Source organism: Citrobacter sp. MGH106 (genome assembly GCF_001037495.1).
Classification (GTDB): domain Bacteria; phylum Pseudomonadota; class Gammaproteobacteria; order Enterobacterales; family Enterobacteriaceae; genus Citrobacter; species Citrobacter murliniae.
In genome coordinates this window covers 2,741,255-2,798,925 of record NZ_KQ089822.1, presented here as the reverse complement: position 1 = coordinate 2,798,925, position 57,671 = coordinate 2,741,255, and the positions used below count along the sequence as shown (strand labels likewise).

Here is a 57,671-nt window from a genome sequence, read left to right as displayed (position 1 = left end):
CGGTGTAGCCTTTGTACGGCATACGACCTAACCAATCGTAACCCATTTCAAAACCAACGTACGGGTTAACCTGATAACCACCGAACGCACCAGCACCCAGTTGGCTTTCATGGGTAGGACCAGCGTTGTTGATCTGGTTGTTGCCGATATCATGGTACTGAGACCAGCCCAGTTTAGCACCGGTGTACCAAGTGTTATCTTTCGGAGCGGCCTGCGCCACGGTAGCGAAACCAGCCAGTGCCACTGCAATTGCGATAGCTGTCTTTTTCATTTTATGCGCCTCGTTATCATCCAAAATTTGCCATGAATATCTCCAACGAGATAACACGGTTAAATCCTTCACCCGGGGACCAGTTCAATAGTTACTCTACCGATATCTGCGGCTTAAGCCGAGCACCCCTGGCGATGTAAAGTCTACAACGTAGTTGAAAACTTACAAGTGTGAACTCCGTCAGGCATATGAAAAAAAAAAGCTTGTATACACAATATTTAACATTTATGGATGATTAATTGTACTGCAAACATCGCGGAAACCGCTTCACACAGGCGTTCTCACAAAAAAAGTGTTAAAGCTCAAAGTCGAATTTGGACATGAAAAAAAATTCCAGGATAATTCCTAATTTTACTCAATGATACAAATTCGAGTGAATTTTTAGCCCAGAATGCTGTCTCCCGGCAAGAGACTGCGCACGAACAGGACGCATGATAAATCCCATCGCATTTCCCTCATCTGCAGCTTTTACCAGTTCAGTATGTTCATCTTCCGTTAATTCTTCGGTCAGCCAGCCGATTACCACACTGTAATTGCCTGTTCGCAAAGCGCGAACCATTGACTCCAACGTATGGCACGGTGAGAGTTGGCTAATTTGCATGACTTTTGTTAAAGGCAGCCCTGCAGACTGTACCCATTCACGGCTCAATTTTTGCTGAGGTGTAAGCCAAAGCTGCCAGCGCGATTGCTGCCCTAATTGCTGAAGCAGGGGGAGCAGCAGTAATTGCGTCATCATGGGCTGGTCCTCGCGATAGACCACTTCACTGATAAGCCCGGCGGTAACGTTCTCTGAAGAAACGCGCGCAATATTGCTTGATGTGGAAGAGAACGACGAAGAACGATTTGCGTAGCCTGAAGTGTACATAATCAATCCAGCCCTGTGAGTTACTGTATGGATATACAGTAACCCTGCTATCCATAAAGATCAACTTTATTTTCGGAAACTGGTTCGCAATTTTTCGCTGTCATAACAGCAAAAACAAAATTCATCTTGCTCCCTGAGAATAAGTTGCCTATTTTCGTCATTAACGGATCCGCTACTGCAAATCATTCTCTTATATTATGATTTAAAAGGATTTTTATGAAAAAGCTCTCTTATGACAAGATCTATAAATCACAAGAATGCCTGGCCTCTTTGGGGACGATTCGCTATCGCTCATTGTTTGGTAGCTACAGTCTAACGGTTGAGGATACGGTCTTTGCAATGGTCGCCAGCGGTGAGTTGTACCTTCGAGCTTGTGAGCAGAGCGTACAGTACTGTGTAAAACATTCGCCAGTCTGGCTGACGTTTATGAAGCGCGGACGACCGGTTATTCTCAATTACTACAAGGTGGACGATGCTTTGTGGCGAAACCAACAACAGTTGGTGTCTTTATCGAAGTTTTCGCTGGATGCAGCAGTGAAGGAAAAACAGAGCCGCTTTTTGCAACACCGCCTGAGAGAGCTGCCGAACATGACATTTCATCTCGAGACTCTGCTTAACGAAGCGGGTGTTAACGATGAAAGTACATTGCGTATGCTGGGAGCTCAAATGTGCTGGCTTAAATTACGGCAGATTAATCCTGCTCTGACAGTGAAAATACTCTATGCCCTCGAAGGGGCGATTGGCGGGGTCCATGAGGCGGCGCTCCCGGCGATTCGTCGCCAGGAGCTTGTTGAGTGGGTACGCTCACTTACTCCGGAACTGGAGTATTAGACGGCAAGGCGGCAATTTGCTGCTGGAGTCGCCTGATTTCCGGTAGCAATGCAATCAATAACCCAACTTGCTGAACGACCAGCGGTTCTTTACTGTCCGGGCGCGGTTCAAGATGCTGAATCCGTTGCTTCAGACCTTCAAGTGCCTGGTATACGCGTTGCTCATCAGCTGGCTGATGATGAAGCGCATCATCTACATAGCAGACGGCATCATCCAGTAACGCCAGAACGTCCGGGTTGGTCAGTTGTTCCCGGTGTGCACCCAGAGCCGAAATATAGCTGGTAAAAGTATGGTTGAGGCACAGCAAGCGGAATGCTGTTTCCCGCGTTTGCGCTGTGACGTCAGGTTCACTCGACATATTCGACACTACGGACGCAAGCTCAGCATCGCGATTATGTGCATCACGTCGGGCAATACGGTATGCGAGCCGATTATCACGACCCTGATGATATTGTTCGAGAATAGCGTCGAGGTAGCGACAGTTAGCGTCAGTTGCTCGTTCAATTACTCGTGGCAGATTACGAAAACGCCAGTCTGGCCAGATAAAACTGACGGCCGCCCAGGCGATTGCGCAGCCGATCAGCGTATCAATTACGCGTGGCAGGGCGACTTCGAAACCTTCGCCAAGCAGGTTAAAGCACAGCAGTACCAACAGAGTGATAAACATAGTTGCATGAGCATACTGTACGTTGCGAAATGCAAAAAAGAGCACGCCAGTAATCACTAATAGTATCAGTTGCCCTTCAAGTGAGGGAACGAACCACAAAATGGGCAAGCCGATGGCTATTCCCACTAGTGTGCCGATAATCCTTAGTGCCAGGCGATGGCGGGTGGCGTTGTAGTTAGGCTGACAGACAAACAGACTGGTCAGCAGGATCCAGTACCCATGGTTCATTCCAGTGATCTGAATAATGGCGTAACCGATGCAGAGCACCAGTGACATGCGGATAGCATGGCGAAAAAGGGCGGATTCAGGTGTGAAATTACGGCTCAGACGCAACCAGATGTCGCTGAAACCATGTGGGCTGTCATCAGCAAGCTGATTTTCTGATTCATTACGCGAGATTGCCTGAGCCTGTTCGGACTCAATGGTAGCCAGCTGTGCGTCGATGGCACGCAGGTTTGAGAGCAAAAATCCCAGTGTATTGAGCAGATCTGAAGGGGCACCGTTAGTGCGCATACGCTCGAGTGCGGCGTCTATATGCGTAAAGGCGCGTTCAAAGTGTGGATCGTGCTGGTATGGGGTGCGCAAGATAATACAGCGCGACAACTGTGTGCAGGCTTGTCCCTGCATTGACATTAATCTCTGGAAGCGAAACATCACGTCGCTGTGACGGAAATGGTCGCGCAGCGTTTGGTATTGAATATGCGAGGAGCTTGCGCGCTCGTGGATATCCTGTGCCACAAAATAATAATGCAGTGTACGACGTGTTCCCCGCTGCCCTCGGTCACCGCGCAAGCGGGTCAGTAATGACACTTTAGTTTGGTTTAGCGTGGCCATTAGTTGCCCATTGGCCAGCGCTAAGTCATAGAGCGGTGCCTGACTTTCATCTTCGATATCAGGATCGAAAAGACGCGATTTCAGCTCCAGATAGTGCGCTAATTGTTCGTAGCTACGAGCCAAATTATCCTGCAGGGGGCGAATCGGGAACAAGAGATGTCCGGTCAGCGTAAGCAGGTTGTACCAGATGGCGCCAGCGAGCAGAAGTATCGGTTGCTGATACCACTGATCGTAGAGTGAAGTCCCCAGCATGGTATAAATCGCGATGAGCAATGCCCCAAAGGCGATTGTCGCATAACGCTGGCCTAATCCACCCAGCAGAATAAATCCGCTGGTGGAGATGGTTAATCCAATGGCAAAAAGCCATGGCCAGGGGAAGAGCAGTTCGACGGAGGCAGAGGCAATAAAGAAGCAGATCAGCGTAATGATCAAATTGCGTAGTCGTCCCGCAAGACGATCGTCCAGATCGGTAAGCGCAGCAGCAACCATGCCCAGTGTGAGTGGGATAGTGAGTTTTACGTCGCCCAACCACCAGGGCAGAGCCGTTGTGCCGCAAAGCGCGATGAATATCCGCACGTAATACAGCCAGGTGCTGTTCCAGGTATAGCGTTTGAGCAGAGGACTTAACATAAAGACCATGCGTCCTGATTATTCAAAGCGGCGACGCGCATTGGCTTCGCGAGCTGCGCGGGCAGTTTCTACTGACACCACGCGACGTCCGACGGGCCAGAGTGCAATCGCGGCGATCTTAAAGTTCGCAATGCCTACAGGAATACCAATAATCGTAATGCATTGGGCAATACCGGAGACAATATGCATCAGGCACAACCACCAACCGAAGAAAATCAGCCAAAAAATATTGAGTAATGTCCCGCCGGTATTCATCAGTACACTTTGACCTGCTGGGTTGAGTTCATCAACATGAATCGCTTCGTTGCCAAAAGGGAACAATGAGAGGCGAGTTATCTCCCAGCACGAACGGGTCAAGGGCAGGGTGAAAATAAGCACGATACTGACCAGCGTAGCCAGTAACCAGGCTAAGGTAGTGGCGAACCCGCCCAGCACAAAATTTAAAATATTCAGAACAGTACGCATAAACTCTCGGTTAACTCTGGTTTTCAGTGAATTTGGCAATTGTAACGTTTTTTTGGGCTGGAGCACGTTTTCTCTGGCGGTTACACTGATAAGTAAACCTCTTCGTGTGGATCCGCGTAAGTCTTATGGAACTGAAAGCAACTTCTCTTGGAAAACGTCTGGCGCAACACCCTTACGATCGAGCCGTTATTCTCAATGCCGGGATAAAGGTTTCCGGCGATCGTCATGAGTATCTTATTCCATTCAATCAGTTACTGGCTATACATTGCAAACGAGGCCTTGTCTGGGGGGAGTTGGAGTTTGTGCTTCCGGAAGATAAGGTTGTACGCCTGCACGGTACAGAGTGGGCTGAAACTCAGCGTTTCCATCACCATTTGAATACACTCTGGCAGCAGTGGAGCCAGGAGATGAGCGAAGTGGCAGCCGGTGTTTTGCAGGAGCAACTGCAGGCGATAGCCGTTCGTACCGGGGAGAATAAATGGCTGACGCGTGATCAAACCTCTGGGTTACAACAGCAGATCCGCCGCGCCTTTGCCGCGTTGCCTCTACCGGTTAATCGATTAGAAGAATTTGATAATTGTCGTGAGGCATTACGACAATGTCAGGCCTGGTTGAAGGACATTGAAGTGTGTCGTTTACAACATAATCAGGCGTATACCGACGCAATGTTGGCGGAGCATGCTGAGTTCTTTGCACATATCGAATCCTCGCCGCTGAATGCGGCCCAGGCGCGAGCGGTAGTAAATGGTGAGAAATCACTGTTAGTGCTCGCGGGAGCCGGAAGCGGCAAGACCTCTGTTTTGGTGGCTCGCGCTGGGTGGCTGTTGATGCAGGGGGAAGCCGTTGCTGAACAGATTCTGCTGTTAGCCTTTGGTCGCAAAGCAGCCCAGGAGATGGATGATCGTATCCGCGAGCGACTGCATACAGAAGAGATCAGCGCACGGACGTTTCACTCGCTGGCGCTACATATCATTCAGCAGGGCAGTAAAAAAGTTCCAACGGTAAGTAAGCTTGAAAACGATACTGCCGCGCGGCATAAACTCTTTATCACCACCTGGCGTCAGCAGTGCAGCGAGAAAAAGGCGCAGGCCAAAGGCTGGCGGCAGTGGTTAGAAGAGGAGATGCAGTGGACTGTGCCTGAGGGCAATTTTTGGGACGACGAAAAGTTGCAGCGTCGTTTGGCCACAAGATTAGATCGTTGGGTTGGACTTATGCGCATGCATGGCGGAGCGCAGGCTGAAATGATTGCCAATGCCCCGGAGGAAATTCGCGATCTGTTCAGTAAACGCATTAAACTGATGGCGCCGCTGCTTAAGGCCTGGAAGGGAGCTCTGAAGGAAGAAAATGCTGTCGATTTTTCCGGGTTGATCCATCAGGCAATTGTCATTCTGGAAAAGGGGCGCTTTATCAGCCCCTGGAAACATATTCTGGTCGATGAATTTCAGGATATTTCCCCACAGCGTGCCGCTCTGGTGGCTGCATTACGTAAGCAAAACTCGCAGACCACTTTGTTTGCGGTGGGGGATGACTGGCAGGCGATTTATCGTTTTAGCGGCGCGCAGCTTTCGTTGACTACCGCATTCCATCATACCTTTGGCGAGGGTGATCGCTGTGACCTGGATACTACATACCGTTTTAATAGCCGCATTGGCGAGGTCGCAAACCGGTTTATCCAAAAAAACCCACATCAGCTTGCGAAACCGCTCAACAGCCTGACGTCAGGGGATAAAAAAGCGGTGACGCTGTTGGAGGAAAGTCAGCTGGATTTATTGCTGGATAAGCTTTCTGGATTTGCGAAAGCTGAAGAGCGAATTCTGGTGTTGGCGCGTTACCATCATCTAAAACCCGCCAGTCTGGAAAAAGCGGCTACTCGCTGGCCCAGGCTACAGCTTGAATTTATGACTATCCATGCCAGTAAAGGGCAGCAGGCAGATTACGTTATTGTCGTCGGACTGCATGAAGGAAATGATGGTTTTCCGGCGCCGGCTCGCGAGTCAATTATGGAAGAGGCGTTGCTTCCTGTTGTTGAAGACTTCCCTGATGCAGAAGAGAGAAGGTTACTGTACGTGGCGCTAACACGTGCGCGGCATCGGGTATGGTTACTGTTTAACAAAGACACGCCGTCGTGTTTTGTCGATGAACTTAAACAACTGGATGTACCGGTAAGCAGAAAACCCTGATAAGCAGGCGGCATGTACCGCCTGCCTGACGATTATTTGAGGCGCTCTGCCAGGTAACGGGCGTAATCCGGGATCAGGATTTCTGTCGCATCGCTGAAGTTTGGCGACTGGATGATAAAATCGGCGGTAGAAACGTTGGTCGCGACCGGAATGTTCCAGACCGTGGCCAGGCGCAATAGGGCTTTTACATCAGGATCGTGAGGGACGGCATTGAGCGGATCCCAGAAGAAGATCAGCACATCGATTTTCCCTTCAGAGATCAGCGCGCCCACCTGCTGGTCGCCGCCCATTGGGCCGCTCAGCATAGCATTTACATCCATACCAGTAGCGCGTTGAATTAAGTTTCCTGTCGTTCCTGTCGCGTAGAGAACGTGTTTTTCCAGCAACGGTTGGTGGCGTTCTACCCAGCTCATCAACATCTGTTTACAGTGATCATGTGCAACCAGCGCAATATGCTTGCGCGCTGGCAAAGTGCGAGTCGTCAATTCCATAGTACAGCTCCCAAGTTAACCTCGTTACAGAGTACTGGAAGCACTTGACGCTGCAAGAGAAAGACAAAAAAAATGCGTATATAAACATAAATGTCATGAAGGTGGCTGTTTTTGCGCCCATTGCAAAAAGTTACTCCGCGTTTGTGAGTCGGCTTGCTGAAACCAATATTTTAAACGCTGCTCGGTGAGTGTCTGCGACTGAGGCGGAACCCGGTCCAGTTCAGAAACTCCGGAGAGCAATGAGCTGTCATCTGCCATCATGGGGGCAAATTGCGGTAACGAGGCATGCCTGGCGGCTTTGTTATAGCGCTCAGTCTCAATTTCATAATCCACGATTTTTGCCTTTGAAGTGATCGCCATAATATCCAGTTTCACTGGAATGGGCATGGAGTCCCCGTCAAGCAATTCGACGCGCGGGGCGCTATCAAAATGTGTTGCGTCACGCTCGTTGCTCAGGCGCGGAAGATGAAAATTAACCTGACTGACCATTTGAGTATTAAAGCTGATGACCAGTGGTGGGGAAATATAGAGGCGTTCTTCATGGCTGGACAGGCGGATAGTTTTCTCTACGCGAAAAACAAGCTGATGGGGGCCATTCTCAAGCTCAATACTGTCGGCACCACGCAGTAATGAGCTTGAGACCTTTTTTCCGTCCAGTACCAGTAGATCAATATCATTAGACAAACGTAGTGAGGTGGCCAAAACGGTTACCGGCAAACACAGGGCAATCAAGACTGTCACAATGCCGGCTCTCATAGGTTTCTCCTGTCCAGAAAATGCCTGAGTAAGATGTATCAAAATTTTTCGGTAATCATGTTTACTAACATATAGACATATTTGTCAGTTTAGCTCTCATGCGCCAGTATGGGATGAATGGTTGCAACGTCAGGTTTGTCGTACACTTTGCAAAACAGCCTGGAGGAAGATAATGAAAGAGACCGATATTGCTGGCATTTTGACATCCACCCGTACGATTGCGCTGGTGGGCGCGAGTGATAAACCCGAGCGCCCTAGCTACCGGGTGATGAAATATTTGCTCGATCAGGGCTATCACGTTATCCCCGTTTCACCCAAGGTTGCCGGGAAAACGCTGCTGGGACAGCAGGGCTATGCGACCCTTGCAGATGTACCTGAGAAAGTGGATATGGTGGATGTCTTCCGTAATTCAGAAGCAGCCTGGGGCGTTGCGCAGGAGGCAATTGCCATTGGGGCGAAAACTTTATGGATGCAGCTAGGGGTGATCAATGAACAGGCGGCTGTGCTGGCACGTGATGCCGGTATGGCGGTGGTGATGGATCGTTGTCCGGCAATTGAGATCCCTCGACTCGGGCTGGCGAAGTAAGCCTGTGTTATTGCCGAATGGCGCGTTACTTATCCGGCCTGCGGTTCGTGGCCGGATAAGACGCGTAAGCCCGATAAACGAAGCGTCATCGGGCAAGTGCTAAAATCAGTTGCGCAGGCGTGGAGCCTGAAGCTGTTTGCGGATTGTCCGCGCCAGTTCATCCATTGAGGGTTGCTCCGGATGCTCTTCCTGTAGCTCACTGCTCAACTGTGCTTCCGCCAGATACGTATGTACTGGCAGGCCATTATCATCTTCCATCACCACGTGATACCAGGGAGCGGCGCGAAGTTCGTCGTTTACCGCCAACTCATCGGGTGACGGTTCATCAAGCGAATATTCCGGGTCGATATCCACGACCACTCCGAGGTAACCTAACAGGGAATGGCGGACCTGCTGGCCGATACCGAATTTGCTGGCAATCATAGTCACCTCCCGGGAAATAGATACCCTTTATGTAAGGGTAATATTCCACTTTTCAAGTTACATGATGCGACAGGCAAACCCTTTCAGATACAGCCCTTCCGGGTAGGTAGCGATCACCGGATGATCGGCGGCCTGACGGAACTGCTCTATAAATTGTATATCACGACCAGCATCTATTGCGGCATCAGCGATGATTTTCTGAAATAAATCGGTGGTCATCAGGCCGGAGCAGGAGAATGTCAGCAGCACACCGCCAGGATTCAGAAGCTGAATAGCCAGTATATTGATGTCCTTATAGCCACGACAGGCGCCCATCAGCTGGTTTTTGTTTTCGACAAACTTCGGCGGATCCATCACGATGACATCAAATTTCTCTCCGCGATCGCGATAGGCTCGCAGTAGTTTGAACACATCATCACGCACAAACTCGGCTTTAGTCAGATCCAGTTTATTCAGTTCAACGTTTTGTCTGGCGATGTCGAGCGCTTCCTGGGAGGTGTCAACGCTCACGACCTGGCTGCATCCCCCCATTAATGCCGACACGGCAAAACCGCCGGTATAAGAGAAACAGTTCAGAACGCGCTGATTTTCGACGTAGCGACGCGTCGCCAGACGGCTGTCACGTTGATCCAGGTAATAACCTGTTTTGTGACCGCGCTGAATATCAACCAGCAGCTTCATACCGTGTTCTTCGATTGGCAGCAGAGCAGGGGGCAGTTCGCCGGTAACAGGTCCCTGCGTAAGCTCCATACCTTCTTTCTTACGTACGGCAACGTCGCTACGGTCATAAATGGCGCATTCAGGGAAAACTATCTGCAGGGCGCTAATCAGTGCGGCACGTTGATATTCGGCCCCTGCGCTGAGCAGTTGCAGAACCAGGAAGTTAGCGAAGCGATCAATGGTGACACCGGGCAGCCCATCAGATTCACCGGCAATCAGACGGTAGCTGTCCAGCCCGTCTTTCTTCGCCAGCCAGTCGCGCCACTTCTGCGCTTGTTGCAGACGACGGACAAAGAAATCAGTATCAATGGATTCAGATTTGTCGAATGTCCAGACACGCGCACGGATCTGTGATGCAGGAGAATATGCACCGCGTGCTAACCATTTACCCTGATGGTCAACAATATCGATGGTCTCACCAAGGTTGGCTTTGCCTTCAATACGTGCGACGGCACCGGAGAATACCCATGGATGGCGGCGAAGTAATGATTTTTCGCGCCCTTTAGCTAACACCATGCGGGGATATTGCGGAAATTTAGATTCAGTCATGCGGAGCAACCTCTCACAAACAGCGATGCGGGCTGGATGAGAACCAACCTGATACCGTTAAAACAAAATGGCGCGTAGGGTAGCACAGATGAAGGGGGCAATCATCAGAGTATGGTTGCGAGCATTTCAGCACAAAATGGAATCACAGCAGCACAGTTTCCTTAAAGCATAACCATTACATTGATATTTCTTCATATGGTTAAGGAAACACAATGAAAACAGTCTCTTCTCTGCTAGCCATGACGATAACGGCGATAAGTTTTAATGTAACTGCGGCATCAGCGTTCCGTATTAGCAGTACGGATATTACAGATAACCTTCAATTAACACAGAAACAGATTTTTAATGGTTTTGGCTGTAATGGTGAGAATATCTCGCCACAACTGAGCTGGCAAAACCCGCCAGCCGGGACCAAAAGTTATGCCATTACGTTATTTGATCCAGATGCCCCAACAGGAAGTGGTTGGTGGCACTGGACGGTGGTGAATATTCCAGCACACGTTCAGACTCTTCCATCTGGCGTTGGAAAAGATAAGTTACCCGCAGGGGCTATTCAGGGGAGGAATGATTTCGGTTATTCTGGATTTGGCGGTGCCTACCCACCTGCAGGCGATAAACCTCATCGTTACCAGTTCACCGTGTGGGCGCTGAATACGGAAATGTTGCCCATCGATAGTAATGCGAGCGGTGCGCTGGTGGGTTTTATGCTTAACAGCCATGTCATCGCTAAAGCTGAATTAACGGCCACATACGGAAGATAAACTGAGGGACACACGGTGCAGGACGTATATTTCAAACATAATGTGCTTACCGCGGCAGAGGTAAACTCCAGCCAACTGCACCGCTTGCATCGTGTTAAGCTTTTTTCTGCGGCGATATGTCACATCACTCACGGTAGTAAAGTCATCATCCAGGATGATAACCGTCTGGTTGCCGGCACAGGCGAATTGCTTATTATCCCTGCAGATTCCTGTCTTGAGATTATCAATCAACCCGCACAGGGGGCTTTTCGTTCAGATTTGTTGCTACTCTCGCCTGAGATCATTACGCGATTTAAAAGTTCGTATGTGCAGGATTATCCCCCCGCGAAGCTAAGATCGTTATGTACACCAATGAGCCATAGCCTGGCGTTTATGTGGGCGAGTTTGCTGGATGCTGTGCGTCAGGGCCTGCCGGTAAAACTACAGGAACATCAGGCGATGGGATTACTTCTGGCTCTCTTACATGAAGGAGCTGCCGGACCACTTCTGATTGAGCGCAGTTTTAAGCTGGCGGAACAGGTGAGGCAACTCATTATGTTGTCGCCTGCTAAGCTATGGACAGCAGATGAAATTGCCGGTCGTTTAGCGATGGGCACCTCTACATTACGTCGAAGGCTACAGCAGGAATCACAGAGCTATAGACAAATTGTCGAGGAAGTACGTATGTCATACGCTCTTTCTCAGTTGCAGTCGGCGAAATTACCGATTGGTGAGATTGCAATACGCTGTGGCTATATGTCTGGTTCGAGATTTACGGCAAGATTCCGCCAGCATTACGGGTGTCTGCCGAAGCAGGTACGTTAATGGTATTCACATTTACAGTGTGAAAGTATGCCCATTTACAATAAGAGGGAGAACCTCCATGTCGAAAGTCTGCATCATTGCCTGGGTACACGGTCGGGTACAGGGAGTGGGATTTCGCTATACGACGCAGCATGAAGCGCAGCGACTCGGATTAACCGGGTATGCGAAGAATATGGATGATGGCAGCGTAGAGATTGTCGCCTGTGGTGAAAGCCAGCAGGTGGAACAACTGATGAAGTGGTTAAAAGCCGGTGGGCCACGCAGTGCCAGGGTAGACCGGGTTCTCAGTGAACCGCATCGCCCTGGCGACGAACTAAAGGGATTTAGTATTCGTTATTAAATACATTTTACCGGTTTTGGCAGGCCTGCGATTTTTGTCGCCTGTTTTGCCGGACCTTTGGGAAACAGGCGATAGAGATAACGACTGTTGCCTTTCTCTTCGCCAAACTTATTAGCCATCGCTTTTACCAGCATGCGGATTGCCGGAGAAGTATTAAACTCCAGATAGAAATCGCGCACAAAACGCACCACTTCCCAGTGTTCAGCCGAAAGGGTGATGCCTTCATTCTCAGCAATGACAACTGCCAGCGGTTCGCTCCATTCTGTAGTGTCTTTTAAATAGCCTTCGCTATCGGTACTGATTTCTTTACCTTCAAAGATCAACATATTTCTTCACTACGTTAGTCAGACTGGCGGCAGTTTACCAAAAAAGAAAGCCCCGCATAAGCGGGGCCGGGTAATACGTTTTGACGTTTTAGTCGCGGCTGGCGAAGCCCAGAATGCTCAGCAGGCTGACGAAGATGTTGTACAGCGATACATACAGGCTGACTGTCGCACGGATGTAGTTGGTTTCACCACCACGGATGATGTTGCTGGTTTCGAACAGGATTGCACCTGAGGAAATCAGAATAAACACCGCACTGATGGCCAGATGCAGAGCTGGCAGTTGCAGGAAAATATTCGCAACCATACCGATCAGCACCACCACAATACCAGCCATCAGCATACCGCCGAGGAAGGACATGTCTTTACGGGTGGTCAGCACATACGCAGAGCAACTGAAGAAGACCAGTGCAGTACCGCCCAGGGCCATAGCGATAACATCACCCATGCCTGCCGACAGGTAGGTGTTCAGAATTGGCCCCAAAATGTAGCCGAGGAAACCGGTGAAAGCGAAAGCTGACAGAATGCCAACCGGTTTATCTGCCGTTTTATACGTCAGGAACATCAGTCCGTACATACCTACCAGCGTCAGGATAAGACCTGGAGATGGCAGCATCAGTACCGTACTGGCGGTCGCCGTGATCGCTGAAAATGCCAGCGTCAGGCTCAACAGGAAATAGGTATTGCGCAGCACTTTATGCGTGCTGAGTAGCGATGTACGGTCGCGCGAAGAACTAATAATACGATCCATGAGTCACTCTCTTATGACAGATGTAATTAATGAAGGAGGATAATTAAATCGCTGGAAATGACACAGCGGTTTTACCCATCTTTACGCATTTTAACCCGCCAGGCTTAAGCATTTTATTTCAGCAAAAGCTCCTGAATTAGATGTTATCACTTATTGTCTGCAAATGTCAGATCGACATCTTATAGGTGGCTGAAAAATATTGCGTTATCACCTGAATCCTTTAAGAGTTACAGCGGTGTCATCATATAACAGAACAATAAGGTGAAGGGAATGGCTCAACATAGACCGAAGGTATTGACGTTTACGCTGTTGGCTGTCTGTTTGATGTCTATAAACGGTGTGGCATGGGCAGCAAATGTTCCTACAGGAACACCGCTGGCAGAACAACAGGAACTGGTCAGAAATAACGGCAGCGAGCCTGCATCGCTGGATCCACATAAAGTCGAAAGCAACGTTGAGTTTAATTTAATCAGTGATATGTTCGATGGGCTGGTTTCTGTCAATCTGCAAGGGGAGATTGAGCCGCGCCTGGCGTCATCGTGGGAGAATAAAGACAATACCGTCTGGACCTTTCATTTACGTCCAGGTATTACCTGGTCAGATGGTTCAGCCATTACCGCACAGGATGTTGTCTGGAGCTGGCAGCGTCTTGTTTCACCACAAACTGCTTCGCCGTATGCCTCTTATCTCGGCAATATGCACGTCGCGAATGCGCTCGACATTGCCCTTGGGAAAAAGGAGCCCGCTACACTGGGTGTGAAAGCACTCAATGACACCACCCTGGAGATTACCCTGACGCAGCCAACGGCTGCATTTCTGGCTATGTTGGCTCACCCGTCGCTGGTGCCACTGGATAAAGTGCTGATTAGCCGCTTTGGTGATAAGTGGACCAGGCCAGAGCATTTTGTCAGTAGCGGTGCATACAAGCTTTCTCAGTGGGTGGTCAATGAGCGGATTGTTGCCGTACGTAATACGCACTACTGGGATGATCAGCATACGGTAATTGATAAAGTCACTTATCTGCCCATCAGCTCAGAAGCAGCTGACGTTAACCGCTACAAGGCCGGGGAAATTGATATTGTCTTTAGCGTGCCGGTAAACCAGTTCGCGCAGTTGAAAAAGACGATGGGAGATGAGCTGCGCGTTTCACCTCTGCTTTCAACCTATTACTACCAGTTCAATACAACTCGCGCGCCGTTTAATGACCCGCGTGTGCGCCGGGCGCTGAATATGGCGTTGGATAAAGAGATCATTGCCCAAAAGGTCATGGCGCAGGGGCAGCGTGAAGCGTGGGTAATCAGCCAGCCTGAAATTGGCGGTGTCAAATTGCACGCACCGGAGTATGCCGCGTGGCCGCGCGATAAACGCATTGCTGAAGCGAAAAAACTGTTAACTGCAGCCGGTTTCGGTCCGGAGCATCCGCTCTCGTTAAATTTGCTCTACAACACTTTCGAAACGCATCAACGTATTGCGATTGCCGCATCGTCGATGTGGAAGAAAAACCTCGGCGTCGAGGTAAAGCTGCAGAATCAGGAATGGAAAACCATGCTGGACACCATGCACACCGGCAATTTTGATGTCGTGCGCTATGCGTGGATAGCCGATTATGACGATGCCTCGAGCTTCCTCAATATTTTCCGTACCGGTGATAGTGAGAATACCACTAAGTACAGTAATCCTGCCTATGATGAAGCGATGCTCAATGCGGCGAGAGCAGGCTCGCTGGACGAGCGAGGGAAATACTACCAGCAGGCTGAGGACATTTTGGGCGAAGATGTTCCGGCAATACCTGTTTATCACTATGTCCATACGCATCTGGTGAAGCCGTGGGTTGGGGGATTTGCTCCTGATAACCGTGGAAATTATTACACCAAAGATATGTTCATCAAAAAACATTAAACCAAAGAGAGCAAGATACGTGCTGAATAAACGGTCAATTTGTTGTTATTTCAGTCAATTAACATTATTTTGGCTGTTTTTCAGGCAAACGAACACTTTGGTGCTTTACAGGTCCGTTCGGGATGTTTATAGTGCGCCTCATTGGAAGCGTGGCCGAGCGGTTGAAGGCACCGGTCTTGAAAACCGGCGACCCGAAAGGGTTCTAGAGTTCGAATCTCTACGCTTCCGCCAATTTCTTAACAGAATCAATAACTTAAGAGTTAGTTTTGATTTTGTACTGCATAAAGTATTGCATTAAAAGCCCGTGTAAACGGGCTTTTTTTGTATCTAAAATCTGGTATTTCCCCGCAATAAATATTTTAAACACTCCGTTCTTGCTTGAGAAAGGCCCCTACCTGTTTCTTTTCCTATACAGATTAACCAAGCAACATCTTTAGACCTCAAACTTGTAATCGTGATGGTTAGCTGGACAACCAATTGTTCTGTCGGTTAAAACAGCTATAAAAGCTAACTGGTAACTGAAAATGAAAACTAGTGAAGTCATGAAGGCAGCAAAATCATGGTTCAAGCTAAGTAACTATGATGTTTTGCAGGAGATAACTGTCAACGACCTGAAGAGGGAAGTGATTGCCCGGCTAGAATTAGCTGAGCACGATTTTGCTATAGAGATTGATGAAAGCGACAGGATGTATCGTCAAATTCATCTGGATAACGAAGCAAGGATTTTATCTGGGCAGCCTTTGCTCGCAAGCCAGCTTGATAAACCAGCTCCAGTGTATGGTAAAGATTACCCATTAAGACAAGCTGTTGAGAACCCGCTTTCAGATGCTAAAAGGCATATCAGGCATATGACTGTTTCTGATGTGGCGAAATATGCACATAGGTTGAGTGGGATAAAGATACTTACTCGTGTAGGACCTAACGATAGTGGTGCTCTTTCGCCTAAATCAGCAAATGTAGCGGAGTGGCGGCTGACAGATATTGAACAGCTTAATTCTTATACGCCTCTTTATCTTGAGCTTAACCTCAGAGTGCTCACAGATGAAGAAGTGATAGAGCATATGAGGCGCATGCTTCCTGAATGGCGTAGGACTCATGATCTCACTGAACCTCAAGCAAGAGCTTCAAGGTTCGGGCTTGCAACAATCAAAAAACTGATTAACTTCCAGACTATCCCTATGTTGGACCTGCTGTTCTGGGCAAAGAGAAAAAACGTCAAAATTTCGTATGAGATGTTGGCTCGTCTTCTACATCCAGATTCATCAGAGTCGATCCGAGGTGGTTCCAATATCAAAGATACTGATAAACCATTTGCCGATAAAGTGCTTAACCATGAATTTGAAAGGGCCTATAACGTCTATTTAAGTAAAAACGATGATATGATCAACACAAAAGTTGCTGATGTTATGAGAATGAATGAAAAAGAGGAGTGAAGGCTGTAGTCCATTGCTCAATCTAGTGAGGGGCTGCTTGCTAAGCAAGCGCCTCATTTTTCAAAACCAGCGAAATCTACAAATTTTCAATTTCCCCGAAAATCACACCCTGCCAATTTCTAAAAAAATCTTGTTTTCCAATATCTGCATCATGTGATCTCAATTTTTCCTACTATAGCTCTTGTCGAAACAACAGAGGAAAAAACAAATGAGAAATGAAATCGCAGGAAAAAGATTAATCCGTGTTCCTGAAGTTCTGAGAAGAGTCGGATTCAGTCGAACCACAATGTATGAGCTTATTAAGGAAGGCCGATTCCCTGATAAGGTAATCATAGGGGCAAGATCTGTAGCCTTTGTGGAAAGTGAGATTGATGCATGGATTGAAAATACCATTTCCGATTCACGCAGAAATAATAAATAACATAAAAGAGGAAGCGAAAATGAAAGTACAAAACATAGAAATACATGTTAGCAATGATGATACAAAATACTTTGTTCTAAAAAGTGGCGAAGAATATGACTACTATTTGCGGTGTATGCATGAGTATATGGAGGAAAGATTCTATCATAACCTTGAAGACGATGGTTATATGGAAGGTGTTTTAAAATCAATAATAGAGAACGGCAAGAAAGATTTTAATGAGTTCTTGAAAAAACATAAATATAAAGCATCGATTAAAAACGTATATTTTGATGAAGTGCTTGTCAATCTGAGGCAGATACATCAGGTGATGAGTCACTATATTTTACATATATAATCGATAGCATCATCTATTCGGCCCCGCAAGGGGCTAATATAGAACGAAATGAATAAAGTAAGCATTTAATTATGAGGATATAAACATGGCTAAAGAAAATATTATTGAAAATAAATCAACAGAACTGTTTTATGATCTTGCTTGTAGATCGTTTTCCGCTAGTTGGAATATGTTTATGGAAGTCAATGGTGATGGAGATGCCAATGACTATCTGGATGATCCGGATTTTATGAGTCCATTTATTATTTATGTGATTGACCATATTCAGAATAACTTTGAGAGATTTACCACACAAGAAGGAAACTGCGGTGATATTCATGAGGTTAACTTTGAACAAGTCGCAGCTCTGCTGGTAGGGTATTCAGAAAACTTTAGAAAGTAAGAACTAATCTTGCCCCGGAAGGGGCCAACTATAAACAAAAGGAAAAACAGATGAAGAATGATATGACAGTAATCGTAAGTATGTTATGTGAAAAAACACCTGAAGTGATGAGTCTTATCCAAGAAAGCTTGGATATATTTATCGCATTAAGAGGTAGCTCTGTCGAAGAAATCATGAATGATAAGACCTTGTTAGATGATTTAAATCGTTATGTAAATGAGACACTGTATGATGAGATGGATCTGGAATATGGTTCTGTAATCATAAAAATAGTATCTAATATATAGTGTTAATACCTTCTCGATATTTATCTAATATTTAACTTAATAAAAGGAATCAGTATGAAAGAGATTATTTTAAATGAAAGCAATAAAATGACAATAAACATTATTTCAAATGTATTACAGGGATATTGCGAAACGATCTATGGCATCTCTGAAAAACAGTCTGAAACAGCCATGAATATTTTAACTGGGGAGGTGTTATCAGAGATACTTTATGATGTTTTGATTGCCTGTGAAGTTGAAGACTATGTTAAAAGCGGAAGAGGCAAAGATGTATCTGAGATCAATATGGATGAGTTAAAGGAAACGATTTTATACTGGCATAAAGAGCATATTATTGAACTTGTACTGAAAAACATAAAACCGGATGATGCTGATGAGCGTATTTATTGGAAGTTAAAAATGACGGTGAATCAGTATTGAAAAATGGCAGTATTCCCTCGTGCAGAGGGAAATAATCCTATAATGAACTGGAGAGAACCAATATGATTGATGAATTTCACGTAATGTATATGTATAAAAAAATCCAAGCTGAAGCTGCGACGACAGATATAAAAACACTGGAACAGCTTTTGAAGAAGTTCCGCCAAGTTGTCGCGGAGCGCCGGGAAGAATACTATCAGGAGATTGGTGAGAAAAAGGCTCAGAAAATGAGAGCCAAGAGATTACAACAGTTGTTTGAGAAAATGGGGCGTGACCGGGTTTCACCCAATGAGTTATAAAATAAAACCACCATATTGGTAATATACTGCCAGTATGGTGGTTTTATTTTAGATAGAAAATTTTCGGCGCTTTGTTGCTGATGCATTAAAATCAGAAGATATATCTGAAAGTTGCTCGAGACTTTGCTCAACAGAACGCTGGAACTCAAGAGCCGCTTCTGTGCGCTGTTTTATGACCAGAGCGACGAGTTCATCAGGGCTTTTCTCAAGTAATGACTTTCGGTAGATAATGGACTCCTGTACTTTTTCAAGCTTTCTTGATGCAAGGGCTGATGCGTGACTGACAGGGGTGAGTTCTTCAATAAATTTTTCGAGTAGTGATTTTTTCTTCCTGTCTAATCTCAGAAGTTCGGTATGCGCCGATTTAAATTTCTTTGCTTCACTCAACGGTGAACCATCGGTTCTTAGCCTGCGATATTCCTCTCTGTATTCAGACATCGTTGGATATTGTTTTAATGCTTTAATGCTTTAATGCTTTAATGCTTTAATGCTTTAATGCTTTAATGCTTTAATGCTTTAATGCTTTAATGGTGTTCAGATACTGAATTAAATCATCATTGTCTAACTTTACTTTTCTCATATATATCTCGTAAATAAAATAGTGGATATATTTATATTACGAGATATAGTGTAAGTGTCAAATATAACCGAGAAATAAGAATGATAATATTCAGATAAAAACTATATTCTTTCTTCTTGATCAACATTTTCAGGATAATCAACAAAAATTTCATCTTCTGAAACAGAGTCCCAGTCAATATCTTCGTCGGGAGTAGAAAGTAAAGGTTTATCATCTTCTTTATCGATTATTTTTTCTGCGTTATTTGTAAGTACCGTATCTTTATAAACGGTGACGAATACGTCTTCTATACCTTCACTGGTCGTTCTCAGCGACTTCTTAACATATTCTTTCCTTGTGGCATTTAATGTCCTGTACTGGCCTTTCAGAAAGAGATTTGCATTTATCATGGTATGCTTCCCTTCTTTGACCAGAATGCCTTTATTTATTAGCTTATTCCAGCATTTACACACGTTAGATTTGCTCATATTAAGCTCTTCTGCGAGTGCCGACTGAGATATACTGGCAATGAGGTTTCCATGCTGCATGAGTTTACATAAGCGGATCATTATTGTGTATTCTGCACCAGACATATGTTTTCCGAGCTTTTCCAGATTATCAAGAAAAGCATGAACATAGGCTATTCCCGGTTGAATATCAGAACTTCTCTCTTTTTTTACATTTACGATTATTTTATCTTTTCTGTTTCTGTTATAAAAACTGTAAATTTCCAGTTTCTGTTTGTCTGTAAAATGATTTCTGTTTATATATTCTTCCACTTCTTCACTGCTGGAGGTCATTATTGTATTGTAATCAATGCTCATCGGTTTTCCTTTTGTTGTTATTATGTTTATTCTATATAATGCAGGATATACTTTTGTCAAAAATAAATGTGAAAAAAGGAAAAATAATACACTTTTGCGAAATAGCATTCACTTCTTAATGGGAATTTTAACTATAAAAAAGTTTCCACAGAAGAAACTTTGGTTTCCGTACAGGAAACTTCGGTTTCCACAGAAGAAACTTAAATTTCCGTACAGGAAACTTTTTTCGTGAAATCTCTTTTAAATATAATAGGTTACGCCTCCTTAATACTATAATATGTTTAATAACCTTAACGGGGAGTGTGCCGGTTAAATGGCACCGTCTATTTTTCTGCTTTGTTTTTACTTGATGTTATGGACAGCAAGTGATTGTTTTATACAATCACGAAGCGCTGCTGATTTTTTAGTAAATATACAATTGTTTTTCCTCTACGTTATAGCGGCTACGCCGCAATTCTTTATGGATAAATCCATCATTAACAGGGGCAAGCCCTGTTCCAGCAATGTGATTGTCTTGAACAATCACTAAGTGCTGCTTCTATGAATATAGTTTTCCTATGCGGTTAAGAGCAAATACTATATTTTTTAGTGCTAATGCTGTTATGAAATATAGGATCAAAAATATTTAATCATGAATAAAAGAATAGATGTTGATCCTTTTGGCTTTTCCCTCAGACATTGCACATACCATTGTTAAAACGTTAAATATTTTTACAGCGTTAGGGCGTAGCCGTGCATCAGCACATGAGCTTTAGCCCATAAGATAAATATCTTTTCAAAAGAATAAGAAAAAAACAGGTAAAGCGTTAATTAACAAAAGTTAAATTTGATCTTCACCAATTTTATATGGTATTAAATAATAAGGAAAATAAAGGATGAACAACATTAAGGTCATTACGCTCTTTCATACAAATGAAAAAATACCATTTATAACTTGTATCGTTAAAAATGTTGAAGAGAATGAACAAGGAATAAAACTCACTTTGCAAAATGGTGATAATATCCATGTCAAAGATTATGACTATTTCTTCTTATCAGAATCAGCAAATGAGTGTGTTCAGGAATGAATGATTAATACATACAGAAGATTGATTTCTGAACTGAGCCAAGTTAGCGAAGAAACAATAGAGTCATTAGTCCCGAAGATATCGAATAATATGAAAACCAATTTCCCGGCAAGCGGTGTGAGTGCTTTGGAAGATGATTGAAAAATCTGAATGGTAGCAACCATTCCATATGAAACATCATATTAAAACATGCGTTGCATACAGGTTTTTGCAACACCATATCTGAAGATAGCTACGTTACCTGAGATCTAACAATCCCTGTCTGCGTAATGGTCGACAGGGTATTACCTGTTCCGACCTATACCTTTCTATCTCCATCCATGTGCAAACAGCTACTGACATGGCTCTTCGTGCACATCACACCACTTATTGATCGATATAAAAGATCAATAAATTATATTTAATAGATTTTAATTATCAAATGAGCGCCAATTGATCGGTGTTTTAATTGTTTGTATCGATCGATTATGTATTTATAATAGTTTTAATCTATCAAATGGTTTGAATTCGATCGATACAAACGATATGACGAACAGAAAAATAAATTGAATCCTATCAATTGATTAATGCTTTTTTCAGCCCAGAGAGACCAACCTATGGGTAGGGCTGTCTTTGACTTAAAGTTTCCACACATTGGGGATAGATATGAAATTACGGATAGTGATGCCACTGGTTCTGTCTGCTGCCGCACTAACAGGATGCCAGCAGCTCAACGATGGCGTGAATGCAGTTAATGGAGCAATCAATTCTTCGTTGTCATCAGTAAACAAAGCACTGGGGGGAACCGCCACCCCTCAAAGTCTTGGCCCGGTATCATCTGTATCTGGTCTTGGTGCTGTTTGCAAAGACTATGAAGAAAATGCGATGGCAGCAGAAAAGAAATGGACAGGCAAAAGGATCGCTATCACCAATGCCACTGTTCTTGAAGTTACGAAGGGCAGAAGTGCCAGCGATATGATGACGGGAATGCCCAAATCAGCCCCTAACTATTATCTGCTCTTTAAAACAGCCGATACAAGCTACTGTGGCGGTATGGTCTGGCTGGATTACTACTCTGGTATTGATGATGCCGTTCTTACTTACAAGAAAGGCCAGAAAGTCAGCGTTACCGGAACGGTAAACAATTTCGAGGTTCGTGGGTTCGCTACCATCAACAACGCCGATATGCCAGTTCGTCTTGTTGTTCTGAAAAACGGCACAATCAATCATTAATTCCGGGATAACACTATGCGTAAAAATTTACTCGTGGCGGGTCTTGCTGTTCTTGTATCGGGATGCGGTGAAAAAGGCGACTTTGAGAAAGCGATCAACACGAAAATATCGCAATCAAAGCTGTGCTACTCATTGCAGGACAATGACATTGTGTTCAATAAGGGCTTCCCCATCCGGGTCAATCACGGCTATCGTTCTGCCGGATACAGTGCCAGTGATGGAATCCTGAAAGGACTTGCTGAACAAGGGCTGCTTACTGTTTCGCAGCAACCTAATGGCTTTGGCAGTGTTGATGTTCTGGAAGTAACAGACAAAGGCCAAGAGGTTGAGTTTTGGGATCGTGAGCAAGGTGCTTGTGTAGGTCATCGTGCTGTTGCTGAGATAAAGGAATGGACCGAACCGGGAAACGGTAATCAGAAAGTTGTTCGCGTGTCTTATACATGGAAATTGGCGGATGTTCCTTCATGGGTGGACAAAAAAGCGTTCTCCAGCGTCAAGGGTATGAATGAACCTGAAGAGAGCATGATTAATCTTGTTAAAACCAGTAATGGCTGGAAAGCGATCTAAGGGGGCTATTATGGAAAACAATACAATCCAGTGTCCTTTTTGTCTGAAAGAGAGCCAGCGCGGTGTGCATGTCTGCACCGGCTGCATGGCGACTGTTTTATATGGAGCTTACCCCGGCTGGTATGCTGCTGTGGTTATCTTACTTACATTCGGCCTGTCTATCCTGATCGGAGTGTCCACAGGCATAGCGGGGGCAACTATCAGCCTACCAATAATTGCGGTTATTGGATTTGTCGCTGGTAAGGTAATTTTCTCTGATAATGTTGTGTTCAGGCGAAGAATGTAATTGTCTATTATAAAAAACCACGATTTTTATCTAAACTATAATCGTGGTTTTTTTATATCCTGATCGCTTACATAAGATGAAATACATATTTTTAATTTTTTTCACAAACAATTGTTGCATGGTCCCACCAAGGATTGTCATTTACATGAATATAGTTAATTGAAAATCCTGAGTTGGTTATTTCCTTTTTGATAAGTTCTAATGGCTTTAGCGTACGCCATGGTTGATTGTTTTGGTAAAGCTGATAATTCTCATCGTTATAGTTGTTAATATCCTCCTGCTGTTTGGGTAATCCGCACATTGTAGATATTATTAAAATACCATCTGGTTTGATCAGGCGTTTCATTTCTGCGAAGCAAGTTAATCTGTCTTCGCCAATGATGCAATGCAAGCAACTTCCGTCATAAATAATATCAAAGCTTTCGGAGGGGAAATGAGAAATATTGCAAACATTATCAACATAAAAACTACCTTTCAGGTTTAATGATGCAAATCGCTCATTAGCCCATGTAATTGCTGTTGGGGATATATCGATGCCGTAAACATCATAACCTTTTTGCGCCATCAGTTGTGAAGACATCGCTGCATTGCCACAACCAAGTTCAAGAAATTTTGCAGGTGGTGCCGGGAAAAGATTTTCTTTGTTGAGCATATCAAAAATATGATTCAGTTGCCCCCACGCTCTTGCGTATCCTTCACCTGTCCAAGCATCAAGATTTTGCTGGCGCAATATCCGATATTTTTTTTCATACGTATCATCATTGTTCATTTTTTATACACTCTCTATTTGTTTAGGTAATAGAAAATGATATTTTCTGGTTACATCAAAGTTGATCGATATTCTCAGAATTTCATTTTTCGATAGTATTTTTGAGATGTAGATCACGTAATTATATTTCTCTGTTCATAGGATAAAATGAAATTTTTACAACAAATCTTTCTATTTCCTCCAGAATCATTGTTTTTTGACTAATGTCAATGTGTTCTTATGCAAGAGATATACATTTAGTCAATGTATCATGTGAAGAGGGAGCAAGATGGATATTAATGAGCAACAAACTATAGATAACTACGAGATTGAGATCTGTGAGTTTGAGGAAGTAAAGGATATTGACCCAGTATCCAAAAGAAAGACTCTCGGATGTTGGGGGCCTAGCCCAGATGATGGATATAACCAATGTTGAAATAAAATAAATCTAATAAGAGCAATGCGACTGTTGCTCTTATTTTATATTGGATGATTATGAATTAAGATGAAAAGCGTATATGTACCTAGAAGAATAATGGATGAATATATTGTCATCAATCAATCTAATAATAAGTGCTATAATGTTAACGAGCTAGTGTTTGATGTTTTAATGTATTCAACTGATATAAAAAGCCACAAGTTGGAAAAGAAATACGGATTTGATGACATTCAAATTCAAAACGTATTAGATAAAATATATGGCAAGCTAAATGAATCATGATTTCTTGAAAGAAAAAGCATTACAAAGAGAATGTTTGATAACTGCAAGTATTGAGTTAACTCAGCATTGTAATTTTAAATGTCTACATTGTTATTGCCCATCGAATAAAGTTCATATGGATTATGATGATGTTATTGCATGTATCGATAAATTATACAATATGGGAGTTTTGTACCTAACATTTACAGGTGGAGAGGCTTTTTTATATAAAAGATTTAATGAAATATATTTGTATGCAAAAAATAAAGGATTTATCATCTCGGTTATGTCAAATTTATCTTACATAACGGATATAACTAAGAATCTTCTTATTAAATATCCACCCAAAGTTATTATGGTTACGTTATATGGAACTAGTACTGATGAATACGAAAAGTTCACAATAAATAAAACCGCGTTTAGAAAAGTTACTGATAATCTGTGTTTTTTACATTCTAATAATATTGATTTCATGCTAAAAGCAATTATTAGCAAAGAAACCATACCCGCAGCTTTGAAAGGCAAATTTGATGATGTTGCGAGAATTTATAAAAAAGAAATCATGTATGATGCAATAATTTTCCCGCAAAAAGATTTAATGAGAGGTAAACTATCTCAAAGAGCTAGTATTGATGATATTATTAGTTTCGAACATAGTGATCCAGAAACTATAACTTTTTGGAGGAAATCAATATCTAATATGACTTCTCAAGCATGTATTAAATGTGGCGGTGGAATTAATAGCCTTTCAATAGATGCTGAAGGATACGCATCTATATGTTCTTTATATGTGGAAGATAAAATTAGTTTTTTGAGTAATGATGAGAAAACTATAATAACATATCTGAGAGATTCACATAATAAAATGCAAAGTTATTATATCAATAGCAAATGCTCTGCATGCGAGAAAAAATCCATTTGCAGATGGTGTGCTGCATATGCCAATTTAGAACATGGGAGTTCATCTGAACCAATAGATTTTATGTGTGAGTTAGCACAACGTAGAATTTCTGGGTTCACGGAGGAGCAATGAAAAACTTAACATCGGCTACAATTGAAATTATAACATCATGTAATTTTAAATGTCCGCACTGTTATCTTGATAATAAAACATCAGCAGGACTAGGTGTGAACGAATGGAAAATCGTGATAAATAAATTAATGTTAAAAGGATGCAGGAAATTAATTATTACTGGAGGTGAGCCTCTTCTTTATAAAGACTTTATTTCATTATATACCTTCATTCATCAGCAGGGACTTGAGATTTCACTATTTACTAATGCAAGTTTAATGACTGAAAAACATTTTGAACTGTTCGGTAAATATCCACCAAGTTCTGTTTCTGTCTCTATATACGGGAAAAATAATAGAGAACTTATTGGCTTTGCTAAAAATAAAAGAGCTAACCTTGATAGGATAATGTCTAATATAGTCAGGTTAGAACAATTAGGTATTACAATATACAAAGGATTAACCCTATGTAAATCAATATCTGTATCTTCGTCGGATCTAGCTTTCTTTTCGGAAAACAAAATTGAGATAAACACATATCTTATTCCATCATTGAATTATCAAAATAATCTAAATGAGAGATTGGAACCGAATGAAATTGTTCGGATTGAAAATGAACTTGCAATGAAAAGGATAATTAAAAGTGATAATCTAGCAATGGATAATTTAGACTATTTTAAGAAATGTTCAGGAGGATATTCGAGTCTGTTTGTTGACCAGTTCGGTCGCGCATCTATTTGTGCTGTATACAGAAAAAAACAATGTAATATTATAGACGGAAACATTAATGATGTATGGGCAGAGTTAAATTCTATCAGTGAACAATTGCATAAGATATATTATGACAGTAAGTGTGGTCAATGTGTTTTAAACGCTACATGTAGGAATTGTCCTGCATATATGGTTTTAGAGCATGATGAATATAAAAATAAATATCTCTGTGATTTAGCTAGCGCACGCATGAGTTATAATTAAATGTTTTTAGAATGGATTTGTTTTAGATGGTTATCCTTTAGTTTACGTTGCTCAACTCGATAGAGTCAGACTTGTGTTGTTATCGAAATAAAATAGTATCTGCTTTGGATGAATTGGAAAGAGAATGAGCTTTCTTTGGAAGGCTTGTAATCATCATTGTTAAATCTTGCGAATATTTTGGCCTGTTAATGGTGCTCATCAAATTATATGAGATCTAAACATAAACATTTCATAGGGATTTTACTAGTCAAATTATTATCCCCCCACTGGGTATGGTTTATATTCAATGATTATAAAAATCCGGTGGCTTCATTTTAGGCACTGGCTTTTTTCTGTCTGCCGTCAGTGTTGGTATGAAATCAAAATCGTTATCTGTTTGTTCAGGCTTAAGCGGTCGACTTGGGAAACGTCTGATCTCCTCTTTGGTTGGATTATAAGTGTCACTGTTAAATCTTGCTCGTCTTTCATGCTCAGCGCGTGGCACATAGATACCCTGAACCTCATCGAAGACATAGTTTTCAGCTATACGCTTATCGTGTTCAGCATCTACTGAAACAGGAGCTGGCTTCTTCTTGGCCCATATGAATTTCTCTCTGACAAAATCTACTACCAGTAAGGTGAAGCGCTTGAACACACCGCTCTGACGAGGTTCAACTTTCTTCCTCTTAACTTTGACAGGAGCGCGTTTAACCGCTCTGGTAGTTGAAGAGGATGGGGCTTTCAATTTAGTGCGTATATGAGGCGCAGGAGCAACCAGAACAGGTTTTTGCGAGTCTGAAGATGACGCTCTCCCAGTATTATCAGGGATAACAATTTCTTCAGGTTCAGCCAGTGCATGCACCGTAAAGCTGGCAACATCAACAACGATGTCCAATGGAAGATCTTTAAAGGTAAAGTATGCTTCGTCAGCTTCTTTTTTCAGCTCATCACGTATGGCCTGCTCTGCAGCACGTTGTTCCTGAGCGGCTACAGTGCCCCAGCGGTCACGAGGGATATGAAGTATTGGATCGCGGTTTGTTTCAATAGCTTTAGCCAGCCAGATTGCTTTTTCTTCGTTTGTAGCGGCAGCGGTAGCCTGTTCAAGGGCTTCCTCATACTGAACCTTGATAGAACGATGATCAATGTGTTCATCGTGACCATACAGCTCAAGGAACTCATTACAGATTTTCTGCCAGCCTTTACGCCAGCTATCGAGAGTCACAGGTTTGTCCCACTCACGGACTTTTTTACCAAAGCCGGTAGAAAGAATTTCACGGGTTGTTCCCATTATATGGATATGCGGGTTATGACCAGTGATATCGTGGATAACAACATCGGCGATGATGCCTTGCTTGGTAAAGTGCTCAAGAACAAAAGCTGCAGTGAGTTCAATGTTCTGTTCTGGTGTTAGCTCAGCGGGGAGGGCAATCTTAAACTCTTTGGCAAGGCGGGCATCTTTTCTCTTCTCTGAGGCTTCGACAGCATTCCAGAGTGTTTCACTGTCAACAATCAGGGCAGGAGGGGTATGTTCAGGTGCAAAAATCTGCGCAAAGGCAAGGTCCTTTTTATGTGCTGTTTTGCGGCCACAAACTTCACCCGTTCTGTTATCGAAGAAAACTTTACGGTGACGATATGCAGCAGAGTCAACCGAAGACTGACCTTCGCCTCTGCTGATGTTCTCCATTTTAAAACTGTATATCGCCATCCAAATATTCCTCAATGCCAAATGCTGCTTTTCGTTTTACGTAAGGAAAACGCTGGGGTTGACGTTGACCTTGATTTTGTTTCCGAAGGAAACGGTTTTAGCCTGCGGCAGGCAACCGTCGGTAGACCCCACGGCATTAGAGCGAAGCGATAATGCGTAAGTGGGCATTGCTTTAATTTTTATCGCCATAAATGGCTCAGAAAATAATAACAATGTATAAAGCTTACCTACTTAATTAATACGAAATATATTAATGTCTGTAAAACAAAACGACGAATTAAGCGGCGCGAACTGGATGGACGGGCGAAGTATTCCACGATATTACATAAATGGGGTTTAGATGGCGTCCGAAGGACAAAAAGAGTGTAAATTTATCCCGCGGTAAGGCGGGAAAAGACTAAAGCACATGAAATAGATTAGTTTATTGGTAATTTTACCTGTTGCACAATTCACAGGTGAGGGTAAAGAATTAGATTGGAGAATTGGAAGGTGAAATGAAAACCACTAAAAAATAAAAATAAGTAACGCGGAGAGAATGGGGCGTTAGTGGAAGGGTGTTATGTATACGCTGTTTGTATATTTTTTACTCCAGCGCACTAACATTCTTACTTACCAGTCTGGATTTGTTGTTGTTTCAATTTTTTTAACTTAAACTTTATAGGGATTAATTCAAACTCATCCATGAGTTGTTTTAAACTGTACTCTTGTACTGTATCTACTTGAGTATTGGAAATAAAAGTAACACACTTTAGTATTGAATTGGATTCATTTTCTTGAAAGAATTTAACTTGTCGTGAAGAAATATAAATATTGCTTTCATTCATACTCCGACTTGATTTTACCTCAATGAAAAGTTCTTGTTTACCAGTCGGTGTTATACGAACTGATTTTATATCATATGGTGATTGCGGATCGGATAGTGATACCCATTCAACTTCACTTACTGGAATGCCATGTTTAATGGCATAAGCAACTTCCTGTTCATATATGAATTTCTCTCCTAAAAAGCCAACTTCTTTATCTGGCGGGATATTATTCCATCCAGATTTTGAATTAGCAGGTTTTTTTTGTTGAGAGTTAACTTTTGATGAAGAAAGGGAATATCTTCTTTGTATAGCATTCAGAACAGATATTTCGCGCTCTAAGATAATTGATTCTGAAACAGTTGAAGCTGATAATCGTTTTTTCGCACCTAAAAGAGCTGTATCTATAATATTGGCTGCATGCTCTGCAGTTATGTATCGTAATCCATAACCCCAAGATGAGTATTCAGGAGTATAAATGCCATCCTTGAAGTCATATTTTATGGTAGGGGTAATTAATGTGGAAAACTCACTTGGAGCTTCAGCATGATAATGGAACTGTTCAGCAGCTTCAATTTTCTCTATATCATGACGAGTAATTGAGTTTTTTCCATTAGATACGAGTCGTGCTGCGGCATGAACACCAATTATACTGGATGGCATTTCTTTATCATATTTATAAGTGAAAGAGAAAAATACAATGTCTTCATCTAAATATTTATCACTGGGTATACAAGTTGGTGGTAAATAAATTTTTGTCGGTGTATTACTACGAACTGAAAAGTTTAAACACTCGTGAAAACCAGCTCCACCAATCCCTTCTTCATGAAAAAGATCAAGGTACTCCATGTATTCTTCAGGTGTTGGCGCTTTCGAGTATTTTAAATATGGTGCTAATGATTTTCTATGATCATAATGAATCTTAATGGCAACGAATTTTGTCATTGATAGCCTCACACATTATATTAAAAATTTATCAGTATTAATAGATTCAATAAGGTAAGGTCATTGTAACTCCCAATATTACATTAACTCAAGCATAATTTGCCAAAGTAAATAGTTTAATATAAAAGAACATAAGAACATGAAATAAACGGGGTGAATATGAATGTCGGTGAGTTGTGTGAGTCAGAAATAATACTGATCTGTGTCAATGCTGCGTTATGGACTATTAACATTGGCTTTATAAGTATTTGGGTTGTCAGATAAAATATTAAAAATTACTTATTGATTTATCTGTAAATTGTGTTAGTACATAATCAGGAAATAAAAGAAGGGAGGTTTTATGTATAAAAATAATGATGAAGCCATTGATCTTGAAGCAAAACGATTACTTGATAATGGTATCTATACCGATCTGGAAAAAGCGTATAGTGAAGCAGAAAAGATAATCACAAAAGTGAGAGTTGAGTTTAAAAAGAAACAGGAAAAACAACAGTTCCGATCTCGGATTAAATCAATCAAGCGTGCACTATCAGATGATGAGTTCAGAAGTAATGTCCCTTATAATCATAGAAATCAGTGGGGTAAATAATGAGTGATGATAAAATACAAAATACATACCTAACAGGTAAAGCCTTTCTGGGGGATAGAAGCAGGGCCGAAATAAAGAAAACACTTGAGCAAAAAATCGCAGGAGCACAAAATAAATTAAATTTTCTTAAAGCAAAAGAGAAAAAAGACAGCAAAGAAGAAAATACACGACAAAAAATAATTCTGGGTGCAGAGGTTGCCAAGGTTTTAAACTGTGATATTAGTGAGGTAGATAAACAATTACTATTTGGTTTGTTGTTGGAGGTTCCATCCTTACATACACATGATATCGAACGGTATAAAATAAATGGAAAAATCTACATCGAAAGAGTCCTCAAAAAATTCAGACCATAAAATCAATTCACGTCCGAACAGCTCCACGGCTTAAAACTTGTTTTAGGCTGGGGAGCTGTTGACCAAGCCTCAGAGGGCGCGGTAGTCAATTTTTACTGCCATCCGTGGCAATAAATTACAACCAAACTCAGATGGCAAAGTCTTCAAGAGCTTTACCACCTTCTAGTGCGGCAGCAATCGCTTTTGGTGTACGACCTTGACCCGTCCACGTCTTTTCATCACCATTTTCGTCAATGTACTTGTATTTAGCAGGGCGAGGAACACGAACAGCAGCCGGACGGGAAGATTTAGGATTGCCCAGCAGTTCAGATGGATCAATACCATCTTCAAGCAGTTGTGCACGAAGCGCTTCAATTTTGGCCTGACGTTCAGCATTTTGTTGCAGTGCAAGTGATTCTTCTTGGCGTCTGTCTTCAACAATAGCAGTTAATTTTCCCAGCATCTCTTCCAGAGTAGCCAGATCTGTTTCTCGTGCCTGAGCGCGAAGGGTACGGATGTTATTAAGTGCTTTAATAGCTTCAGTCATTATCTTTTATCCTGAATGTTTAAGGTCATGAGCAGGATAACATACAAAAGATGATAATGGATAAAATTACTACTCTTAAAATTTTTTATTAAGTGTTTTTTATGGATTATATCTTAACCAACCTTGACCTCTCTTTTATTTTTGTTAATTGATATGTACGTGAAACAAAAAGGACGATGAAAATGAAAAAACAAAATAAGAAAGGCTTCTCATTACTGGAACTCATTTTAGTGTTGAGTGTAGGTAGTATGATGGCATTTATAAAATTTCAGGATATGAAAACTAATCAAGAAAATATGATAGCTGATACTGTTGGACATCAGATAAAGCAAATAGGAGAGGCTGTAAATCGCTATATCAGTATCCACTATGACAAACTATCAACACTTTCGTCAAGTAGCAGTCAGTCAAATGATCCGGGGCCAAGAAAATGTACATCTAACGGCTGCGAAATCACATATCAAACATTAGTAAATGAAGGGCTTCTACCTGTAGCCTATACAGGCATTAACATTCAAAAGTCATCTTACAAAATAGTATTAAAACGTGCAGGGACTGCTCCCAATTTTGTTATCAATGGTCTTATTACAACAACCTCACCTTGGCTGGATGGTGGGAAATATCGTTATGATTTGTTAGGAAAGGCTATGCAGGTAGCGGGTATTGATAGCGGAATGACGCAATCAGCAGCTTTAGTATCAGGTCTACAGGGCGCATGGACCGAGACATCATCAGCTTTTAATAATATTACTGCAGCGGGTCTACTGGCGTATCGTGTTGGATACGATTCTTCTATGTACTCAGTGTATTTGCGTCGTGATGGCACATTACCTATGACAGGTAATTTAAACATGGCTAATCAGGACATAAATAATGCCAGAAATATAACGGCAGCAGGAACCACAACTACGGAGGTATTACGAACTAGCGGGGCAGCGGTGATAGGCTCAGCATTAGACGTTGGCGGTGTGGCAACATTAAACTCTGATTTGATTGTAGCGGGTAATGGCCAAGTCAATGGATATTTAAATTCTAATAATAGCGTATCAGGAACAACCATAACGTCCAGAGGTGATACCTATACTAATAACTGGTTCAGAACTATGGGAGATGGAGGAATTTATTTCCAAAAATATGGTGGTGGATGGAATATGACAGACTCCAATACTATAACAGCATATAATGGTAAAAATATTCAGACTTCAGCAGGATTATATGGCGGATACGTTAAATCAACCGGGAATATAGATGCTACTGGAACAGTTAACGCTGGATATGTATGGGCATCAGGAAACCTTAACTCTAACTACGTACACTCTAACGGCAATATTGATGCAGTCGGACAAGTTTATGGTGCTGGTGGGGTTGTGTCAGGTGGTAGAACAACAGTTGGAGAATATCTTCAACTAAATGGAGTGGCCTATGCTGGAAATGGATGTTTTCCTAATGGTTTACAAGGTCGAGCAGTTGATGGTTCTATATTATCTTGTACTAATGGTGTGTGGAAAGAAGGGGGCGGAAGTGTAAATAGGATGTTTATTGTTGTTGAAGGAAAGTGTTATGTTCCAAATAAAGATACCGGAGGTTGTTCTTGTCCAAACGATCCTAATCGTCTAAAACAAATAGAAGTGTCAAGATATAAAGGAAATGAATGTAATAATGGTGGAAGTAACTGTAGAGAGCCAGATAGAAGATTATATACATGTAATTAGGTGACTACCGGCATTACGGATAGTTTATTTTGCCGTGATAGCGAATCACCTACGACTGGTAATTTAAACATAGATAATCAGGGTGCAAATAATTTCAGAAATATAATGGAAGAAGTTGCAACCATTTCATGGATATTACATTTGACTGTTAGGTTAATGGAGTGCTCAATTAAATAACGCTGTTTCAGGTGAAACGATATCATCTCAGTGGGAATCAAAAAATGGTTTTAATTAAGTGCTAGTGAATATTTTTAACTCAATGGCGTTGCTGTCAGTGACGTAGGTCGTTCACCGAATGGTTTATAGGGAAGAACCAGTGGGGGACAACTTTTATCCTGCGTTAATAGCGTGTGGCAAGGAACAGGAAGTGGATTCTTTAAAACGCCACTTCCTCAGACCGTACAGTGTACTTCCCGAAATAGCTCAGGTAATGGAAGACGAATCTATATGGCTAAAATAGATGAATCAGGTCAGCTATATACTCAAATATCTTCAAGCTTTGGTGTTGATACAGGTTGGGCAAAAGGTACTCTCAATGTATTTGTTGATTTTAAGGGGAGGGGGGGTTAAAACAAGTAGATTAGATAGCTTATATCGAATGCCTCTATACCACAGAACCTAATTACATCAATATATAAACAGGATGGACTAAATAATAATTTGTTGATTTGTGTTGAATACTAATTAGTATCAGTCGAGGGTAATAATTAACATGGATAATGTTATTTTTATTCTGAGGGTAAATGTTGTGGCTAATTAATTAATACATTATAATATTAGAACTTAACAAGTTAAGTATGGAGGGGAATAGTATGGTTTCTTGGAAGCAACTTATAGAGAGTTTGGATAAGCATCTTGATCATGAAGATATAGATGAAATGCGATTATTAATCTATGGTTCAACCGAACGAAGAATCAATTCTCTCAAAAGAGAATTTGACAATCTTAACACGGGATCTTTTGACAATGAAAAATACGATGTTGATATCGATGGTTATAAAGATCACTTGATAGATTTAATGGTAAACGCCAATAATATAAAGTCTCTTGCGGATGAGTTAAGTATTATGGCATTGTTTAAGAGTGTCGAGTTGAAAATATCAAGAGTAATCGATAATAAATTTAAAGATAATGGTAAAAGGACTTTTTATGGAAAACTAAAATTTATAAGTGGCGATGACGATGTTGATAAATTGGACGGTTATATAGCATATAATGAATTAAGGCTTATAAATAACGCTCTCAAACATGAGGGTATGGTGTCAAAAGAACTTGCGACTGCATATCCTTTATGGATTGAAGGTGAGAAATTAGAGCATCTTGATACTACATATGCTCGCCTTCTTCCTCATGTAAAGTATTTTGTTAGCGAAACGGTATCTAAGATATATTATTTATCAGCATAACAGTACCACCTCTTCTGATAAATTTCCATTTTCAACGTAAAAATCAAAATTATAAAACAAGCCACTTCTAGTAACGGAAATGGCTTTAAACTATTTTTAGTTAGCCACAGGATGTTTTTTTTCATCTATTTCTTTGATGAAACGCCAACAACCTGATAGAAATGGCTCTAAGTCATCCCAATATCTATTTACAAGAGTTTTGTCTGTATTAAAATCAACAGAATGAACGAGGGATTGTATATTGTTTATAGACAGCAGGGTTTCTTCATTAGTTCTGCCATATCTTTCAACTAAAAGTTTGACACTATCGGTAATATAATTATTTTTATTTAGAAATTGAGCGATAAAGGCTGTGTTTTTCGCAAGTGAATTATTCCAGCTAGCATTCATGCATTTCATTGTTTCCTTCGCAGTTGTCTCCAAAAAAACTCTCAGCATGACAATGCAGCTTATAGGCTCATCTAATGAACTCAAATTGCACAATTCTACAAAAATATGATATTCCTTATTGCGATACTTAGGAATATCGACTGTATTTCGTCCCCAATCAACAAAGATATCTCTGTTTCGTGGTAGATCAGTTATAGGTCGTGTTTTTGGCCTAACAGGTTTAATTGGCTTTATTGGTCTTACTGTAGCAGGTCCGGTGTTAGCACCAGCGTTAGTTGCTTTATCAGCTCCTGTCCCACCGGAAATGCCTTTATTATCACCTTTCACTGGGTTTTGAGGTGTATCTTTTTTCTTATTATAATATCGCTGTTTTATGATTGATCTATAATTATCAGCTATAGGCTGTAAACGATCTCTCACTGCAAGAAAAAGAGAACTATCAGTACGTAATCCAGTTTTAGCAGTATTCCAAGGCAGCAAAGCCGCGTCTTTTGATACAAATTTTACCCAACAAACATAACCGTTATATTCTGAGTGCCACTTAGTTTTCCAGCCATGCGACTTCTCTGTACTTGCAGATACTATGACCCTGTCATTGCAGGAAAAGTATATACCAAAATAATCTGTTAATTTTCTATTATTTGCAAGACTATAATTATCTTCACCGGGGAATGTATATTCATTATGAATCCCTGTTTCGATAATAACGTCTACCCCATCAAATTTTATTACTTCTTGTGTTGGTGGAAACTCACATTTTGTTCTTAAACTAGGAGCTACACTCTTAATCGTTTCTCTAATATTATTCTTGACATGATGAAGAACTATTTTAAATCCTTTCCTAACATATATAGCGTATCTCAAAGAAAATTCACTTACAGCATTAGTAAACCATCTGTTATTGTGAAGATCATTTTTTATTTCATTTTTTAAATTTGAAACATTAAATAATGACTTCCTTCTACTCTTTGTAGGAATAACATCAGCATATACCGGATCTTCCTTCCCACCTCCGATCCCACGATTATTGAACCTCGACTTGAAACCTTCAATACCATCATCAACATAAAAAGAGAAATCAGTACCCATTTTTAGCAATGAACGTTTTAAACCTATTCCATAAAGTCCAATACCATACTCATGCTGAGATGGTTTATTCGTATATAATGCTCTTTTAGTAAGAGTTTCTCTATCAATGCCAGCACAATTATCAAGAACTCGAATACTATCCTCATCTATTCTTATGCAAACATAGAATCCATCATAAGTTAGGGGTAAATTATCTTTTCCCCTATTACATTTATTTTCTATTAACCAGTCTCTTGCCGCATCGATAGAGTTATCTACCAAATCAAATATTGCTTCTAAGGTCGTCACATCTTTTGTCAGGGCCTCTTCCATAAAAGTGGCGCTAACACCGGTGTCTATTGACAAACGTTCTATTATATTACTTTCCATGTTTCTAACCTACCTTAATAGCATTCGTTTCAATATTATTTAATGCTTCATAAATTTCCCCCATGATATGTTTTGACATTAATGGGGATACACTATTCCCAATCATTCTAAAGCTGTGCCATTTAGTATGATGGAAAACAAACCAATCTGGAAACCCCTGAAGACGGGCTGCTTCTCGAACAGTAATTACTCTTCCTTCTTCCGGATGTAAAGGGCGTACAGCCTGATGACTTCCCTTATCACTTCCAGTTCCAGCCCTCAATGTTGGACATAATCCATCCCATAAAAGACATTTTGATTTACTAACGGGATCAACCATCCCCGGTACTATCGAAGAATATCTTGCTTTAACTTTTGGAGAGTGAAGCGTATTAAAAAAACCACTTATCTCACCTATCTTCAATTTATCTATAGCATTTTTCCACCCCATATTAGCAGGGGGAAGAGCTCTCATTTCTTTTGCATATTTTGATAAATTTTCAACATTTACATCTTTATATTTATGCCAACCGAAATCAGATATATCATTGTTCTTTGATTTCATCAGTGGCGCGGGAAGATCACTTATCGCATCCCTGACAGTATTTCTCTCATAATTACCAGATTTGAGTGTCTCACTATTTAATCCACATGCAAACTCTTCAGGAATAAATCCTATAACCACAACTCTACGTCTTCTCGTTGGAGCTCCAAAGTCAGAAGCATCAATGATCATAGGGTCTAAGACTTGATAGTCAGCGTCCAGTGTCTTTAGCGCTGACTTTAATTCATATACGTTTTTCTCATCCATTAAACCTTCAACATTTTCCATAATGAAAAATTTAGGTTTTATTATGTTAACTGTCCTAAAAAAATGCCTCAGTAGTGAACGCCGGGGATCATTAACATCAGAATGTCCCATCCGACTGTAGCCTTGACATGGAGGGCCACCTATTATTCCATCAATTTTCTGGGACGATATTATTGAGTTCCATTCAGACTCCCCTAATAAAGAAATATCACCATTTATAATATTAGTATTTGGAAAATTTTTGGCATAAGCTGACTGCAAAGTAGCATCTATATCAACAGCAGCAATAACATCAAAACCTGCTAACTTGGCTCCAAGTCCGAAACCACCACATCCGCAAAAAAGATCTATGACTACGGGTGCTTTGCTCATAACTTTCCTATAAAGATCCGTTTGATAGGGCATTTCAATACTTCCTCTTATACAACGCCCCTGATATTGAGTGATATTTTAGCAACTTTCTAAACTTAATGAAATGATGGACTGTACTCAACCCTGAATTAAAAAATCATTCAAAATCAAAGGGTAGTGTGTTTTTTTGTGTTGTGATATACAAATAATCAGCTCACAGCTGAACCATGAGACGTCTTTCATCCAAATGCTCCGCCTCATAAATGTATGCGGCTTGGACGGTATTTCGTTCCTGATGACCCATCTGAAGCTCAACAGCATCCCTTGACCATAATCTTGATCCGATCAGGCCATTGTTCCAAACCCTTACCCACGAACTTCTGTTTTGGTGCCGTAGCTCATTTTGCGAAGGGCTTTGTTGATGGTATATACAGACAGAACAGCTAAACATGGGCAAGACAATACCCCGACCACTCATCCATCAAAGCCACACGCTTAGGCCATAACGTCCCACGTTGATATGCTGCTTCGGCCTTATCTGCCAACTGGTGCGCCAAAGCATGTTCAATGACCTCACGTTGATGGTCTGTGGTTTCACCAGCCCAATCACGAAATGTTGAACGGAAGCCATGTTGTGTTAAGCCACTATGCCCCATTCGTTTCAATACAGCCAGCAATGACATATCTGATAGCTGTCCTCCACGCGGGGCAGGAAACACAAGGTTATTGTCCTTGAAGCGTGGTAAATCCTTTAACAGGGCAATGGCAGCATCAGGCAGTGGAACCCTATGTTCTTTGCTGGCTTTCATTCTGCTGGCAGGGATGGTCCAAGTTTTGTTCTTCAGATCTATTTCTGACCATTCAGCGCCGCGGACTTCACCAGAGCGCGAAACTGTCAGTATTGAAAACTCAAGTGCTCGCGCTGAAATGCCTACTCGTTTACGTAGTTCGGTCATGAACGAGCCGATCTCGTTGTAGGGTAATGCAGCATGATGTTTTTGGGTCTGAACTTTGCTTGGCATTGGCAGGAGGGGCTTAAGCATACCTTTCCATGCTGCTGGGTTATCACCTTCAAAATATTCTTTCGCTTTTGCGTAATCGATGATCGCTTCAATGCGACCGCGAAGACGGCTGGCAGTTTCGTTTTTTGTTAACCAGATTGGTTCAAGTATCGCTAATAGGTCAGTCTTTGTAATCTCAGCGATGGGTTTTTGACCAATAACAGGATAAGCATACGTTTCCAGTGTGGACCGCCATTGAGCAATGTGTTTCTGGTTCTTTAGCTCATTGGTCTTAATTGCGATAACGTCTTTAGCACAGCTAGCAAAGGATTTGTTCTTGTGCGCCAGACGTTCCTGATGCGCTTTATGGGCGTGCTTTTCGGCAAGGGGATCAATGCCATTACGGATTTGTTTACGCAGCTCACGAGCTTTGTCACGCGCTTCTGCTAATGAAACTTCGGGGTAGGGGCCAAGACCCATGTTTAAACGTCTCGGAACTGTTCTACCTAGCGCGTTAACTCTTACCCCCATAGCAACGCAAAGCACCCATGAACGCGACTGGCCTCTGTTTCGAAGATACAGGCCGTCAACGCCACCGACGGCAACAGAGCCTTCTTTTTTTAACTTAGCAACTGCGAGTCCGGTGAGTTCTTTGGCTTTTTTCGGCATAGTAAAATCCTGTCATACAAACCGCCATGCATAAGGTACTGCATAAAATGTCAGATTTTTTCGGATGTAGCAAGACGTCCTCGAACAATCTATTTTGACAACATATTGTTTATTAATGGTAAAAATGGACTATTTCTGACATTCTCGGACATTAATTTGGCGGACTACGCTTCCGCCAAATAAAAGAAGGGGTTACCGAAAGGTAACCCCTTCTTGCTTTGGGCGGTTGTATACTGTTGGTATCTTTTCAATATTATGAAGCCTACTACCGGGCTTTTGAGTGTGAATTTTCCTGTCCTTGCTCGTTCAAAACTGGCGTGGTTTTTATCTTTCGAACATAAGCCAGAAGCTGGTTTTCTGTTTTATCGCCTAAGAAACGTTATTTCTCCCGGCTACTGCTTTCGTAATTCGAAACTCTTTTGACTTTAGTATCGTGAAATGTACATCCACTGTGCACCAGTTGTATGGCGAAGCGCAGACGTGATGACCATTCTTGTAATCTGCTTCGTGTCGGTTTTGTTCTCCTCAATAATCGTACCTGTCAGCACGATTCTTACTTCTCCTTGTACACAAATCAAAATTCGCTAAAGGTTGCCTTACTTTTTATTAAATGATATTAATTATCATTATCATTGACGAATAATTATAATAATAAGAATACCTGGGAAGGGTGTGAGCTTAACGAACAACCACTTTAAAGTTAGGCATTTATTAGGGAATGGGTATGAGAATTAACAAGATCCTCTGGCCGCTAACCGCGATCCTTGTAGGGTTGAATAGTCAAGTATCAGCAGCCAAATCCACCGATGATAGCGGCGAGACCATGGTGATAGAAGCTACTGCTGAGCAGGTACTAAAACAACAACCTGGCGTATCGATTATTACCAGCGAAGATATTAAAAAGAACCCTCCGGTCAACGACCTTTCCGATATTATTCGCAAGATGCCAGGGGTAAATCTGACCGGTAATAGCGCATCGGGAACACGCGGTAATAACCGGCAAATTGACATTCGTGGCATGGGGCCGGAAAACACCTTAATTTTGATTGATGGTGTACCAGTGACGTCGCGCAACTCTGTGCGCTATAGCTGGCGTGGGGAACGCGATACCCGCGGTGACACCAACTGGGTACCGCCGGAACAAGTCGAACGCATTGAGGTGATTCGCGGCCCTGCGGCGGCGCGCTACGGTTCGGGTGCTGCGGGTGGGGTGGTGAACATCATTACCAAACGTCCCACCAACGACTGGCATGGTTCCCTGTCGTTATACACCAATCAGCCGGAAAGCAGCGATGAAGGTGCCACGCGTCGTGCCAACTTTAATCTCAGCGGGCCGCTGGTCGGCGATGTGCTGACTATGCGCTTGTATGGCAATCTGAATAAAACCGATGCCGACAGTTGGGATATTAACTCCGCAGCCGGAACTAAAAATGCGGCTGGGCACGAAGGGGTACGTAATAAAGATATTAACGGTGTGGTATCGTGGAAATTAAATCCGCAGCAAATCCTTGATTTTGAGGCTGGATATAGCCGGCAGGGAAATATTTATGCTGGCGATACGCAAAACAGCTCTTCTAATGCGGTTACCGAAAACCTCGCCAAATCCGGGGAAGAGACGAATCGCCTGTACCGTCAGAATTACGGCATTACGCATAACGGTATTTGGGACTGGGGACAAAGCCGCTTTGGTGTCTATTACGAAAAAACCAATAATACCCGTATGGATGAAGGGTTATCCGGTGGTGGTGAAGGGCGCATTTCGGCGGATCAGAGGTTCACTACCAACCGTCTCAACTCCTGGCGAACCAGCGGGGAACTCAATATTCCGCTGAATTTGCTGGTTGATCAGACGGTTACCGTTGGTGCGGAGTGGAGCCGCGATAGACTCGAAGATCCTTCTTCTACTGGCTTAACGGTGAGCGATAGTAATATCGGTGGTATTTCTGGCTCGGCTGCGGAACGCAGCAGTAAAAACCATTCCCAAATCAGCGCGCTATATATTGAAGATAATATTGAGCCTGTTGCCGGCACGAATATTATTCCCGGCCTGCGCTTTGATTATCTCAACGATTCCGGCGGTAACTTCAGTCCCAGTCTGAACCTCTCGCAGGAATTAGGTGATTACTTCAAAGTCAAAGCGGGGATTGCGAGAACCTTCAAAGCACCAAACCTTTATCAATCCAGCGAAGGTTATCTGCTCTACTCGAAAGGCAATGGTTGCCCAAAAGATATTACGTCCGGCGGTTGTTATCTGATTGGTAATAAAGATCTCGATCCGGAAATCAGTATTAACAAAGAAATCGGTCTGGAGTTCGCCTGGGAAGATTACCACGCCAGCGTGACCTACTTCCGCAATGATTACCAGAATAAGATCGTGGCCGGGGATAACATTATTGGGCAATCCTCATCCGGCGCATATATCCTCCAGTGGCAGAATGGCGGGAAAGCGCTGGTTGACGGTATCGAAGCCAGCATGGCGATCCCACTGGTGAAAGATCGTCTGAGCTGGAATACAAATGCCACTTATATGATCACGTCGGAACAAAAAGATACCGGTAACCCGCTTTCGGTCATCCCGAAATATACTATTAATAACTCTTTAGACTGGACTATCACTCAGGCGTTCTCTGCCAGCGTTAACTGGACATTATACGGCAGACAAAAACCGCGTACCCATGCGGAATCGCGCAGTGAAGATACTGGTGGTCTGTCAGGCAAAGAGCTGGGGGCTTATTCACTGGTAGGTACCAACTTCAATTACGATATTAATAAAAATCTGCGTCTTAATGTCGGGGTTAGCAATATCTTCGACAAACAGATCTACCGCTCTTCCGAAGGGGCGAATACCTATAACGAGCCTGGCCGGGCTTATTATGCCGGTGTTACTGCGTCATTCTGATCGCATTGTTACAGTCATACTGCCCGCGTATTAGCGGGCAGTGTTTAGCGACTGGATTGATGACAGCCAGGGGTGTTATCCGCATTTTCACCGCTGATATCTAACAGTGCGCTGCGGAAAGAGGCGTTGAACATTGGGCCGTGCCCTTGCCCCGGGAAGTCCCAAAAGGTGGCATTGACACCTTTATCTTTCAGTATGGCGAGAGTGGTATGAATTTTCGTCAGCACCCCGGCAGCATGCGTTTCCTGGTTATCGCCTGGCGCCGCTGACCCTTCCATTATCGTCAGGTGCTTAGCGCAGTTTTGTGAGGGCTTGATCGCCGTGATGCGGTCCAGCAGAGAATCGTTGCCTCTGCCCAATGACGGGCTGGCGCTGTAGTATGCCTGGAAGTAAGAGGATGTCAGCCAGGAATCCAGTACGAACAGTCCGCCGTAGGAGTGTCCCCACAGGCCACGACGCTGTCGATCGATATTTAATCCTTGCTCCGCTTTTGCCGCAATACGTGTTTCAAGTAACTGACGGAAGTCATTGCTACCGCCGCTCTTACGACCCTGGCGACCACTTCTGGCGTTTGTTTTGCCGTTTTCTGTCGCTGCCGGCGTATAGTCGTAGGCCCTGCCATTGAGATCGAAGGGGAGGTTGGTCTGATATCCGACGACCACTATCACCGGTGGTGATTTGTCTGTCAGCTGTTCGAGCAGTTCGTCATTCAGGCGATCCATCACTGCGTTGCCGTCGAGCATATATAAAACAGGGTAGCCTGACGCTGGCGCGGTTTTATTCGGTACTGCCGTCCATACGCGATAATGGCGGGTGCCATCGGCGGAGTCGAACTGGTTGATGCTAAAGCGGTAAAACGCGGAGCCTTTATCGGCGATATTTGGCCCCAGCGGTTGCATATCCGGCTTTGCAAAAGTGTGCGCGCTATAAATGAGAGTGAGGCAAGAAAGAAGAGAAAAAAGCGCCTTGCGTGGGCGTGTCGAACGATACTCGCGGGCATACATCTGATAATTATTCCTTTTCCGCAGGTGACATTTTATTTCTTCATGAGCACATACAGTTGCCTGAAAGTGCTCGCGGGTCAAGCTAACCCTGCAGTAAGCCGAGCCCGTCAATCAGCGCGCCGCGCCACCATGCATAATCGTGGCCGCCGGTATAAATTGCGCAATGGCTGTCAACGCCGGCGTCAAGCAACCGCTGATGGAGTTGCTGAACGTGCGGCACCGTCGAACCCTCCAGAGAGCCCACGCACAGGCGGATACGCACGCCCTGCGGCGGGGCAGAAAGCAGATGCTCGCTCACCCATGAAATATCGCTTTCGCTAAATAGGTTTGGCCGGCTGGCGCCATCTGGCGTCCACCACATTGACGGGGAGTGGCTGAGCGCAAGACCGAAGGTTTCCGGCGCGTGGCGCGCGGCCATCAGCGCGCTGACCCCGCCGAGGCTCTGCCCGGCCAGTACGGTGCGTGAACGATCTGCCCAACGCCGCTGCGGTTGTTCAGCACGGATCGCCGGTAGCAGATGTCTGGCGATATCTTTTATCAGTTCGCTGCGTCCGCCGAGTATTGCAGTCCGTTCGCACTCATCGATGTTATCGATGCCCAGCACGGCCACGGGAACGATACGCCCGTTATTGATGGCGGCATCAATTGCCGCGCATACGCCAAGGTGATCAAACCAGGTTTCGCCATCGGGCAGCACTACCAGGCCGAGAGGCTGTGTGTTATCAACATCAGGAAGATAGAGCCGAATCCGGCGGGATTGCCCGGCGACAATTCGTACTGAGGTAAGCAATTGCCCGGCGTGGGCGCTACCGCTCCATTCGGCCTGGGCGGGAGCCTTATCGAGCGCCAGAACAGATTCCTGCGCACTTCCCCGTACGTTGATGCCTGGCGTCTTGTTTAGTGGATCAGCCTGCCCGGCGAGGGCGGCAAAGCGACCTCCCAAATGAGCAATCGTCTCATTTGACGTACCGGGGGGAATTTCTACCAGCGAATAGGAGCCGCAGTAGCTTGCCGGCAAACGCAGCGTCAGAGTCCAGATACCCGTGTCGGGAATGGCGGTCATCAGCCCCTTTGCCACGTACTCTTTATCCGTCACCCGATTCAACCGCAGATAAACTCCCTGCAGTGGATGTCGGGCGTGCCACAGGAAGGTCACTTCACGCTCATCTTCCACGCCTTCAGCCGGCACAACCAGCGGTATATTCAGCGACTCAGCTTCGCGCCAGAAACGAGAAGGGTTGGTAATGCGGCCCGCGGCCAGCTGGTTGCGCAGGCTGGCGATGGCAGAGGGAGAGGCAGACGGATGTTGTGGCATGTTCAGCATTCTATCTCGTTAAAAAATTTGGATACCAGTATGGAAAACTCAAGCGGCTATTCCCGGAACAGCCGCTTGAGAGCGTGTTGATTAATGTCTTACGCGTGTAATAACTATCCCACGATATCCCCCGTGATGTCGCGTTGGCGATGTGGTTTATTACTGCCGACGCTGTCGTGCCATAAGCGGGTATAGAGGCCGCCCGCGGCTAACAGTTGTTCGTGGGTGCCGTATTCCACCAACTGGCCTTTATCGACAACGGCAATCAGGTCGCAGCGTTGCGCGGTGGTCAGACGGTGCGCCACAATCAGCGCCAGGCGCTTCCCGGTATGTGCTACCTCCGTTAACGAGGACATTAATCGCTCTTCGGACGTACGATCCAGACGCGACGTGGCTTCGTCGAGCAGCAGGATGTGAGCATTTGCCAGTTGGGCACGGGCCAGTGCAATCTGCTGGCGTTGACCCGCGGAAAGATCCGCGCCGCCGTTATTCACCGGCGTACGGAATCCTTGCGGCAGATTTTGCACGGTCTCAAACAGTCCCACACACCGTGAAGCGATCTCAACTTCGGCGTTAGTGCTGGAGGGTCGCGAGTAACGAATATTTTCCGCGATATCTCCGCTAAACAGCACCACATCCTGATCGACCAGCCCAACCTGGCGACGGTAATCGGCAAGCGAGGCATCCTCAATTAGCTTCTCGCCGATGCGGATCCTGCCGCTGGTGGGGGAATATAACCCGGCGATCAGCTTAATCAGCGTCGACTTACCGGCACCGCTGCGACCGACGACCGCGACGACTGTTCCCTCGGGGATAGTCAGGGTAAGCGAGTTTAGCGCCGGTTCAGGGGTATCGGGATAGCTGAACGTTACCTCTTCAAGGTGCAGCGCGCCGGTGGCTGGCTGTGCGGAAGAGGGCTCGACGTTCTCTGTGCCTTCGGTCGTCAGCAGTTCATCAATATGTTTACTGCTGGCTGTCGCTTGTTGCCAGGCGTCGACTATTCCTGATAGCTGCTGCACTGGTCCATAGAATTGCCCCAATAGCAGGAAGAAGGCAGCCAGCACCCCGGCAGTTATCTCACCTTCGGCGACTCGTGACGCGCCAACCAGCAGAACGGCAGCATAGGAAGCCTCAGTGCAGAAGGTCAGGAACGGGAAATAGACGGCAAGGTATTTTTGCGCACGCACGCGGGTAGCGCGGAAGCGGTCTGATAACGCGCGCAGACGGGCGGCCTCCTGCTCCTGCTGGCCGTGCGATTGCACGACGCGCAAGCCGGAGACTTTCTCCTGCAGGGTGCTATTTACTTTACCTATTTCCAGCCGCGCCTGCGCATAAGCGGGGGAGCTCAGGCGACGATAGAGCCAGGTCGCCAGTGCGACTACCGGCACTGCGCTTAATGCCGTCAGTGCCAGAAGCGGGTCGAGCCAGAACATAGCTGCGGCGATGGCAAACATTGTCACCAGGCTGGTGGCCGCACCGGCAAGGCCGTTTTGCAAAAAGCGGGCGAGAGAGTCGACATCAACGGTCATGCGGGTCAGGCGCGAATCGACATGTTTTTCATGCCAGGGCAAGCCAAGACGCAGCATATGACCGAAGCTACGTAAGCGCACCGTATGCTGGACCGACTCCGCAGCCCTGGCGGCGAAGACTGTCTGCAACGAATAACAGCACCAGCTCACAACTACCAGACACAAGGCGAGCAGGACGCAGAGGCCGATAGTCGACATGTCACCTGCGGCGACGCCCAAATCAATGCCGCGCTGCAGCAGTATCAGTACCCCGACGCCTGCCGCGGAATCGATCGCGATCAGAAGGGCTGCGATGACGAACATCCACGCCACCGGCTTCAGCAGTGAGGTAACTTTGCGGCCTTTACCGGCTAACGCTTGCTGTACTGCATTCTCCGGTACGTGGGTCATACGGGCGACAAAGCTTTTGCCATCCCCCTCCAGCGCATCGTTTTGCTCTACAGGTATTGTCGGCCATAATTCGCTGTGCCCACCAGGGGAAGGCGCGAGGAAATCGCCGTCGCCGGTTATAAGGGAGCGGAAGGCCGGACAGCGCGCTTCAAGCTCCGCCTGGGTTCCAATATCCACCACACGGCCTTTATCCAGCACCACAATCCGGCTGGCTAACTGAAGCGTTGAGCGGCGTCGGGCAATCACCAGCAGCATATGTTCCTCGTCGGCATAGCGACCCAGAGCGGTATTGATCTCCGCTTCGGTCCCGGCGTCGACTGCCGAGGTGGTGTCATCGAGGACCAACACCTCTGGCGCAGTTATTAACGCCCGGGCCAGTGCGATTCGCTGCCTCTGCCCGCCGGAAAGATTGGTCCCGCGTTCGGTTAGCCGGGTATCAAAGCCTTTTGGCAAGGCGTTGATAAAACTGCTGGCCCCCGCTGCCGTCGCCGCGCGACGAATATCTTCTATCGTTGCCTGCGGGTGACCGTAGGCGATATTTTCCGCCACCGTACCGGCAAACAGAAAAGCATCTTCAAACACGACGCCCACCCGGCGGCGAAGTGCCTCCAGCTTGAGGTCGCGAAGGTTCTGCCGACCTGAGCGGGTGTTAAGCCATATATCTCCGGCGCTGGGATCGTAAAAACGCGCCAGCAGCATCAGTAGTGTCGATTTTCCGGAACCCGATGCTCCCACCACCGCCACGGTTTCACCGGCATGCAGGGAAAAGGAGACATCGCTAAGGATGCGTCTGCCATTACCGTAATCGAAGCTCATTTTTTCCAGCTCCAGACCGACAACCTGGCCGTTGACTGCCTCAGTCCCGTCCTCCATTTGTGAACGGGTGTCGATCAGGGCAAATACCCGCTCCACGGAAGCCTGGGTTCGCTGGGCAATGACCAGAAACGACGCCAGCACACGAGTCGGCCCGGTCAGCATCGCGAGGAAACTGGCAAACGCCACGAAGGTTCCGAGATCAATCCGTCCGTGCATGACTGACCAGCCGCCGTAGCATAGCAGGACGATTTGCCCAAGAACTGGAAGCGCCAGCATGGTGGCGCCTGGCATTGCTTGCGAGATGGCCGCGCCGATGCGAACACGTACTATCTGCCGTGACTGGCGGTCCAGCCAGCGCGTTTCACGAAGCTCCGCCACGCAGGATTTTACCACAGAGATCTGTGCCAGCACTTCGCGCATATGTTCGGTGAGATTCGCCAGCCGGTCCGAGGCCAGACCGGTTTGTGAGAACACTCGCCGGCGGGCGCGTAGCGCGGTGATGGCCAGGCATGCCAGTACGCAAACGACGATTAGCGTCATTGCTGGTGACATCCACAGCATTACGGCAATTCCGGCGATGTAATAGGTGAATACTGCCAGCGGTACCGGGCACATCTGCAACAGAGTATGCACCTGCTGCAGATCGCTGTTGGTCCGTGAAATCACCAGTCCGGTGCGCAGAGTGTCCTGACCCGCGCCATCCAGTTTCTGAATACTGTCGAAGGCCCGTCCCCGCAGGGTGTGCTGTACCCAGAGCGATAGCTCCCCGGCATAACCGCGGCGCACGTAGTTACCGATGAAATCAAAAAAGGCGATCAGCAGTAGCCCGCAGGCCAGCCACGGCAGGCGGGTAGGATTGCCTGCCAGCGCGTCGTTCACTGCTTGCCGCGTCAATAATGGCGTCAGCGCAGCCAGCAAAATGGTCGATACCGACGCCACTACCACGATGGTGCTAAGTTTCTTACGTTCCCAGCACACGCGACCAAGGCGAACTATCCAGGAGCGCGCAGGGGTGGGAGAGTGAGTCGCAGGCATTAAGCCTCCTCCGTCTGTAAAAAATACGATCCGGAACGGATCGAACTGCAAAAAAAGAGCGCCAGCGCGTTCCGGTCTCGCATCGGTACGGGAGAGTAGATCCGGGATTTGTGCTGGCGCATTATCTTCATGACAGCGTGGTGGCTATCCTTTTTGCGCCATCGCGATCAGGCTTTTCGCCACCTCAGTCGGGCAGGCTTGCGCCGCCATTTCCGCCGCCACCTCTTCAGAGGCGGCACGAAGCGCACGATTTTCAAGGAAGGCATTGATCATGGCGCTCGACAGGCCGCCGTCGCCGGGGATGATCCCGCAGCCGCGATCGACTACGGCGCGGGCATTCACTGGGCGATCGGCGCCTTCACCGAATACGATTTGCGGAATCCCGGTGTGGAGCGCCGTCAGAGTGTTACCAGCGCCGCCATGATGAATAAATCCATCGGCGCCGTTGAGGAAGACACCCATTGGGATCCAGTCGACCAGGCGAACATTTGACGGCAGCGAGCGCAGATCGGATCGCGCATTGGGCGACAGATGCAGGATGATTTCGGCATCGACTTCACTGGCGGAATCCATCACCCAGGAGATCAGGTCAAGACCGTCAACCATCGGTTTGACGGTCCCGAGGCTGACCAGCAGACGTTTACGATCGGGCGTTCTCTCCCACCATTCTTCCCATACCGCGCCGCCGTTGTAGGGGACGTATTGCATAGGAATAACAGGCTCGCCGTCGTTTTGCAGAATGCTCATACTCGGCGGCGTTACGTCGATCCATGCCATATCACGCGGCGCGGCCTCGACCCCGTGTCGGCGATAGGCGTCTGCGAGCGATCGCGTCACGCCTTTGATATGCCAGGGAGTATGGCCGAAGCCGACGGTCTGCATCACGACCGGTATGTTGTATTTGGCGGCAATCAGCGGCCCGACGACCCCAAGTGGAGGGTAGACGATGAGATCGGGTCGCCAGTGTCCGGCGAACTCCACCAGGTGGTCGGCCATCTCTTCGCTGAAGAACGAGAAGTTGCCCATTTTGGTACCGATGTTACTTTCCTTTCGCTGCGCTTCACGGCGGCGATAGTCGGCTTCAGAATCAAAACCGGGAGCGGCGTCAAACACCACCAGCCCAGCCTCTGCCGCTTTCTGGGCGAATTTTCCTCCGCTGGCGATCAACACTTCGTGGCCGTTTACGCGAAAAGCCTGTGCCAGAGACAACACCGGATACAGCAGCCCATAGAGAGGCGGGCCTACAAACAGAATACGCATGAGAAAATCCTTCTCCGCTTGACGAATTAAATCAGGAAGTCGACGCAGTCATGTGCCAGTCAGCAGGTCGTTAATTTTCGTTAAACCTGCTTTGCCAGATGCTGCGCCATTTTTGAGTTTCTCCAGCGTTACGCACGGCCCTGCCGACGACTATCTCGCAGCAGGCTATTCCGTGACGTACGCTGGAGAATCGGGAACTCCGTGTCCCGACTTCCATTAACGCTTGAGCGCCTTTGTCCTGTTGAACAGTCAAAACAGCGCCGTACTGCCACGACGCAGTGTTCTGACGCATTTGTGCTGTGTGAGACCAGTCAACAAATCTGGAGATGTCCTTGATTCCTTAGACACACGGTTTGCATCATCCTGACGGAGTCGCCTTCGTTGGTCGGTAAGTGGAAAAAACGTCGTTGTTCAGGCGATGTTTGTTCCCTTACAGCCTCTGTATACCTTGCCAGATAAACCACAAACGCAAATGCTAATGATAATCATTACTAATATCATTTGAAGATTGCAACAATAATTTAGATCATTGATGAAATGGGAAACGCTTATCGGAAAAATCGTAGGTGGGTTTGAGGAGAGGAGACTGGCACGAAGCGCTGACCCGCTGCGGCCTGAGAAGAGGCTGAAGCGGTTACCGGTAACCTCAATGGCTGGTTTCAGGACATGACCTTTCGAGGCATCCGTTATGCAGGTGCAGCGGCATAATAATCTGGGTAGAAAACATCATAGGGTATCGCTAAAGATTTACCGTTGATCGTTCTTTGTATTTATGTAGAAAATTGTTGTGATAATTGTTGCGTAATTGATAGTGGCAACCATTACTACTCATGTGAACGACCAGCCATTGGTTGGAAGATAATCATCTGTATCATTCCAACTTTTTCCTGTTGGGGGATTGAATGTTTCTTTACCACATACACTCTTGGTCGATAGCTACTATGCCACGTGAGTTACATCGTGCCGATTGTTGGTACTTGTTAAGACAAGATCTAAATAACTTCACTCTGCTGGGGTCGTTCAAAGACTCTGCGGCAGCACTTAAAAAATCCCATGAAGTAGTAAGCAATAGAGTTATTCAATGCCCGTTTTGCAGCGAATAATGACTACAGCGCGATGGATAAGGCGGGTAAGTCCCGCAAAAAGTAACGGTGACCACATAGCCTGCTCATTGAGTGGGCTTTTTAATGACGGGTTTCTGCTGTAGATGAATAAGCGACTTTATGGCAAAGCTTCGGCAAGTTATGTATGGCTCAATCAGGGCACGTTTCACCCTCTGCATTGATAGTTCTCTCGTAGAATGGAGGTTGTTATTCAGATAAGTGGATGTTAGTTAATAATTATTTATATTCGTTGTTCTGTTCATCTTAGTCGCTATATATCCGAAAAACCAATAATAAAAGGTTACTTAATTTTGCGTCTATACTCACTAAGCCTTACAGATGTTCATATTCATTGATATGTAACATGCCAGTAAGACGTTGTGTGTTTGACTGATTTACCATCAAACTTTTGGCTGAATATCCTCACGAGGGAAATACAACTATGTCATTTGTAAAAACTAAAGATGGTGTAAACATTTTTTATAAAGACTGGGGAGCAAAAGAAGCTCAACCGATAGTATTTCATCATGGCTGGCCATTGAGTGCGGATGACTGGGATAACCAGATGTTATTCTTTCTGAATCAAGGCTATCGTGTTATTGCAATTGATCGTCGTGGCCATGGGCGCTCAGACCAGGTTAGCGAAGGTCATGATATGGACCACTATGCTGCAGACGTTTCTGCCGTTGTGGAGCATCTGGATCTTCGTAACGCTGTGCATGTTGGTCACTCCACTGGAGGCGGTCAGGTGGCTCGATATGTTGCCCAATATGGACAACCGCAAGGGCGTGTCGCTAAAGCCGTGCTGATAAGCGCTGTGCCGCCACTTATGGTAAAAACTGAAGATAACCCTGGTGGGACGCCCGTCAGCGTTTTCGATGAGTTCCGTCAGGCTCTTGCCACAAATCGCGCTCAGTTCTATCTTGACGTGGCGTCCGGGCCCTTTTATGGGTTCAACCGGGAGGGGGTTGAGGCTTCAGATGGAACCATCCAAAACTGGTGGCGACAGGGCATGATGGGGAGCGCAAAAGCACACTATGAGGGTATTAAAGCATTTTCTGAAACCGATCAGACTGATGATTTGAAATCCATTACGGTGCCTGTTTTGGTCATGCAGGGAGATGATGACCAGGTTGTCCCTTATAAAAATGCCGCACTTTTACAGGATAAATTGCTCGTTAATAGCATTCTGAAAATATATCCGGGTTATCCACATGGTATGCATACCTCTCATGCAGATGTAATTAATAAAGATCTGCTGCAATTTATTCAGTCCTGAAAATATTCTGAAGCTGGGGTTATTTTTTCTCGGCTTCAGAATATGCATGGTATTTTCATGTTACGCTTTAATTTTTAGCTATGCATGTTATGCACTAATTAGTGCTGAAATTAGTCATCGATTTTGCTATGTTACGTGGCAGATATACGAGTAAATCCTGAAAATAAGAATGCTATCAGCCAAATACGTAATATGAAAATATAAGGAACTGAAATGGCGACAATAAAGGATGTTGCATTGCTGGCGAAAGTCTCAACAGCAACAGTTTCACGTGTTATCAATCAAACCGCATGGGTCGAACCCGTGACGCGTGAGCGTGTGGAAAAGGCCATGCGTGAACTCAATTACCACCGTAATGCCGCAGCGATTGCACTGGCCAAACGTAGTGGTGACATGCTTGGATTATTAACCGGTAATCTTGCTGATCCCTTTTTCGCTCGCCTTGCGCGTGGTGTGGAGGAAGTTTCACGCAAACAGCAATTTCGTCTGATGGTTTGCAGCGGTGGTCATGATGAAGGAATGGAAAAAGCCGGGCTTGATTTTCTAATTAATCAGGGGTGTGAGGCTATTGTGGTGCATGCCAGTAGATTGTCCGAGAAAGAGCTCCTTCGTTATGCGGCTCATTTCCCGGCGATGGTGATCGTGAACCGTTATATTGCCGGGATGGCCAATCGTTGTGTATGGCTTGAAAATTGTAATGCCGCTAAAACAGCAACACTTCATTTACTGGAAAAAGGGCATCGTTGTATTGCCTGTGTGACAACTGATTTGCCGATTATCGATCGCCGCGAGCGTCTGGAAGGATATCGCCAGGCGATGGCTGAATATGGCATTACCCCGGAAAAAAACTGGGTGATTAGCGTACCTTTTAACGAAGAAGGGGGGGAGCGCGCAGCGCATCAGCTTCTTAACTGCAATATACCTTTCACCGCAGCGGTGACGTTTAACGATGTGATGGCAGCGGGTATCATGCGCATCCTTCATCAGAAAGGGATTAATCTGCCACGTCAGCTTTCTATAGTCGGGTTCGATGATGTGGTAATGGCGCGTTATCTCTATCCGGCACTCACAACGATGCACTACCCGGTTGAGCGCATGGCGCGCTGTGCTTCGCAACTGGCGATACAACTTTTCAAGGGCGCAACTCAGCAGCCCAGCATCAACAAGTTCACTGCAGAACTGGTGATCCGGGATTCTGTTCTTCCTCTCCAGGTCAATGACTAAGCCGTCAAGGATTTCAATTGTGATCTGGTTCAAATTTAGTTATCTCATGTAATCGCTTACATGAAGGCGAATGGACGATCACATCAGGGAAAAGGGGGCTCCTCTACTCTTGAGCGACCTTACAGACAGGAGATCCATTTATGAATGCCTCTCAAAATCAGAAAAAAACACTCTCATTTGGTTTAGCGCTGATACCCATTGCAGCCATGCTGCTATTGCTGATCATTGGTTACGGCATCATGGGATTACGCATTGAACCCCTGCTGCTCTGTTCTGCTGCTGTAGCCGCAGGTATTGCATGGTGGCAGGGCTATACCTGGGAAGACATCATCAGTTCGGTGGTTGATAAACTCGCTAAAGCGATGCCGGTCATCATGATTTTGATCTGCGTTGGCGGGCTAATCGGAACATGGATGTTCAGTGGAACCATACCCTATATGGTGTACTGGGGACTTAAATTAATAAGCCCTGAATACATTCTGATCGCCGCATTCTTTTTGACCAGTGTGGTGTCCGTATGTACCGGAACATCATGGGGTTCAGCAGGAACGGTGGGGGTTGCGCTCATGGGCGTAGCTGCGGGACTGGATGTGTCTCTTGCCGCAGCGGCAGGAGCTGTTGTTTCTGGTGCTTACTTTGGCGATAAAATATCGCCTCTGTCTGATTCCACCAACTTTGCTGCGATTGTCGCTGATACGACTCTGTTCGAACATATTCAGCATCTGTTGTGGACAACTATCCCTTGTTTCCTGCTTGCCGCTGTGGTTTATCTGATTGCCGGCCATAGCAGTATGCTCGGTGAGGTCGCTACGCCACAGCGCGTCACCGATATCGTGAACTCCCTTGAGACTTTATATCACTTTAATATTGTTCTGATTTTGCCACCTGTCATTGTTTTATACGGGGCGATTCGCAAGAAACCTGTTATTCCTTTGATGCTGAGCGCATGCGTGCTGGCTCTGATTCTGGGTGTGATGATGCAGGGACTGAGCATCAAGCAAGGACTGGATGCCTTTATTGATGGATTCAAAATCGAGATGTTCCCGACCGGAGCTGAAGGGATCGTTGCTGATGTCCCACGCCTACTGAATCGTGGTGGCATGTTCTCAATGATGAGCACTATCCTTCTTGTCTTTTGTGCCTTTTCTTTTGCCGGTGCCTTAACACTGACGGGGGCGCTCAACATCATTATCAACCGATTACTGACGATTATTCATAGTGTTGGTCAACTGATCGCCGCGACCATAGCAACCACTATTCTGGTTACAGGGGCAACCAGCGACGGCAAACTGGCGCTTCTGGTTCCCGCTGAACTGTTCAAAGATGCCTACCGGCGCATGGGGCTGGATACCAAAAATCTTTCAAGGACAATTGAAGACGCAGGAACCGTCATTGAGCCTCTGTTGCCATGGACATCTGCAGGGGTATATATGGCCACTACATTAGGTGTCAGTACGCTGGATTTGCTGCCCTGGGCTGTGCAGTGCTATTCAGCCATCTTTTTTGCTTTGATTTATGGCTTCACTGGAATCGGTATTGCCAGGCTATCCCCCATGCCTGGAAAAGAGAAGACGACTGTGGCTGTAGAATAGGAAGGGACAATAATGGATTTTAATAAGATTATCGATCGCCACAATACAGGCTCGCTGAAATGGGATTTTATTGCGCGCTATTTTGGCGAGGATACAAATGAACTGTTGCCGATGTGGGTTTCTGATTTTGACTTTACCTGCCCGGAAGCTGTTCAGCATGCTTTATCCCAAAGAATTGAACACGGTATTTTCGGTTACAGTGAACGCCCGCAAACGTACTATGATTCCCTCATTTCATGGTTCTCGACACGGCACCAACTGAAGCTGCAGCAAGAATGGATCTGCAGTATTGAAGGCGTGGTTCCTGGGTTATCTTTACTGGTGCAAATGCTGAGTCATCCTGGGGAAGGGGTGGTGGTTCAGGGGCCTTATTATGGTTCATTTTCCAAAATAATATCTCTAAATGGCAGGCGGTTACTGGAGAATCCGTTACATGAGGATGCGGAAACGGGTTACAAAATGGATCTCATTCACCTGGAAATGTTATTTCGTACTGAACGCCCTCCATTGATGATTTTGTGTAATCCTCATAACCCTACCGGGCGTTGTTGGTCTGCCCAGGAACTGGAGCAACTACTCCAGTTGTGTGAGACCTATAATGTCACGTTACTCTCGGATGAAATATGGGCCGATCTGTTACTTCCTGGGGAACGATTCACCTCGGTTTTACATCTGGGAGAACGCTGGCATTCGCGAGTGATATCTGCAACTTCCGCCAGTAAGACGTTTGGTTTATCAACTTTACGCATAGCAAACTTTCTCATCCCGGCCCAGGGATTACGCGAACAATTTTTACGCCGTCTGGATGCTCATGGACTGGATGTTTTCAATGCGCTTTCTATCGAGGCGAGTACCGCAGCCTGGCAACATGGTGCTTGCTGGCTGGACGAGTTACTGGGTTATCTGGCAGAAAATCGCCGATGGTTTGTTACACAGGTTAATGAATATCTCCCATGGGCACGTATTGTCCCCGCCCAGGGTACTTATCTGCTGTGGATAGATTGCAAAGAACTGGGACTAGATGATGAACAGCTCAAATGGGTAATGGTTGATGTTGCAGGCATTGCACCGTCTATGGGCAATGGCTTTGGGTCGGCCGGCAACGGTTTTATCCGCCTGAACCTGGGGTGTCCACGCGCATATCTCGAAAAAGCGCTAGAGGGGTTGAAGCGTATTGCATACATGCCTTCAAAGAAAGGGCATCCCATCCGTTAATCCAGAATGATAATGCTTTTATTCTTCTGCATACCCGTTGAAGTCTTTAACGTAAGGCCTGGCGGGGACTCTCGATATTGAGTCTGTATATACCGGCAAGGGGGAAGATAATCTCCCTTGCCGATAAAGCCCCGTTTTTATTACCCACTGATTTTCACCCTTTAATAGCCTCAGCCGTTGAACTTCGTCGCCCTTAGGCGATAGATACCCGTTTTAATAACAGAAGTTACAGCACCTCGGATGCATTTTCTGATTGCTATTGTGGCTTCGTTTTATGAGTTAGTGACGGGTAGAACATTACGAATTTTGATTGTTAGCGGTTGTGGTATTGATTACTTTTATGGCCTGAGTTTTACGCCACGTCATTTATTGCTTATTAACGTTTGCCCTTACACTTTCTGTTGTTTAGTGGAAAATCTTTTTCATAAAAAATATACATTGCTTTTATTTTCATTGATTTTAATCATTATTTATTCTCTTCATTGTAAAAATTCCATTGTTTTTCACTCCCTCGGAATATGTTACCAGCGCTGAAGCAATCCGCAGGCAGAATATCCTGGTTTGCAGTGTAATTATCTATTAACAATCAGCAGAAAATTCTTATTTTTTACTAGGAAATAGATCTTCGATCTGTAAATTTGATCAAAGATCATATATTGCTCTATTATGCGTATGAAAATGACATGTACGATAAATACTACACAGCAATATAAAGAGGGATGAACTTATGGCTGACAGCTTTCAGAGTGAGGTGCCTAAGGCACGTATCAATTTAAAACTTGATCTGCATACCGGTGGGGCGAGCAAGAAAACTGAGTTGCCGTTGAAATTACTGGTTACGGGTGATTTCAGTAATGGTCAGGAGTCTGCGCCGTTATCCGAGCGCGAAAAAGTGAATGTTACTAAAAATAATTTCGACGCTATTCTTTCCGAATATTCCCCAAAAGTGAATCTTACCGTTAAAAATACGCTTGCCGATGACGGTAGCGAGGACAATATTAAACTGACGTTCCAGAGTATGAAAGATTTCACCCCGGAACAGGTTGCCAGACAAATTCCTCAGCTGAAGGCAATGCTTTCTATGCGTAATTTGCTTCGTGATTTAAAAGCCAATCTGCTGGATAACCAGACCTTCCGAAAGGAGCTGGAAAAAATTCTGCTGGACCCAGCGTTAAGCGCAGAACTGCGCAGCGAACTCTCATCCCTGGCACCAAAACAGCCGTAACCATCACAAAGAAATAACGGATTAACCAAGGAATGCTCATGTCTGTACAAAATGAAAAGACTGCTGGTGGCGAAAGCGTTGTACTGGAACGCCCTTTAGCCGGTGGGGTTTATGCGTCTCTGTTTGAAAAAATAAATCTGAATCCGGTCTCAGAATTGAGCGCGTTGGATATCTGGCAAGATTCGCAGGCGATGTCCGATGCCACTGCTGATGAACGTCTGACTGCCGGGATGCAGGTATTTCTGGAGTGTCTGACAAAATCAGGTTCAAAAGTCGAGAAATTAGACAAGAATCTGATCGACCACCATATTGCAGAACTGGATTACCAGATTAGCCGCCAGCTGGATGCGGTGATGCACCATGAAGAGTTTCAGCGAACGGAAAGTACCTGGCGGGGATTAAAGTCGCTGGTGGATAAAACCGATTTTCGCAGG

Annotated in this window: 55 protein-coding genes, 1 tRNA gene and 1 pseudogene (2 of these 57 running past the window's edge); 33 read left to right on the top strand and 24 right to left on the bottom strand. The window is 44.8% G+C overall.

What is annotated here, in order from left to right; all coding sequences use genetic code 11:
- On the bottom strand, positions 1-271 hold the beginning of the coding sequence (gene ompA / locus SK36_RS13220; protein ID WP_045441350.1) for a porin OmpA. 788 nt of this gene lie to the left of the window's left edge; the window shows 271 of its 1,059 coding nt (coding positions 1-271); the start codon lies at positions 269-271; the stop codon falls past the left edge of the window.
- Between the two features lie 355 nt (positions 272-626).
- On the bottom strand, positions 627-1,136 hold the full coding sequence (sulA, locus tag SK36_RS13215; RefSeq protein WP_045441351.1) for an SOS-induced cell division inhibitor SulA: 510 nt from the start codon (positions 1,134-1,136) through the stop codon (positions 627-629).
- A 216-nt stretch (positions 1,137-1,352) separates the two neighbouring features.
- Here sulA and SK36_RS13210 point away from each other — a divergent pair, with 216 nt between their 5' ends.
- Complete coding sequence (locus SK36_RS13210; protein ID WP_045441352.1) at positions 1,353-1,967, top strand: TfoX/Sxy family DNA transformation protein; 615 nt, start codon at positions 1,353-1,355, stop codon at positions 1,965-1,967.
- On the opposite strand, the gene yccS is transcribed toward SK36_RS13210, so the two are convergent.
- Both yccS and SK36_RS13200 read right to left on the bottom strand, forming a co-directional pair.
- Positions 1,945-4,098, bottom strand: coding sequence for a YccS family putative transporter (gene yccS, locus SK36_RS13205; protein ID WP_048222742.1), 2,154 nt, complete (start codon positions 4,096-4,098; stop codon positions 1,945-1,947). The genes SK36_RS13210 and yccS overlap by 23 nt on opposite strands.
- An 18-nt stretch (positions 4,099-4,116) precedes the next feature.
- Positions 4,117-4,563 carry a YccF domain-containing protein gene (locus tag SK36_RS13200; RefSeq protein ID WP_045449541.1) on the bottom strand — a complete coding sequence of 149 codons (447 nt, stop codon included), beginning with the start codon at positions 4,561-4,563 and terminating at the stop codon, positions 4,117-4,119.
- Between the two features lie 125 nt (positions 4,564-4,688).
- On the opposite strand from SK36_RS13200, the gene helD reads away from it, so the two are divergent.
- On the top strand, positions 4,689-6,743 hold the full coding sequence (helD, locus tag SK36_RS13195) for a DNA helicase IV (protein ID WP_048221744.1): 2,055 nt from the start codon (positions 4,689-4,691) through the stop codon (positions 6,741-6,743).
- Between the two features lie 32 nt (positions 6,744-6,775).
- Here helD and mgsA read toward each other — a convergent pair whose 3' ends face one another.
- Positions 6,776-7,234: a methylglyoxal synthase gene (mgsA, locus tag SK36_RS13190; RefSeq protein WP_045441354.1), complete on the bottom strand. Its 459-nt coding sequence runs from the start codon at positions 7,232-7,234 to the stop codon at positions 6,776-6,778.
- A 93-nt stretch (positions 7,235-7,327) separates the two neighbouring features.
- On the bottom strand, positions 7,328-7,990 hold the full coding sequence (gene csgI / locus SK36_RS13185) for a curli synthesis inhibitor (RefSeq protein ID WP_045441355.1): 663 nt from the start codon (positions 7,988-7,990) through the stop codon (positions 7,328-7,330).
- 172 nt (positions 7,991-8,162) lie between these two features.
- Between csgI and SK36_RS13180 the strand changes: the two genes are divergently transcribed.
- Positions 8,163-8,576, top strand: coding sequence for a CoA-binding protein (locus tag SK36_RS13180; protein ID WP_045441356.1), 414 nt, complete (start codon positions 8,163-8,165; stop codon positions 8,574-8,576).
- A 105-nt stretch (positions 8,577-8,681) separates the two neighbouring features.
- Here SK36_RS13180 and hspQ read toward each other — a convergent pair whose 3' ends face one another.
- The gene (hspQ, locus tag SK36_RS13175; RefSeq protein ID WP_045441357.1) at positions 8,682-8,999 is read right to left on the bottom strand and encodes a heat shock protein HspQ; all 318 of its coding nucleotides are present in this window, start codon (positions 8,997-8,999) and stop codon (positions 8,682-8,684) included.
- A gap of 57 nt (positions 9,000-9,056) precedes the next feature.
- Positions 9,057-10,268 (bottom strand): 23S rRNA (cytosine(1962)-C(5))-methyltransferase RlmI, encoded by a 1,212-nt coding sequence (rlmI, locus tag SK36_RS13170; RefSeq protein WP_048221743.1) that lies wholly within the window; start codon positions 10,266-10,268, stop codon positions 9,057-9,059.
- Positions 10,269-10,480: 212 nt separating this feature from the next.
- Between rlmI and SK36_RS13165 the strand changes: the two genes are divergently transcribed.
- Genes SK36_RS13165 through yccX form a run of 3 tightly spaced genes read left to right on the top strand, consistent with a single transcriptional unit; the run spans position 10,481 to position 12,173 of the window.
- Complete coding sequence (locus SK36_RS13165; protein ID WP_048221742.1) at positions 10,481-11,029, top strand: YbhB/YbcL family Raf kinase inhibitor-like protein; 549 nt, start codon at positions 10,481-10,483, stop codon at positions 11,027-11,029.
- Positions 11,030-11,044: 15 nt separating this feature from the next.
- Positions 11,045-11,833, top strand: coding sequence for an AraC family transcriptional regulator (locus tag SK36_RS13160; RefSeq protein ID WP_048221741.1), 789 nt, complete (start codon positions 11,045-11,047; stop codon positions 11,831-11,833).
- Positions 11,834-11,891: 58 nt separating this feature from the next.
- Positions 11,892-12,173, top strand: coding sequence for an acylphosphatase (gene yccX, locus SK36_RS13155; RefSeq protein WP_045441361.1), 282 nt, complete (start codon positions 11,892-11,894; stop codon positions 12,171-12,173).
- On the opposite strand, the gene tusE is transcribed toward yccX, so the two are convergent.
- Together tusE and yccA are read right to left on the bottom strand one after the other, a co-directional pair.
- The gene (tusE, locus tag SK36_RS13150; RefSeq protein ID WP_045441362.1) at positions 12,170-12,499 is read right to left on the bottom strand and encodes a sulfurtransferase TusE; all 330 of its coding nucleotides are present in this window, start codon (positions 12,497-12,499) and stop codon (positions 12,170-12,172) included. The two genes, yccX and tusE, sit on opposite strands and share 4 nt — an antisense overlap.
- An 88-nt stretch (positions 12,500-12,587) precedes the next feature.
- The gene (yccA, locus tag SK36_RS13145; RefSeq protein WP_043015806.1) at positions 12,588-13,247 is read right to left on the bottom strand and encodes an FtsH protease modulator YccA; all 660 of its coding nucleotides are present in this window, start codon (positions 13,245-13,247) and stop codon (positions 12,588-12,590) included.
- Positions 13,248-13,517: 270 nt separating this feature from the next.
- Between yccA and SK36_RS13140 the strand changes: the two genes are divergently transcribed.
- The 9 genes from SK36_RS13140 (at position 13,518) to SK36_RS13100 (ending at position 18,725) form a co-directional block, all read left to right on the top strand.
- Positions 13,518-15,146, top strand: coding sequence for an ABC transporter substrate-binding protein (locus tag SK36_RS13140; RefSeq protein ID WP_048221740.1), 1,629 nt, complete (start codon positions 13,518-13,520; stop codon positions 15,144-15,146).
- Positions 15,147-15,289: 143 nt separating this feature from the next.
- Positions 15,290-15,377: transfer RNA gene (locus SK36_RS13135), tRNA-Ser, on the top strand.
- A 293-nt stretch (positions 15,378-15,670) separates the two neighbouring features.
- Positions 15,671-16,579 carry a DUF6387 family protein gene (locus SK36_RS13130; RefSeq protein ID WP_048221739.1) on the top strand — a complete coding sequence of 303 codons (909 nt, stop codon included), beginning with the start codon at positions 15,671-15,673 and terminating at the stop codon, positions 16,577-16,579.
- A 208-nt stretch (positions 16,580-16,787) separates the two neighbouring features.
- Positions 16,788-17,000 carry a helix-turn-helix transcriptional regulator gene (locus tag SK36_RS13125; RefSeq protein ID WP_023302112.1) on the top strand — a complete coding sequence of 71 codons (213 nt, stop codon included), beginning with the start codon at positions 16,788-16,790 and terminating at the stop codon, positions 16,998-17,000.
- Between the two features lie 19 nt (positions 17,001-17,019).
- Entirely contained in the window at positions 17,020-17,337 is a 318-nt protein-coding gene (locus tag SK36_RS13120) for a hypothetical protein (RefSeq protein ID WP_048221738.1), read from the top strand.
- A gap of 85 nt (positions 17,338-17,422) precedes the next feature.
- Positions 17,423-17,719 carry a hypothetical protein gene (locus SK36_RS13115; RefSeq protein ID WP_048221737.1) on the top strand — a complete coding sequence of 99 codons (297 nt, stop codon included), beginning with the start codon at positions 17,423-17,425 and terminating at the stop codon, positions 17,717-17,719.
- A 50-nt stretch (positions 17,720-17,769) separates the two neighbouring features.
- Complete coding sequence (locus SK36_RS13110; protein WP_048221736.1) at positions 17,770-18,006, top strand: hypothetical protein; 237 nt, start codon at positions 17,770-17,772, stop codon at positions 18,004-18,006.
- A gap of 54 nt (positions 18,007-18,060) precedes the next feature.
- Entirely contained in the window at positions 18,061-18,426 is a 366-nt protein-coding gene (locus SK36_RS13105) for a hypothetical protein (protein WP_048221735.1), read from the top strand.
- Positions 18,427-18,488: 62 nt separating this feature from the next.
- The gene (locus SK36_RS13100; protein ID WP_048221734.1) at positions 18,489-18,725 is read left to right on the top strand and encodes an H-NS family histone-like protein; all 237 of its coding nucleotides are present in this window, start codon (positions 18,489-18,491) and stop codon (positions 18,723-18,725) included.
- Between the two features lie 48 nt (positions 18,726-18,773).
- Here SK36_RS13100 and SK36_RS13095 read toward each other — a convergent pair whose 3' ends face one another.
- Together SK36_RS13095 and SK36_RS13090 are read right to left on the bottom strand one after the other, a co-directional pair.
- Entirely contained in the window at positions 18,774-19,163 is a 390-nt protein-coding gene (locus SK36_RS13095; protein ID WP_430748846.1) for a DUF4756 family protein, read from the bottom strand.
- 243 nt (positions 19,164-19,406) lie between these two features.
- Positions 19,407-20,108: a hypothetical protein gene (locus SK36_RS13090; RefSeq protein WP_048221732.1), complete on the bottom strand. Its 702-nt coding sequence runs from the start codon at positions 20,106-20,108 to the stop codon at positions 19,407-19,409.
- 875 nt (positions 20,109-20,983) lie between these two features.
- Here SK36_RS13090 and SK36_RS24720 point away from each other — a divergent pair.
- The 4 genes from SK36_RS24720 (at position 20,984) to SK36_RS13065 (ending at position 23,240) form a co-directional block, all read left to right on the top strand.
- Positions 20,984-21,175, top strand: coding sequence for a hypothetical protein (locus SK36_RS24720; RefSeq protein ID WP_048221730.1), 192 nt, complete (start codon positions 20,984-20,986; stop codon positions 21,173-21,175).
- A gap of 645 nt (positions 21,176-21,820) precedes the next feature.
- A complete protein-coding gene (locus tag SK36_RS13075; RefSeq protein WP_048221729.1) occupies positions 21,821-22,387 on the top strand; it encodes a hypothetical protein in 567 nt (188 codons plus the stop codon).
- A gap of 15 nt (positions 22,388-22,402) precedes the next feature.
- Entirely contained in the window at positions 22,403-22,954 is a 552-nt protein-coding gene (locus SK36_RS13070) for a hypothetical protein (protein ID WP_048221728.1), read from the top strand.
- Positions 22,955-22,964: 10 nt separating this feature from the next.
- Positions 22,965-23,240, top strand: coding sequence for a hypothetical protein (locus tag SK36_RS13065; protein ID WP_048221727.1), 276 nt, complete (start codon positions 22,965-22,967; stop codon positions 23,238-23,240).
- Between the two features lie 91 nt (positions 23,241-23,331).
- On the opposite strand, the gene SK36_RS13060 is transcribed toward SK36_RS13065, so the two are convergent.
- Positions 23,332-24,009 carry a class I SAM-dependent methyltransferase gene (locus SK36_RS13060; RefSeq protein WP_048221726.1) on the bottom strand — a complete coding sequence of 226 codons (678 nt, stop codon included), beginning with the start codon at positions 24,007-24,009 and terminating at the stop codon, positions 23,332-23,334.
- A gap of 689 nt (positions 24,010-24,698) precedes the next feature.
- On the opposite strand from SK36_RS13060, the gene SK36_RS13050 reads away from it, so the two are divergent.
- Together SK36_RS13050 and SK36_RS13045 are read left to right on the top strand one after the other, a co-directional pair.
- Complete coding sequence (locus SK36_RS13050; protein WP_048221724.1) at positions 24,699-25,721, top strand: radical SAM protein; 1,023 nt, start codon at positions 24,699-24,701, stop codon at positions 25,719-25,721.
- The gene (locus SK36_RS13045; protein ID WP_048221723.1) at positions 25,718-26,674 is read left to right on the top strand and encodes a radical SAM protein; all 957 of its coding nucleotides are present in this window, start codon (positions 25,718-25,720) and stop codon (positions 26,672-26,674) included. The genes SK36_RS13050 and SK36_RS13045 overlap by 4 nt, the downstream gene beginning before the upstream one ends.
- Before the next feature lie 283 nt (positions 26,675-26,957).
- On the opposite strand, the gene mobQ is transcribed toward SK36_RS13045, so the two are convergent.
- Positions 26,958-28,358 carry a MobQ family relaxase gene (gene mobQ / locus SK36_RS13040; RefSeq protein WP_048221722.1) on the bottom strand — a complete coding sequence of 467 codons (1,401 nt, stop codon included), beginning with the start codon at positions 28,356-28,358 and terminating at the stop codon, positions 26,958-26,960.
- A gap of 605 nt (positions 28,359-28,963) precedes the next feature.
- Positions 28,964-30,106 (bottom strand): protein NO VEIN domain-containing protein, encoded by a 1,143-nt coding sequence (locus tag SK36_RS13035; protein ID WP_082138884.1) that lies wholly within the window; start codon positions 30,104-30,106, stop codon positions 28,964-28,966.
- A 340-nt stretch (positions 30,107-30,446) separates the two neighbouring features.
- Here SK36_RS13035 and SK36_RS13030 point away from each other — a divergent pair, with 340 nt between their 5' ends.
- Both SK36_RS13030 and SK36_RS13025 read left to right on the top strand, forming a co-directional pair.
- The gene (locus SK36_RS13030) at positions 30,447-30,695 is read left to right on the top strand and encodes a hypothetical protein (RefSeq protein WP_048221720.1); all 249 of its coding nucleotides are present in this window, start codon (positions 30,447-30,449) and stop codon (positions 30,693-30,695) included.
- Complete coding sequence (locus SK36_RS13025; RefSeq protein ID WP_048221719.1) at positions 30,695-31,048, top strand: conjugal transfer protein TraD; 354 nt, start codon at positions 30,695-30,697, stop codon at positions 31,046-31,048. The genes SK36_RS13030 and SK36_RS13025 overlap by 1 nt, the downstream gene beginning before the upstream one ends.
- 127 nt (positions 31,049-31,175) lie before the next feature.
- On the opposite strand, the gene SK36_RS13020 is transcribed toward SK36_RS13025, so the two are convergent.
- Complete coding sequence (locus tag SK36_RS13020; protein ID WP_048221718.1) at positions 31,176-31,574, bottom strand: H-NS family histone-like protein; 399 nt, start codon at positions 31,572-31,574, stop codon at positions 31,176-31,178.
- A gap of 182 nt (positions 31,575-31,756) precedes the next feature.
- Here SK36_RS13020 and pilV point away from each other — a divergent pair, with 182 nt between their 5' ends.
- The 3 genes from pilV (at position 31,757) to SK36_RS13015 (ending at position 34,692) form a co-directional block, all read left to right on the top strand.
- A complete protein-coding gene (pilV, locus tag SK36_RS23760) occupies positions 31,757-33,286 on the top strand; it encodes a shufflon system plasmid conjugative transfer pilus tip adhesin PilV (protein ID WP_075261787.1) in 1,530 nt (509 codons plus the stop codon).
- Positions 33,287-33,733: 447 nt separating this feature from the next.
- Positions 33,734-33,856: a hypothetical protein gene (locus SK36_RS25150; RefSeq protein ID WP_269429433.1), complete on the top strand. Its 123-nt coding sequence runs from the start codon at positions 33,734-33,736 to the stop codon at positions 33,854-33,856.
- A 242-nt stretch (positions 33,857-34,098) separates the two neighbouring features.
- Positions 34,099-34,692 carry a hypothetical protein gene (locus SK36_RS13015; RefSeq protein ID WP_048221717.1) on the top strand — a complete coding sequence of 198 codons (594 nt, stop codon included), beginning with the start codon at positions 34,099-34,101 and terminating at the stop codon, positions 34,690-34,692.
- 96 nt (positions 34,693-34,788) lie between these two features.
- Here the strand turns inward: SK36_RS13015 and SK36_RS13010 are convergent, their stop codons facing one another.
- From SK36_RS13010 to SK36_RS13000, 4 genes and pseudogenes are all read right to left on the bottom strand, one after another.
- Entirely contained in the window at positions 34,789-36,540 is a 1,752-nt protein-coding gene (locus SK36_RS13010) for an ATP-binding protein (RefSeq protein ID WP_048221716.1), read from the bottom strand.
- 4 nt (positions 36,541-36,544) lie between these two features.
- Complete coding sequence (locus SK36_RS13005) at positions 36,545-37,702, bottom strand: DNA cytosine methyltransferase (protein ID WP_048222739.1); 1,158 nt, start codon at positions 37,700-37,702, stop codon at positions 36,545-36,547.
- Positions 37,703-37,895: 193 nt separating this feature from the next.
- Positions 37,896-38,119, bottom strand: a pseudogene (locus SK36_RS25065) (tyrosine-type recombinase/integrase); the annotation flags it as partial.
- Positions 38,120-38,124: 5 nt separating this feature from the next.
- On the bottom strand, positions 38,125-39,351 hold the full coding sequence (locus SK36_RS13000; protein ID WP_048221715.1) for a tyrosine-type recombinase/integrase: 1,227 nt from the start codon (positions 39,349-39,351) through the stop codon (positions 38,125-38,127).
- 724 nt (positions 39,352-40,075) lie between these two features.
- Here SK36_RS13000 and iroN point away from each other — a divergent pair.
- On the top strand, positions 40,076-42,250 hold the full coding sequence (iroN, locus tag SK36_RS12995; RefSeq protein WP_156184447.1) for a siderophore salmochelin receptor IroN: 2,175 nt from the start codon (positions 40,076-40,078) through the stop codon (positions 42,248-42,250).
- Positions 42,251-42,294: 44 nt separating this feature from the next.
- On the opposite strand, the gene SK36_RS12990 is transcribed toward iroN, so the two are convergent.
- From SK36_RS12990 to iroB, 4 genes are all read right to left on the bottom strand, one after another.
- Positions 42,295-43,254, bottom strand: coding sequence for an alpha/beta hydrolase (locus SK36_RS12990; protein WP_048221713.1), 960 nt, complete (start codon positions 43,252-43,254; stop codon positions 42,295-42,297).
- An 82-nt stretch (positions 43,255-43,336) separates the two neighbouring features.
- Positions 43,337-44,578: an alpha/beta hydrolase-fold protein gene (locus tag SK36_RS12985; protein WP_045441426.1), complete on the bottom strand. Its 1,242-nt coding sequence runs from the start codon at positions 44,576-44,578 to the stop codon at positions 43,337-43,339.
- 104 nt (positions 44,579-44,682) lie between these two features.
- Entirely contained in the window at positions 44,683-48,339 is a 3,657-nt protein-coding gene (iroC, locus tag SK36_RS12980) for a salmochelin/enterobactin export ABC transporter IroC (protein ID WP_156184446.1), read from the bottom strand.
- Positions 48,340-48,483: 144 nt separating this feature from the next.
- On the bottom strand, positions 48,484-49,599 hold the full coding sequence (iroB, locus tag SK36_RS12975) for a salmochelin biosynthesis C-glycosyltransferase IroB (protein WP_045441427.1): 1,116 nt from the start codon (positions 49,597-49,599) through the stop codon (positions 48,484-48,486).
- Positions 49,600-51,144: 1,545 nt separating this feature from the next.
- On the opposite strand from iroB, the gene SK36_RS12970 reads away from it, so the two are divergent.
- The 6 genes from SK36_RS12970 to tssC all read left to right on the top strand — a co-directional run.
- Positions 51,145-51,981 carry an alpha/beta fold hydrolase gene (locus SK36_RS12970; protein WP_048221712.1) on the top strand — a complete coding sequence of 279 codons (837 nt, stop codon included), beginning with the start codon at positions 51,145-51,147 and terminating at the stop codon, positions 51,979-51,981.
- Between the two features lie 213 nt (positions 51,982-52,194).
- A complete protein-coding gene (locus SK36_RS12965) occupies positions 52,195-53,205 on the top strand; it encodes a LacI family DNA-binding transcriptional regulator (RefSeq protein WP_048221711.1) in 1,011 nt (336 codons plus the stop codon).
- 140 nt (positions 53,206-53,345) lie between these two features.
- Positions 53,346-54,797, top strand: a complete 1,452-nt coding sequence (nhaC, locus tag SK36_RS12960) for a Na+/H+ antiporter NhaC (protein WP_048221710.1) — start codon at positions 53,346-53,348, stop codon at positions 54,795-54,797.
- A 12-nt stretch (positions 54,798-54,809) separates the two neighbouring features.
- Entirely contained in the window at positions 54,810-56,012 is a 1,203-nt protein-coding gene (locus SK36_RS12955; RefSeq protein ID WP_048221709.1) for a MalY/PatB family protein, read from the top strand.
- Between the two features lie 727 nt (positions 56,013-56,739).
- Positions 56,740-57,237 (top strand): type VI secretion system contractile sheath small subunit, encoded by a 498-nt coding sequence (gene tssB / locus SK36_RS12950; protein ID WP_045441433.1) that lies wholly within the window; start codon positions 56,740-56,742, stop codon positions 57,235-57,237.
- Positions 57,238-57,269: 32 nt separating this feature from the next.
- Positions 57,270-57,671, top strand: partial view of a type VI secretion system contractile sheath large subunit gene (tssC, locus tag SK36_RS12945; protein ID WP_045441434.1) — the 5' end (the start) only. It continues 1,146 nt past the right edge of the window; the window shows 402 of its 1,548 coding nt (coding positions 1-402); its start codon is at positions 57,270-57,272; its stop codon lies beyond the right edge, outside the window.

Excerpts from the sequence above, each read along its gene's own strand:
- SK36_RS12990 (WP_048221713.1), bottom strand. The coding sequence starts at position 43,254 with ATGTATGCCCGCGAGTATCGTTCGACACGCCCACGCAAGGCGCTTTTT.
- SK36_RS24720 (WP_048221730.1), top strand. The coding sequence starts at position 20,984 with ATGAACAACATTAAGGTCATTACGCTCTTTCATACAAATGAAAAAATA.
- SK36_RS13025 (WP_048221719.1), top strand. The coding sequence starts at position 30,695 with ATGAGTGATGATAAAATACAAAATACATACCTAACAGGTAAAGCCTTT.
- SK36_RS13105 (WP_048221735.1), top strand. The coding sequence starts at position 18,061 with ATGAAAGAGATTATTTTAAATGAAAGCAATAAAATGACAATAAACATT.
- SK36_RS13010 (WP_048221716.1), bottom strand. The coding sequence starts at position 36,540 with ATGGAAAGTAATATAATAGAACGTTTGTCAATAGACACCGGTGTTAGC.
- SK36_RS13200 (WP_045449541.1), bottom strand. The coding sequence starts at position 4,563 with ATGCGTACTGTTCTGAATATTTTAAATTTTGTGCTGGGCGGGTTCGCC.
- tssB (WP_045441433.1), top strand. The coding sequence starts at position 56,740 with ATGGCTGACAGCTTTCAGAGTGAGGTGCCTAAGGCACGTATCAATTTA.
- SK36_RS13115 (WP_048221737.1), top strand. The coding sequence starts at position 17,423 with ATGGCTAAAGAAAATATTATTGAAAATAAATCAACAGAACTGTTTTAT.
- SK36_RS12970 (WP_048221712.1), top strand. The coding sequence starts at position 51,145 with ATGTCATTTGTAAAAACTAAAGATGGTGTAAACATTTTTTATAAAGAC.
- SK36_RS25150 (WP_269429433.1), top strand. The coding sequence starts at position 33,734 with ATGGCTAAAATAGATGAATCAGGTCAGCTATATACTCAAATATCTTCA.
- SK36_RS13045 (WP_048221723.1), top strand. The coding sequence starts at position 25,718 with ATGAAAAACTTAACATCGGCTACAATTGAAATTATAACATCATGTAAT.
- SK36_RS13060 (WP_048221726.1), bottom strand. The coding sequence starts at position 24,009 with ATGAACAATGATGATACGTATGAAAAAAAATATCGGATATTGCGCCAG.
- SK36_RS13000 (WP_048221715.1), bottom strand. The coding sequence starts at position 39,351 with ATGCCGAAAAAAGCCAAAGAACTCACCGGACTCGCAGTTGCTAAGTTA.
- nhaC (WP_048221710.1), top strand. The coding sequence starts at position 53,346 with ATGAATGCCTCTCAAAATCAGAAAAAAACACTCTCATTTGGTTTAGCG.
- SK36_RS12965 (WP_048221711.1), top strand. The coding sequence starts at position 52,195 with ATGGCGACAATAAAGGATGTTGCATTGCTGGCGAAAGTCTCAACAGCA.
- mgsA (WP_045441354.1), bottom strand. The coding sequence starts at position 7,234 with ATGGAATTGACGACTCGCACTTTGCCAGCGCGCAAGCATATTGCGCTG.
- SK36_RS13035 (WP_082138884.1), bottom strand. The coding sequence starts at position 30,106 with ATGACAAAATTCGTTGCCATTAAGATTCATTATGATCATAGAAAATCA.
- SK36_RS13120 (WP_048221738.1), top strand. The coding sequence starts at position 17,020 with ATGAAAGTACAAAACATAGAAATACATGTTAGCAATGATGATACAAAA.
- SK36_RS13030 (WP_048221720.1), top strand. The coding sequence starts at position 30,447 with ATGTATAAAAATAATGATGAAGCCATTGATCTTGAAGCAAAACGATTA.
- pilV (WP_075261787.1), top strand. The coding sequence starts at position 31,757 with ATGAAAAAACAAAATAAGAAAGGCTTCTCATTACTGGAACTCATTTTA.
- SK36_RS13110 (WP_048221736.1), top strand. The coding sequence starts at position 17,770 with ATGAAGAATGATATGACAGTAATCGTAAGTATGTTATGTGAAAAAACA.
- SK36_RS13100 (WP_048221734.1), top strand. The coding sequence starts at position 18,489 with ATGATTGATGAATTTCACGTAATGTATATGTATAAAAAAATCCAAGCT.
- SK36_RS13140 (WP_048221740.1), top strand. The coding sequence starts at position 13,518 with ATGGCTCAACATAGACCGAAGGTATTGACGTTTACGCTGTTGGCTGTC.
- SK36_RS13050 (WP_048221724.1), top strand. The coding sequence starts at position 24,699 with ATGAATCATGATTTCTTGAAAGAAAAAGCATTACAAAGAGAATGTTTG.
- mobQ (WP_048221722.1), bottom strand. The coding sequence starts at position 28,358 with ATGGCGATATACAGTTTTAAAATGGAGAACATCAGCAGAGGCGAAGGT.
- SK36_RS12955 (WP_048221709.1), top strand. The coding sequence starts at position 54,810 with ATGGATTTTAATAAGATTATCGATCGCCACAATACAGGCTCGCTGAAA.
- SK36_RS13020 (WP_048221718.1), bottom strand. The coding sequence starts at position 31,574 with ATGACTGAAGCTATTAAAGCACTTAATAACATCCGTACCCTTCGCGCT.
- yccX (WP_045441361.1), top strand. The coding sequence starts at position 11,892 with ATGTCGAAAGTCTGCATCATTGCCTGGGTACACGGTCGGGTACAGGGA.
- iroC (WP_156184446.1), bottom strand. The coding sequence starts at position 48,339 with ATGCCTGCGACTCACTCTCCCACCCCTGCGCGCTCCTGGATAGTTCGC.
- SK36_RS13015 (WP_048221717.1), top strand. The coding sequence starts at position 34,099 with ATGGTTTCTTGGAAGCAACTTATAGAGAGTTTGGATAAGCATCTTGAT.
- SK36_RS13165 (WP_048221742.1), top strand. The coding sequence starts at position 10,481 with ATGAAAACAGTCTCTTCTCTGCTAGCCATGACGATAACGGCGATAAGT.
- SK36_RS13065 (WP_048221727.1), top strand. The coding sequence starts at position 22,965 with ATGGAAAACAATACAATCCAGTGTCCTTTTTGTCTGAAAGAGAGCCAG.
- SK36_RS12985 (WP_045441426.1), bottom strand. The coding sequence starts at position 44,578 with ATGCTGAACATGCCACAACATCCGTCTGCCTCTCCCTCTGCCATCGCC.
- iroB (WP_045441427.1), bottom strand. The coding sequence starts at position 49,599 with ATGCGTATTCTGTTTGTAGGCCCGCCTCTCTATGGGCTGCTGTATCCG.
- iroN (WP_156184447.1), top strand. The coding sequence starts at position 40,076 with ATGAGAATTAACAAGATCCTCTGGCCGCTAACCGCGATCCTTGTAGGG.
- helD (WP_048221744.1), top strand. The coding sequence starts at position 4,689 with ATGGAACTGAAAGCAACTTCTCTTGGAAAACGTCTGGCGCAACACCCT.
- csgI (WP_045441355.1), bottom strand. The coding sequence starts at position 7,990 with ATGAGAGCCGGCATTGTGACAGTCTTGATTGCCCTGTGTTTGCCGGTA.
- SK36_RS13095 (WP_430748846.1), bottom strand. The coding sequence starts at position 19,163 with ATGTCTGAATACAGAGAGGAATATCGCAGGCTAAGAACCGATGGTTCA.
- yccA (WP_043015806.1), bottom strand. The coding sequence starts at position 13,247 with ATGGATCGTATTATTAGTTCTTCGCGCGACCGTACATCGCTACTCAGC.
- SK36_RS13130 (WP_048221739.1), top strand. The coding sequence starts at position 15,671 with ATGAAAACTAGTGAAGTCATGAAGGCAGCAAAATCATGGTTCAAGCTA.
- SK36_RS13070 (WP_048221728.1), top strand. The coding sequence starts at position 22,403 with ATGCGTAAAAATTTACTCGTGGCGGGTCTTGCTGTTCTTGTATCGGGA.
- tusE (WP_045441362.1), bottom strand. The coding sequence starts at position 12,499 with ATGTTGATCTTTGAAGGTAAAGAAATCAGTACCGATAGCGAAGGCTAT.
- hspQ (WP_045441357.1), bottom strand. The coding sequence starts at position 8,999 with ATGATTGCCAGCAAATTCGGTATCGGCCAGCAGGTCCGCCATTCCCTG.
- SK36_RS13210 (WP_045441352.1), top strand. The coding sequence starts at position 1,353 with ATGAAAAAGCTCTCTTATGACAAGATCTATAAATCACAAGAATGCCTG.
- SK36_RS13090 (WP_048221732.1), bottom strand. The coding sequence starts at position 20,108 with ATGAGCATTGATTACAATACAATAATGACCTCCAGCAGTGAAGAAGTG.
- SK36_RS13180 (WP_045441356.1), top strand. The coding sequence starts at position 8,163 with ATGAAAGAGACCGATATTGCTGGCATTTTGACATCCACCCGTACGATT.
- rlmI (WP_048221743.1), bottom strand. The coding sequence starts at position 10,268 with ATGACTGAATCTAAATTTCCGCAATATCCCCGCATGGTGTTAGCTAAA.
- SK36_RS13005 (WP_048222739.1), bottom strand. The coding sequence starts at position 37,702 with ATGAGCAAAGCACCCGTAGTCATAGATCTTTTTTGCGGATGTGGTGGT.
- SK36_RS13125 (WP_023302112.1), top strand. The coding sequence starts at position 16,788 with ATGAGAAATGAAATCGCAGGAAAAAGATTAATCCGTGTTCCTGAAGTT.
- yccS (WP_048222742.1), bottom strand. The coding sequence starts at position 4,098 with ATGTTAAGTCCTCTGCTCAAACGCTATACCTGGAACAGCACCTGGCTG.
- SK36_RS13075 (WP_048221729.1), top strand. The coding sequence starts at position 21,821 with ATGAAATTACGGATAGTGATGCCACTGGTTCTGTCTGCTGCCGCACTA.
- sulA (WP_045441351.1), bottom strand. The coding sequence starts at position 1,136 with ATGTACACTTCAGGCTACGCAAATCGTTCTTCGTCGTTCTCTTCCACA.